Below are 56,352 nucleotides of genomic sequence, written 5' to 3'. Positions count from 1 at the left end.
GTCCAGGTTGGCACCAGGCGCAGCACTGGGCTCAGCTCGCCAAGGAAGACGGCGCCCACGGCGTGCTCTGCCTCCCGCCCACCATGTACCGGTCGGCGGATGCGGATGTCATCGAGCACTTCGCGAAGGTCGCCGAAGTGGGGCTGCCCGTCATGATCTACAACAACCCGCTCGACACGAAGGTCGACCTCCGCCCGGAGCTCGTCGCGGAGATCGCGAAGATCGACGGCATCGTCGCCGTCAAGGAGTTCTCCGGCGACGTCCGACGCGCCTTCGAGATCCAGGAGGCCTGCGAGGCGGCCGGTTCGACGATCGACGTCATCGCGGGCAGCGACGACGTGCTCTTCGAGCTCATGATCGACGGTGCCACCGGCTGGTTCGCCGGCTACCCCAACGTCTTCCCCGCCGAGGCCGTGGCGATCTACGACCACATGGCAGCGGGCCGCTACGTCGAGGCGCGTGAGATCTACAAGAGCCTCATCGCGGCGTTCCGCTGGGACTCCCGTGTCGAGTTCGTTCAGGCCATCAAGCTCGGCATGGACATGGTCGGCCGCAACGGAGGGCCGTGCCGCCCGCCCCGCGCTGCGCTGACGCCGGAGATGGAGGCGCGCGTGCGTGCCGACACGCAGCGCGCCCTCGACGCGCTCGCCACCCTCAAGTAGGGTCGCAGCAGACACGGGGGTCGCTTTCCTGGCCTCTCTGCCGTCTGCTTGCGGGGGCTCTTCCCGCACCAATGCGACGCAATCCGGCAATAGCGCCGGTTGCGTCTGGCCCGCGGGGCGATCCCCCCTCATCCCGCTGGGCCGGCCGCCCGGGGCGTCCCCCCGCCCTGGGCGGCCCCTCACTCAGGAACTTGAGGTCTTTTCGCATGCGAGCATCACGAATCATCTCCGCCGTCGATTCCCACACCGAGGGCATGCCGACCAGGGTCGTCACGGGTGGGGTCGGGGTCATCCCCGGCGCCACGATGAACGAGAAGCGGCTGTACGTGCAGGAGTATCGCGACGACCTGCGGACGTTCCTGATGCGGGAGCCGCGGGGGCACTCGGCGATGAGCGGCAGCATCCTCCAGCCGTCCACTCGCCCGGATGCCGACTTCGGCGTCCTGTACATCGAGGTCTCCGGTCTGCTGCCCATGTGCGGACACGGGACGATCGGCACGGCGACGGTGCTGGTCGAGACGGGCATGGTGGAGGTCCTCGAGCCGGAGACCGTCATTCGTCTCGATACCCCGGCGGGTCTCGTGACCGCTCGCGTCGAAGTGAGCGAAGGACGCGCTGTTAGCGTTACCATCGAGAATGTGCCCAGCTTCTGCGAACGCCTCGACGCCGTCGTCCCGGTGCCGGAACTCGGCATCGACGCGCTTCGCTACTCGCTGGCGTTCGGCGGGAACTACTACGCCATGGTCGACCTCGACGACGTCGACCTGCCCTTCGACCGGGCCCGCAAAGACGACATCATGCGCGCTGGTCTCGCGATCATGGACGCCATCAACACCCACGACGCGCCCAAGCATCCGACCATCGAGGGTGTCGACCACGTGCACCACGTCGAGTTCATCGCACCCGGCTCCACCGCCGCCCACTCGCGCCACGCGATGGCGATCTACCCTGGCTGGTTCGACCGCTCACCCTGCGGCACCGGCACCTCCGCACGCATGGCCGAGCTGCATGCCAGAGGTGAGCTCCCACTGCACACCGACTTCGTCAACGAGTCGTTCATCGGCACGAGCTTCACCGGCCAGCTCATCGACGAAGTCCAGGTCGGCGACAGGCCGGCCGTGATCCCGACCATCACCGGCCGCGCGTGGATCACCGGCATGGGCCAGTACATGCTCGACCCGACAGACCCCTTCCCGGCTGGATTCGAATTCTAGATTGGACTCATCGATGAGCACACCCACCCCGCATACCAGCGACGCCGAGCTCGAGCAGATCCTCGCGGCAGCCGCCGTGGCCGCCCCCCTCTGGGCGGCGACCCCACCCACGGAGCGCGCCACCGCCCTCATCGCGATCGCCGACGCGCTCGATGCTGCTGCGGGGGAGCTCATCCCCATCGGCATGCGGGAGACGGGGCTCGCGCAGGCGCGGCTCACGGGCGAGCTGAAGCGCACGACCGTGCAGCTCCGCCTCTTCGCCGACGTCATCCGCGACGGCTCGTACCTCGACGTCCGCCTCGACGAGGCCGACCCGGACTTCGTGCTCGGCCCACGGCCCGACGTGCGGCGGATGCTCGTACCGGTGGGAGTCGCCGTCAACTTCTCCGCATCGAACTTCCCCTTCGCCTTCTCCGTGGCCGGTGGCGACTCCGCCGCCGCGCTCGCGGCGGGATGCGCGCTCATCGTGAAGGGACACTCGGGGCACCCGGAGCTGTCCGTGGCCACGGCCCGCGTCGTCGAGGGAGCCCTTCGCGAGTGCGGCGCCCCCGATGGCGTCTTCGCGCTCGTGATCGGCCAGCAGGCCGGGGTCACCGTGCTCGAGGACAACCGCGTCGACGTCGGGACCTTCACCGGCTCGATCCGCGTGGGCCGCCTGCTCGCCGACAAGGCCGCGGCCCGCCCCCGCCCCATCCAGTTCTACGGCGAGCTCGGCAGCGTCAACCCCGTCTTCGTGACGGGGGCCGCGCTCGCGCAGCGCGGCGAGGAGATCGCTGCGGGCTACGCGGCGTCGGTCGCCGGTTCGGCAGGTCAGCTGTGCACGAAGCCCGGCTTCCTCTGGGTTCCCGCGACGGATGCGGCCGCCGAGCTGCAGCTGCGCGTCTCGCAGGCGGCCGAGCAGGCCCCCGAGCACCGGCTCCTCAACCCGAGCATCGGCCGCGCGTACCTCGAACGTCGGGCGGCCGTGCTCGACGCGGACGGTGTGCGGGTCGTCGCCGAAGGTGCTGTGCGCAGCGATGACGACGGCAACGTGTGGGCGACGCCGACGATCGTGGCCGTGCCGGCGAGCAAGCTCGCGGCGGGCGACGAGACGCTGCTCGACGAGGTCTTCGGGCCGTTCTCCGTCATCGTCGAGTACGAGGACGAGACGTCGCTCGCGCCGAGTCTCGACGAGCTCTACGTCGGCAACCTCACGGGCACGGTGCACGCCGCCGCCGGTGAGCAGTCGCCAGCGCTCTCCGCGCTCGTCGCGGGGCTCGCGAGGAAGACGGGGCGAGTGCTCTTCGGCGGCTGGCCGACCGGCGTTGCCGTCACGCCCGCCATGCAGCACGGCGGGCCGTACCCGGCGACGTCGAACGACACCTCCACGTCGGTCGGCACCGCATCCATCTCCCGCTTCCTGCGCGGTGTCGCCTACCAGGGTGCGCCGCAGGAGGCGCTCCCGGAGCCGCTGCAGGACGCGAACCCGTGGGGTGTGCCGCAGCAGCGGGCCGCCGCGGGTCAGTCGGCCACCTGGGGCGCTCAGGGCTGAGTTCTCGGGGGTGACTGAGCTCTCGGGGCGTCCTTGGCGGCCAGGCGCGAACGCAGCGTCGGCGCCGAGGGCGCTGCGGCAGGTTCGCTGAGGCGGCCGCGCCTGCGCAGCTCGGGAACCACGTGCTCGACGAAGTCCTCGAGCGAGCCGGGCAGGAGGGCCGGGGTCACGACGAAGCCGTCAGCCGCCCCGGCATCCTGCCACTCGCACAGATCGTCGGCGATGTCGGCGCCGCTGCCGAGCGGGGACGGCGTGAGCTGGTCGAGCGACTGGTGCAGGGCGAGGGCGCGGACGGTGAGGCCCTCCCTTGCGGAGACGGCCGCGAGCATGTCCTCGAAGCCATCGCTTCCCGTCGCGCCCCGGTGCGCGGCGAGGAAGCCTTCGGCGTCCCCGTCGAGTCGCAGTGTCGCGGCGTCAGCGTGCATGAGCCGCGCAAGCGAGCGCACGGCCGAGGCTTCGTCGATGTGCGCGAGGAGCGAGTCGCGGACGCCGACTGCATCGATACGCGTCGATCCAGCGATCGGCTGGATCGCAGCGCACACGCGGAGCTCGTCCGGATCACGCCCCGCGAGTCTGGCCCGCTCGCGAAGCTCCCTGCGCACCGCCCGGTTGCCGTCGATGCCGTCGGCCGCGACGAAGACCAGCTCCGCCCACTTCGCGGCGAACTGCATGCCGCGCGGCGAGGCCCCCGCCTGCATGAGCACCGGATGTCCCTGGGGGCTCCTCGGGAGGCTCAGCGGGCCGGGTGCCGCCGCACGTTCTCGCGGCGCCGGAGTGCGCGAGACGAGGCTCGGGTCGGCGAACACGCCGCTCCGGGCGTCCTGCACCAGCGCAGCCGGATCCCACGTGCCCATGAGCTCGAGCACCTGCGCCACGACGCGGTCGGCGCGGTCGTAGCGCTGCCCCTTCGGTGGGATGCGGTCGAGGCCGAGGTTGCGCGCCTCGGCATCCGTCGTCGAGGTCACGATGTTCCAGGCCACGCGCCCCGCGGAGAGGTGGTCGAGGCTCGAGAGCGTCCGCGCTATGGCGTACGGCGGCAGGAACGTGGTCGACACGGTCGCCCCGAGTCCGATGCTCCGCGTCGCCCCGATGACGGCGCTCAGCACGGTGATGGGGTCGAGCGTCACGGCCCCCTTGCCGCCGCTGGCGAGAGTCGTCGCGACGTCGCCGAGGGCGTCTTCCGGGATCGCGAGCGCGTCTGGCAGGAACATGAGGTCGAAGCCGCCGCCCTCGAGGAGTCGCGCGATCTCGATGTACGAGCTGGCGCGCAGCCAGTCGCCGTTCGAGTCCGGGTGGCGCCAAGCGGCAGCGTAGCGCTGGGTCGGCGGGTTGACCATCCCGACGAGCGTGAGCCGACGCGTGCTGTTCTCAGACAAGCGACAGCCCCGTTCCCGCGGCGATGCCGAGCGTGGCCGCGAGTGCGAACGCGCAGAGAACGACGATGGCGAGTGCTGCGTCGCGGGCATCGAGCGCGACCGGGCGCCAGACGGTGCGGGGACCCGCTCCGAGGCCTCGCGACTCGAGGGCCTGGGCGATGCGCTCACCGGAGCGGATCGAGACGACGAGCAGCGAGAACGCGGCAGCGCCGAACGCGGTGATCCCGGTGCGCGGCGTGCCGTCTCGTCCGAGCGGCGCCCGGACGGCCTGCGCGGCGCGGATGCTCTGCCACTCGCTCGGCAGGAGCTGCAGGAGGCGGAATCCGGCGAGCAGGGCGTACGCGAAGCGGGGGCTGAGCCTGGCGTGCTGTGTGAGGCTCGTCATGAGGTCACGGGGTGGAGTGCTCGCGATGAACGCGATCGACAGCATGCCGATGACCGTCGTGCGCAGCGCCAGGGCGAACCCGATGGCGAGGCCCTCGCTGGTCACCCGAACCGGCAGGCCTTCGAGGATCTCGCTCCCTGGACGGCTGAGCGCGTTGACCATGACCAGGCCGACCCCGAACGCGACGAAGGGGACGGATGAGGCGAGCAGTCTTCCCGGGGTGAGCCTCGTCGTCGTCAGCACGGCGATGATCGCGAGCACGGTCAGCAGGCCCAGGGTCAGCGGGTTCAGGATGAACAGCGTCGCGATCGAGCAGGCGAACAGCACCGCGAGCTTGACGGCGGGGTTGCGGCGCTCGAGCGCGGGGCTCATGCCGCGACCCGTGTCGCGGCGTCGTCGAGCTCGCGCAGGATCGCGCGCGCCCGCTCGGCGGGGAAGCGCCGCGCCTGGAGCCAGCTCAGCAGCGGCGTTCGCTCGAGGCCCGCTGCGGCGAGGAGGCCCTCGTCCTCGAGGAGCTCGAACGGCGTCGTCTCGGCGATGAGCCCGCCTTCGGCGAGGACCAGCACCCGGTCGGCGTACGTGCAGACGGCGCGCAGCTCGTGGCTGGAGAAGAGCACGCCGCAGCCGCTGCGCGCGGTGCGATCGAGGGCGTGCATCGCGGCGATGCTCGAACGGCGGTCGAGGCCGAAGCTGGGCTCGTCGGCGAGGAGGAACGGCCGGTCGTGGGCGAGCATGGCGGCGATGCTCACCCGCCGCTGCTGCCCGCCCGAGAGGCGGAACGGGCTGTGGTCGAGGTGCGCCGAGAGGTCGAAGCGGGTGACCAGCTCGGCGATGCGCCCCGCGTCATCCGCTCCGAGGCCGTGCTCGATCTCGCGCCGCACGGTCGGCTGGGAGAACTGGTGCTCCGGGTTCTGGAAGATGAGGCCGGGGCGGGGGCCATGCACCTGGCCAGAGCGGGGCCGAGCGAGACCCGCGAGCGTTCGCAGCAGGCTCGACTTCCCGCATCCGTTGCGGCCGAGGAGTGCCACGACCTCGCCCGCTCTGAGCTGGAAGCTCACGCCTTGGAGGATCGCCTCCGAGGCGTTCTTGGCGCGAGTGCGCTTCGGCGCCCCGCCAGCGACGACGTCGAGGCTGTCGACGCTGAGGGTCTCCGCCTCGCGGCTCGGTGCCGAGGGCGCCACTGCGGCCGTCCCGGCCTCCGCGCGCGCCCCGAGCGCGGCGACCTGGTCCGCGACCTCGTCGTTCGCGAGTCCGCCCTCGAGGCCGGTGAGCGCGGCGAGCTCCGCGTCGAGCGGCAGCCAGCACCCGGCCTCCTGCAAGGCCGCTGCGTGCTCGACCAGCACGCGCGCCGTCGGGCCGTCGTGGGCGATGACGCCACCGCGCGCGACCACGACCGTTCGTCCCGGGAGGCCTGCGATGCCGCGCGCGCCCGCGTACTCGTCCAGCCGGTGCTCGACGAGCACGATCGTGGAGGCCCGTGCCGAGGCCGCGTCGACCGCCTTGCGCACCGACGAGATTCCCGCAGGGTCGAGCATCGATGTCGGCTCGTCGAGCACCAGGACACGGGGCTGCGTGACGATGGCCGCGGCGAGGGCCACGCGCTGGGTCTCGCCGCCCGAGAGCGTCGCCGTGCGACGGTCGGCGAGTACCCCCGCGCCGACGAGGTCAAGAGCCGCGTGCACCGCGGGCCCCATCGCCTCGGGAGCCCAGGCGTGGTTCTCGAGCGGGAACGCGATCTCGTCGGCGACGTCGGGGAGGCACACCGATGAGCTCGGGTTCTGCGCGACGACGGAGAGGTGCCGGGAGAGGCGCGGCACGTCCGACTCCTGCGTCTCCACCCCGCAGATGCGGATGCGCCCGCTGACCTGGGCGGGGACGGTATGGGGGATGACCCCGCTGAGCGCCTGCAGCAGCGTCGACTTGCCCGCCCCAGACGGCCCGATGACGAGCACGTGCTCGCCCGGCGCCACGCGCAGATCCACTGGCCCGAGCCCGTCTCCAGAGGAGTGGATCGCCTCGAAGCCGACCGCCTCGATGTCGGCGCTTGAGATATCGGTGCTCGAGATGTCGGCGCTCGAGCTGTCAGGCCGCACGGCGCACGGCGAGCGGCTTCGAGTCCTGCACGATCGCGAAGTTGTCGAGCACGCCGGTGCGCACGAGCGAATCGACGATGAGCTTCGCGAGCAGGCCGCCGAGGATGATGCCAGAGGCGAGCTGGATGCCGAAGCGCAGGAACAGGATCTCCTGGCCGTACCAGCCCGAGCGGAACGCCGAGTAGAAGAACACGAGGCCCGCGCCGAGCGCGCCGGAGATCGCATACCGCAGCCACCCGTACTTCCGGTACCGGCCGAGCGCGAACGGCAGCTCGCTGCCGATGCCCTGGATGGCGGCGGCGACGAAGAGCAGGGGGCCGACGGCCGAGCCGAGGAACACGACCTCGATGACGGAGGCGAGCACCTCCGCGATGACGCCGACGAACGGCCGGCGGATGATGGCGATCGCGATGGGCGCGACGAGCAGCCAGCCGCCGAAGAGGAAGTGCTGGGCGAGGTCGCCAGCTGGCCCCATCGCGATGGAGAGCGCAGTCCACGCCTGCACGAGCGCCCAGTACAGGAAGCCGAAGACCGTGCCGAGCACGACCATGAGCACGATGTCCCGCAGCTTGAGGCTCATGCGCGAGCCTCGGCTGCTGTGTCGATGGCTGAGTCTGCCTGGCCGCGCGCATGGCTGGGGCTGTTCAGGGAGATCGTGAGGTGGCTCGTCACGTGCTGCACGTGCGCCCCGACCCCCGCCCAAGCGACCGCGACCGTCTCGAGCACGCGCCCGAGGTCGCCGCTGAGCTTCGTCACGAAATGCTCGGAGGCCACGAACGTGCCGCTCGCCTTCGCCGTCTCGATGGCCGCGTAGATCTCGCGCATGTGGTCGGGCGTCCGCTCTGCCGAGCCCGCATCCTCGAGGGGGTAGAGCGCCCACTCCGCGCTCGCGAAGCTCCCAGACCTCCGCCCGCGGGGCGCGTCCACTCGCCTGGGGCCGGCGCCTCCAGGCAGATCGCAGACGGCCTCGCCGGGGCAGCCGCGAGACAGCAGCACCTGGATGGAGGCGTGCAGTCCCGTCGCCGCGATGTGCTGCGAGAGGTCGGTGAGCCAGCGCAGCAGTGACTGCTCGTCGCCGCCCGCGTAGGTGCTCACGTCGCCCGTCTCGAGCACGAGGCCGGAAGAGTCGGCGGCGTCGAGTGCGGCGAGGATCACGTCGACGTAGCGGTCGGACATGACCGAGACGGTGACTCGTGCGCCCACCCCGAATGCGAGCGGGTCTTGGGTGATGCTTTCCATGTGCGTGCCTTCCGTCGGAGCGTGACGGCACGGGTGAGTTGACTCCCTTCGCTGGCATTACCCAGATCAGGTTCAACGGTCGGAGTTCGAGTACTCCCTCTCAGCCCGACTCATCGGGCTCCCGTGCACGGCCACACTGTAGCCCCGGCGCCGTCCGCGCCTAGCTTCCTGCGCTCGTGAAGACCACGTGATTGCCTTCCGGGTCGAGCACCTGGAGGATCTGGAAGTGAGTGGCGTCTTCGATTCCACCGTGCTCGATCCTGGCCGCGTCGAGCCGTTCGGCGACACCGGCGAGGTCGTCCTCGGTGAACACCACCGTGGATCTGCCCGAGCGGCTCGAGTCGGCCCAGAGCTGCAGGCCGGCCTCGCTTGTGAAGTGCCACTCCAGAAGACCCGGCATCGGATTCTCGTCGGGGCCGCGCCCGAAGAGCCTGCCGTAATATTCCGTAGCCTGAGCCAGGTCGGACACGGTGATCTGCGCAAGTACGCCCTTGATAGCCATGCCCCGATGATGCTCGACGTCGGTGCGAGGAGCCTCCACGAACATGTCGCCACGTTGCGACGCGTAACGGGGCGCGTCAGGTGCCGTGGCCTCGCCGCGAGGCGCCACCTAGCGTCAGATCATGACGAACCCACACCGAATCCACCTCGGCGTCGCACTCGATGGCGCCGGCATCCACCCGGCCGCCTGGCGGGAGCCCAGCGCCCGTCCGGACGAGCTCTTCACGCCCGACTACTGGGTGGGGCTCGTCCAGCTCGCCGAGCAGGGGCTCCTCGACTTCGCGACCATCGAGGACTCGCTGGCGCTGCAATCGTCCGAGCGGCTGCACGACGACGATCGCACCGACGAGGTCCGGGGACGACTGGATGCGCTGCTCATCGCCTCGCGGGTAGCCCCCGTGACCCACAGCATCGGCCTCATCCCGACGGTCACGACCACGCACACCGAGCCCTTCCACGTCTCCAAGGCTGTCGCGACGCTCGACTACACGAGCGAGGGCCGCGCCGGCTGGCAGGCTCGACTCTCGATCGGGTCGGACCACACGCACTTCGGGCGCCGCGACCCGGCGGAGTTCCTGGAGACCCTCGAGCGTGCTTCGACTGCGGACATCGGCGACCTCTTCGCCGAGGCCAACGACTTCGTGGAGGTCGTGCGCAGGCTCTGGGACAGCTGGGAGGACGACGCGGAGATCCGCGACGCCTCCACAGACCGCTTCCTCGACGCCGCGAAGGTGCACCGCGTCGAGTTCGAGGGCAGATGGTTCAGCGTGCGTGGTCCGTCGATCACGCCGCGGCCGCCGCAGGGGCAGCCCGTGGTCGCCTCCCTCGCGCACGCCCAGGTGCCGTACGAGTTCGCCGCCGCGAGCTCCGATCTGCTCTTCGTCACCCCGTCGGATGTCGCCTCGGCCGTGAGCGTCCTGTCGGAGGTGCGGGCCGCCGAGCAGAACGTGGGCCGTGCCGGCGAGCCGCTCTCCGTCTACGTCGACGTGGCGGTATTCCTCGACGGGCCCGAGGAGACCGGGGCTGCTCGTCTCGCTCGCCTCGACGCGAAGGGTCGCACGCTGGAGCAGCCGCCCGCGGTGTTCGCCGGTTCGGCCTCCGAGCTCGTCGAGCACTTCGAGACGCTCTCGGCGCTCGGCTACGACGGCTTCCACCTGCACCCCGGGGTCGTGACGGACGATCTTTCCCGCATCGTCGCCGACGTCGTTCCCCTCCTCCAGCAGAAGGGGCTCTTCCGGGAGCGCTACGAAGCGCGTTCCCTGCGGGGCCTCCTCGGCCTGCCGACCACCGTCCCGAACCGCTACGCCGCCGTCTAGGCCCGACTCGATCAGGAGATCATCGTGACCAAGAAGCAGATCATCCTCGCCGCCTACGTCGGCGGAGTCAACGAGCACACCCTCTGGGAGCACCCGGATGCCGGGAGCCAGATCGAGTTCTCGACGTTCAAGCACGCCGCCCAGAAGGCCGAGGCCGGGAAGTTCGACTACTTCTTCCTCGCGGAGGGGCTCGCGCTGCGCTCGCGGCGCGGCGAGATCTTCGACCACGACATCGCGGGGCGCCCCGATACCATTCCCGTGCTTGCCGCCATCGCCGCGGTCACCGAGCACATCGGGCTCGTGGGCACGATCAACGCCACCTTCAACGAGCCGTTCGAGCTCGCGCGCCAGTTCGCCAGCCTCGATCATCTGTCGGGCGGGCGTGCCGGCTGGAACGTGGTCACATCGTTCGACGCGTTCACCGGTGCCAACTTCCGACGCGGCGGCTTCCTTCCGCACGCCGAACGCTACGAGCGGGCAGAGCAGACGGTCAACACGGTCAGGGAGCTGTGGGATTCCTGGTCGGCGGATGCGATCGTCGCGGACAAGGAGTCTGGCCAGTTCCTGGACTCCGCCGACGAGGGGCGCTTCGACGTCTCGACGAGTCAGTTCGATATCAGCGGTCGCTTCACGGTTCCCCGCAGTCCGCAGGGCAGGCCGATCATCGTGCAGGCAGGCATCTCGCCGCAGGGCCGCGACTTCGCGGCCGCCAACGCCGACGTCATCTTCTCCCCATACTCGCGCCTCGAGGAGGCACGAGACTTCTACGCCGACATCAAGGGTCGGGTCGAGGGCTTCGGCCGTAACCGGGACGACCTCAAGATCCTCCCGCAGTCGAGCTTCGTGCTCGGCGACACCCGCGAGGAGGCGCAGGAGAAGGCGCGCTGGGTGACGGAACAGCAGCTGAGCCCGCGCACCATCCAGGTGCGCCTCGAGCAGGTCTGGAACCGGGACTTCTCGGAGATCGACTTCGATGGTCCGCTGCCCGACTTCGACCCGGATGGGGAGAGCGCGCCGATCATCGAGGGCCGCGCCTTCACCTATGGCGACCGCCTCGCGACCGTGCGCAGGTGGCGCGAGAAGGCGGCGGAGAACGGCTGGAGCATCCGCGAGTTCGCGCGCCACGAGCTCGGCGGTGTGCGGTACGTCGGAACGGCGTCCCAGGTCGCCGAGGAGATCGACGACTTCGTGCAGAACGAGGGCTCGGACGGGCTGGTCATCGGCTCGCATCTCACGCCGGGCGGCATCGACGAGTTCGTGGACCACGTCGTGCCGATCCTCCAGGAGCGCGGCTCGCTTCGCGAGGAGTACACGGGGACGACGCTGCGGGAGAACCTCGGCATCCCCGTGCCCGAGCGAGGAACGCGCGCACCTTCGGCCTTCGCGCACTGACCCGGAACCCGCCCGAGGAGAAGAGGTGGGCGTCGGAGTTGAACTCCGACGCCCACCTCTTCGCTGTCCGGCTGCGTGCGCGACGCTGCGTTCGACTACGAGTTCGGGTAGGTCTCGCGGAGGATGCGTCCGAGGAGGGCGGCGATCGCGCCCGGCCCGGATCCTTCGGCGACGCGCTCGACGTCGGCGTTGTAGTTGGTGTTCGTGTTGATGTCGTACACCACCTGACGGCCGTCTTCGGTCTCGATGAACTCGATGCCGGCGATCTCGAGGCCGATCTCCTTCGTGAACGCGATGAGGCGCTCGACGAGCTCGTCGTGCCCGCCCTGTCGGAGCGAGAAGATCGAGGTGCCTGGCTCTGGCGCGAGCTCAGCACCTGGGGGCACGACCGGGCGCCCAGTGTCTGGGTCGATCGCGCAGGCATCCGCCGGGCAGAGCTGGAACCCGCCGTGGATGGTGTCTGCCGCGATCGAGTAGATGTGCTCGCCGCCGACGATCTCGACGCGGGTGATGAACCCGCCTGCCGGTCGCAGGTACTCCTGCAGGAGGGTGATGCCGTCGAGCGGCTCCTCGAACTCGGGGGAGTCGAGGTAGTTCTCGAAGTCGGCGAACGCGTCGAAGCGGCGCACGCCGAGGCCCTTGCCGCCCTGGTTGTGCTTCGTGATGAAGGGTGTCGGGAACTCCCTCGCCGCGTCCCGCAGTCCCTGCTTGCCGATGACGGCGACCGTGCGGGGCGTGTCGATGCCGGCGCGGCGCAGCAGCGTCAGCTGGTCGACCTTGCTGACCTCGAGCTCGATGGCCCGCCGGCCGTTGACGGTGCGCCGGCCGGCAGCCTCCACCCAGTTGAGCACCGAGCGTGCGTAGTCCTTCGAGAGTGCGTGGTCTCGGGTGTGCGAGGAGGCGCTGATGCGGGACCAGAAGATGCCCTCTGGCGGGAGCGCGTCGATGTCGAGCACGCCCTCGACGAGCCGCCACTCGACGACCGGGACACCGGCCGCGTGGAAGGCGGCCTGGAACGGCGGCCACCATTCGGGGTTCTCGTGCAGGGCGTAGACGACAGGGCCAGCAGCTGCGGGCTGGGGGGAGGGGGATGCGCTCATGAGAAGAACCCTTCGACATCGAGTGCGCCGCCGGCCGCGTCGAAGTCGGCGCGTGCGGCGGCACGGAGGTTGGAGTCGGCGAGGAAATCGGCGGCCACGAGTGCGAGGCCGGTGCTCGCATCGGCGATGGCCGTGCTCGCGGCGTCGCTGGTCGCGTACTGAGCGAACTCACGTGTGTGCAGGCTCACATCCGGTGGGCTGATGGCGATGACGGGGTGGATGCCCGGCACGCGAACGCTCACGTTGCCGAAATCGGTGGAGGCGGCGAGGTGCGATGGCACGGACGCCTTCGTGAGGACGCGTCGGCCCCGCGCCTCCTGGTGTACCGCCCACCGCTCGGAGAGGGGCGTGTTGTAGCGCAGCGGCATCGTGAACGGCTGCGGGTCCCACTCGACCTCGACGCCCGTGCCGGTCGCGAGGGCGATGCCGTTGGCGATGTCCTCGAGGCGCAGGCTCAGCTCCTTCAAGGTCTCCGCCGCGTTCGAGCGGACGTAGTACTCGAGCTCCGCGAACTCCGGCACGACGTTGGGGCGCTGCCCGCCGTCGAGGATGACGCCGTGGATGCGGTCGCCGGGGTAGAGGTGCTGCCGGATGAGGCCCGTGGCCTGGTAGTTGAGGTTGGCGGCGTCGAGCGCGTTCCGGCCCTGGAACGGCGAGGCTGAGGCGTGTGCCGGGACGCCGTAGTAGCGCACACGCAGGATGCGTCGCCCGATGAATGGCTGGTCGGTGACGTCGTAGCCGAACGGGTGGATCATGATGGCTGCGTCGACGTCGTCGAATGCGCCGGCCCTCGCCATGATCTCCTTCCCGTTGCCGCCCTCTTCCGCGGGCGTGCCGTAGAGCACGATCCGGCCCGCGGGGAGTTCGTGGCGGCGGCTCGCCTCGACGAGCGAGAGGAAGGCGCCGACAGCGGAGGCGGCGATGATGTTGTGCCCGCAGCCGTGCCCGACGCCGGGCAGGGCGTCGTACTCGGCGAGGATCGCGACCGTCGGCGCCTCCGTCGAATCTGGTTTCGCTTCGCCGACGACGAGCTCCGCGACGAGCGCCGTGTCGAGCCCGAAGGCTCCCAGCTGTGCCGTGATGCCGTGCTCTGCGAGCAGTTCGGCGATGTCGGCGACGCTCTGCGTCTCCTCGAAGCCCTCCTCGGCGTATTCGAAGATGCGGTGGGAGAGCTCGACCAGCTCAGGCTGCAGGGAATCAGCGGCCGCGCGGATGGCCGACGTGTCCTCGATGGAGGCTCCGTCGTGCGGTGAGGTGATGGGCGGCGCGGCGGCCGCGGCGATGGCGGTCTCTGCGGCCACGAGATCGAGGTAGGTGCTGCTGGGAGTCGTGGGAGATGCGCCCACCCGGATTCCGCGGGTCGCCCCTGTTGCTCGGGGTGCGCTGGTCGGGTCTGCTGCTTCGCTCACGTGGTGTGCTCCTTGCCGCCGGCAGCCCCGGGTGGGCCGTCCGCATCCATCGTGCCTCGATTCTCCGGGAGCGTGGTGGGCCGTGTCGGGGTCGCCGTCGTGGGCCGTAACGTGAAGCTGGATTACAGTGGCAGCGTGATGTTCATCCTCGGTGCCGTGCTGCTCGGGCTCAGCCTCGCGCTCACGACCTGGGCGCACTTCCTTGTCGGACGGGCGGGTGCCGGGCGCAGGCTGCCGATCTTCAAGGACCCGCCGGGGACGCCGAAGCTCGCGAGCTGGCTGCGCATGGGCGGGGCCCTCCTGGCCGTCGTCGCCGCCGGTCAGCTGTGGCACGTCATCGGGCTCTTCGCGATGCTTCCCGTCATTCTCGTTCTGTTCGTGCCGGGGCTCGTCATGCATACACGGCACGAGCGCGCGCTTCGCCGCTGAGATCCACGATCATCTTGCCCGTGTTGGCGCCGCGCATCATGTCGAGGAACGCCTGCACGGTGCTGTCCAGGCCGTCGACGACCGTCTCGTCGTAGGCGATCTCGCCCGCCCGCAGCCACTCGACCATCCGCGGCTGGAACTCCCCGGCGAGGTGGCCGTAGCCTCCGACGGTGAAGCCCTCCAACCGCAGGGCTTGCTTGATGAGGTTGGCCATGTTGTCCGGACCCGCTGGCTTCTCGCGCTCGTTGTAGCTCGAGATGGCACCGCACAGCGCCGCTCGGCCGCCCCGGTTGAAGACGTCGAGGGCCGCCTCGAGGTGGTCGCCTCCCACGTTGTCGAAGTACACGTCGATACCGTCTGGCGCCGCCTCCGCGAGCTGCTCCCGCACGGGCCGTTCCTTGTAGTTGAAGGCGGCGTCGAAGCCGTACTTCTCCGTGAGGAGGGCCACCTTCTCGTCGGAGCCCGCTGAGCCGATGATGCGGCCGGCGCCGAGCTTGCGGGCGATCTGTCCGACCGCGGTGCCGACGGCACCCGCCGCACCCGATACGAAGACCGTCTCGCCCTCCTTGAGGCCCGCGATCGCGGTGAGGCCGACGTAGGCGGTGAGGCCGGTCATGCCGAGCATCGAGAGGTAGAGCGACAGCGGGACGCCGGGAATCTCGGCGACGACGCGGAACGACGCCGCGTCCTCCTGGGCGATGTCGCGCCACCCGAATGCGTGGAGCACGTGCGCCCCGACCGGGACCTCGTCACTGGCCGACTCGACCACGACGCCGACCGCGCCGCCGGTGAGCGTCTCGCCCAGGGCGTAGGGGGCGACGTAGCTCGGCGCGTCGGTCATGCGGCCGCGCATGTACGGATCGACCGAGAGGAAGAGGTTCTCGACGCGCACCTGACCTGGCTGCAGCTCGGCGTACTCGACCGTGACCGTGCGGAAGTCCGTTTCCTTGGGCCACCCCTCCGGGCGGGAGGCGAGCTGGATCTGCGTGCTGATGGCGGTTGAGGTCATCGCGTCAGACAATCACAGCATTCTGACCATACCGGTCGATGACTACATTCGTAGTGGATGCACTACGCCCGTAGTTTCTGTGTCGAGATCTCTGCGTCTAGAGTTCGGGGGTGCCCTCCACGCGTGATCGTTCGCTGACCGCCGCCCTCGAGCTCCTCGCATCTGGCGGGATGCGTGCGCTCACGCACGCGCGGGTCGACGCCGAGGCGGGGCTCCCGAGGGGGTCGACGTCGAATCACTTCAGGACCCGTCAGGCGCTCATCGAGGGCGTCATCGGTCGCTTGGAGCGCAGCGACTACGCCGAGTGGCTGCTGAGCTACGAGTGGGGCGAGCCGAGCGTGGAGCGATTCTGCGCGGCGATCTGCGCTGGGGTGGACGACATGACGGGCGTCGGCCGCACGCAGACGCTCGCCAGGTACGCCCTGGTCCTCGAGGGAACCCACAACGCGGTGGTCGCCGAGGCGATCCGGGTGGGCCGCGATCGCCTGCGGGGCTGGGCGGCGGGTGCCATCGCAGGTCTCGGCGTCGACGATGCCGAGGCCCGTGCATCTGCGCTGTTCGCGTTCATCGACGGGGTCGTCCTGCACCGGCTCTCCCTGCTAGAGGAGGACCTCCCCGACGCGTCCGTCGACGTGCAGCCGACCGTGCGGCGGATACTCGCTTCGCCTGACGCCGTGCCTTCCGCCTAGGGCTGGAGCTCTGCCGCCCAGGCTGAGGTCGCCGCGGCGATCTGTTGGCGCCCGTCCTCGTCGGGGATCGTCGCGGTTCCGTCGCCGGACTGCGGGCCGTAGTTGCCGAACATCGCGTGGTTCGCGCCTTCGATCTCCAGGGTCTCGGCGTCGGCGGGGAGCAGGCCGCGTGCGTCCGCTGCCTTCTGCGGGGTGCTGAGCCCATCGGCGCTTCCTGTGATGCTGAGCACGTCGAGCGATTCGTCGTCGGCGAGGTCGTTGGCGCAGTAGCTGCCGAACAGCAGCAGGCCGGCGACGTTCGGCGACTCTGCGAGCTGGCAGGCGCGGACTCCGCCGAGGGAGTGCCCGCCGACGGACCAGGTGGTGACCTCGGGGGCGGCGGTCGTGTAGTCGTCGAGGGTGCGGGTGTCGAAGAACGCGAGGTTGAGGAGCGGCTGCGGGATGACGACGGTCATGTTGTCGTCGGTGACCAGGCTCGAGAGCTTCGCGGCGTAGGCCGACGGCTCGACCTTGGCTCCGGGGATGAACACGAGTCCGGTGTCGCTTGGCTCCTCGCTCGGGCTCAGCACGAGGGAGCCGTCGACCTCGGTGACCGAGATGGCTGGGTTGTTCGTGACCGATGCGAGGGGTTCCGGTTCGGCTGCCATGACCCCGACGTTCGCCCAGATCAGGAATGCTGCGATGGCGACGACGAAGACCGCGGCGATGATCGAGAAGGTCCAGATCAGCGCGCGTCGCAGCCGGCTGCGTCTGCGTCGCGGTGGCTGCTGGTTCGGGGGAGTTGCTGGCACCCGCCGAGGATATCGCTCAGCTGTGGGAGGGGTGCTCGACGAGGGTGGTGCGGCCGACGGGCTTCTCGAACGCGAAGACGGGGAGGTCGAATTCCGGGATGCGTCGCTCGCCGCCTTCGAAGCCCGACGCTCGGTAGAGGGCGACTGCTTCGGGCTGCCGAGAGCCGGTGGTGAGGAAGATGCGGGTATAGCCGAGGTCTCCGGCTGCTGCGTCGAGTTCTCGCAGGACCCGCTGGGCGAATCCGCGGCGGCGGTGCGTGTCGCGTGTCCACATGCGCTTGACCTCTGCGGTGGTGGAGTCGTATCGGCGGATGGCGCCGGCGGCGACGAGGAGGTCACTCTCGAGGATGCCGATGAAGGCGCCGTCGGGAGGCGTGAAGTCGGTGACGGGGTACGCGGTGATGTCGTCTGTGTAGAACTCCCGGTACCTGGTTCGGTACTCCGCGTCGAGGATGTCGAGCACTTCCGACACCTCGGCAGAGGTGATGTCGAGGTGGCGGACGGTGAGCGCGTTTGTCATGCGCACATGGTGCTCCGCCTCCGGGCGTCTCGCTCTTCGTTCGGCCCCCAGGTGACGTCGTGTTTCGCCCCGCGAAGCGCGGTGTCGTCTCGTGTGCCCATCTTGCGCAGGTTGCTGTTCACCCGGACCAGGGATTCCTACGCTGACGCGACGACCTATGCAACCGGTGCCGAACGAAAGGGCAGATCATGAGCATCACGCTCCGCATGACGCACGGCCAGTTGACCGACAAGCGCACGACGGGCGGGCGCACGACCGAGGCACGCGCGTCTGATGGACATGCGGCCGGCGCTCCTCTGTACGTTGTTCGCCTGCAGCAGGTGCTCTCGCGGGTCGTCCTCTCAGAGCGCGCAGGGGTTGGAGAGCAGAGGCTTCTGCTCCGCGGCGTCGGTATCGAAGAGGTCTAGCTCGGGGAGTGAGGAGGTCTCGCTCGGCGAGGCCTCAGAACGGCGGAGGGTCGGTGCCCGCGTCGCGTTCTCGCCGGGCGCTGCTGTCCCGCTCGACGTCCGGTCCTGTGCCTGTGCCTGTGCCTGATCCTGCGTCTGTCTCTGTCTCTGTCTCTGTCTCTGTCCCAGGCGCAGGCGCTGACCTTGACCTTGCATCCGCCTCACTCGTTGCCTTCGGCGGGCGGGTGCTTCCGGCATCCGCCGACGGCACGAAGCGAACGCCTTGCCTGTCGGGTCTGTCTGTCAGGACTTTTCCGCTTGGTGTCGTCCACTGGAGGACTCCGCCTTCGAGCTGCAGAACCGACCACGGCGTTGCGTGCCTCATGACGTGGTGGAACACGCAGAGGTGCTCCAAGTTGTTCGTGCAGGTTGCACCGCCGTGCTGCCACTCATGGGTGTGGTCGATGTGGCACCCGCGTGCTGGGAGTCGGCAGCCGGGGAATCGGCAGTGCACGTCGCGCGCCGCGAGGAATCGCCGCATCGCCGCTGTTGGCTTGTAGGTGTCGACGGCCTGGACGGTGCCCGTGATCGGGTGGGTGAGAATTCTCGTGAACATGGGGGCGTTGGCCGCGAGACGCTTGGCTTCGTCGAGCGGTACCGGTGTGAGGCCGTCGAGCAGAGCCGGAGGGTGGCCGGGGTCGCGTTCGTCGGCGAGCAGCGTGGTCGTGGGGATGACCAGGTGCACCTTCGCCTGGACCCCGGATGCCAGGGGTGCGGAGTTCGGTTCGCTCGTGAGGAGCTGGTCGCAGATGAGGTCGGCGCTGACCTCGCCGAGGGTGCGCTCGTCGGCGGCGCCGTGCGGCACCTCTCCCGTTGCTTGAGCCTTCTGCGCCCGTGATCGAGCTCGCAGGACGAGTGTCGCCTGCTTTCTGACTCTGTCCCGGACGGCGGTGAGGAGAAGGAGTGAGCCGCCGACGTGGAGCACTCCGTGTCCGTCACCGGAGTCGGTCACGGACACGAAGCCCTTCATGCGCGTCACCTTGCGCCGCTCGGCGAGTGGGACCCGCGTGAGTTCCTCTGCGATGCGGGCGGTCAGCCGCTTCAGTGCCGCGTCCGTCAGGATCTGGGTGCTTACCTCGCGGAGTGCGAGGTCGACGTAGCGGGCACGCAGGGCGGTCTGCTCGGCTTCGACCTCGTGGGTGACGAGGAGCCCTGAGCTGACGATGGCATCGAGGTGGCGACCGGAGATGCGCCCGTCGGCCACGGCATCCACTGCGGCAGGAAATTCACGCACGGCGTTCCACGAACCGGCGAGCTGCCTCATGACGAAGCCGTGCTTCGCCTGCACCTCGATCGAGATCTCTGCCGAGATCGACCGTACGTGCATGCCCATCTCGGGATGCCCTTCGGCGAGGTCGAGGAGGTAGCCGAAGTTGTACGCACGAGCTTCGAGCAGGATCTGCTCGGCGTCGATCGCGCGCTTGGCGGATTCGATGCGGGCGGTCTCGGACAGGATGGTGGCGCGTTCAGCGGCGACGGAAGCCGAATCGTTGACATCGAAATGCCACCGCTCCTCGAACTTCGCCGCCGCTTGGTACATGGTCCGATCGTAGCATCAATCGAATGTAGATTCGAGGAATTGTGAATAACATTCGAGGCAAGATCGCTGCGATCGACGCGTCCTCAGGCCTGCCTCAGGGCAGCTGCCTCGCGACGAAGCCGAGCGCGGCGGCCGTGTCGACGATCTCGGTGACGGATTCGCGCGGTACGACGACCAGCGGGTGGGCGTCGCTGTCCTCCTCGAGGAACACGAGCGCGAGCCCCACGGGCGCGAGGAGCGCATCAGCTGCGGCGGCTGCTGTCGGCACGTCGCCGTCCACGTCGCCGACCTCATCGGTGTCGAGGCCGAGGCGGACGATCCGCGGAACTCCGGCCAGGGCGTCTGCGAGCTCCATGCCTGTGTCCTCGGCGTGGAGGTAGGCCAGTGCTCCGCAGTCGTCGAGGGCGTCGATGAGCGCGCCCCAGGCCTCATCCGCGCCGTCGTCCTCCTCGACGCCGCTCTCGTCTCGGTCGTCGCCGGACTGGTCCTCGCCCTGGTCCTCGTCCTCGTCCCGAGAGTCGCCCTCGAGAGCCTGCTGAACGCTCGGCCAGATCTCGGGGTCGTCGTCGATGAGCGTGCAGAGGCGTTGCCAGGCGGTGTAGTCAGTCACGGCCCCGAGGGTACCTGCCCACCCGGGGCCGCGCGGCTGGTCTACGCTCCCGCGACTGCCGCGATGAGGGCATCCACGTCGTGCTCGGTGGTGTCCCAGGAGCAGAGGAAGCGGACGAGGCCGCGAGACGCGTCCCAGGTGTGGAACGCGTAGCTCTCGCTGACGCGCTCGGCGACCTCGCCGGGGAGAATGGCGAAGACGCCGTTCGCCTGGCGGGGGAGTGGCACTGAGCAGCCGTGGACGCCCTCGATGCCGGTGGCGAGGCGCGCGGCCATGGCGTTGGCGTGTTCTGCGTTCTCGCGCCACAGCTCGTCGCCGAACAGCGCGAGGAGCTGGGCGGAGATGAAACGCATCTTCGATGACAGCTGCAGGTCGATCTTGCGGGCCTCTTCGGTGCCGTAGACGGCTTTCGGGTTGACGACGACAACCGCTTCGGCGGCCAGCGCGCCGTTCTTGGTGCCGCCCAGGCTGATGACGTCGGCCCCGGCCGCGCTGGAGACCTCGGCGAGCGTGCAGCCGAAGTGGGCGGCGGCGTTCGAGAGGCGCGCGCCGTCGACGTGCAGCCACATGCCGCTCGCGTGGGCGACGTCGGCGAGCGCCCGAACCTCATCTGGCGAGTAGGCGGTGCCGACCTCGGTCGCCTGGCTGATGCTCACGGCGAGGGGCGTGGCCCGGTGCACGTCGCGGCGCACGGCTGCGGCCCGCTCGATGTCCGCCGGAACGAGCTTGCCGTCCGCCGTCTCGACGGTGAGGAGCTTCACCCCGCCGACGCGCTCGGGGGCGGCGTTCTCGTCGGTGTTGATGTGCGCTGAAGCCGGGCATACGACGCCGCCCCAGCGCGGCACCATCGACTGCAGCGCGACGACGTTGGCACCGGAGCCGTTGAAGACCGGCAGGCCGATCGCCTCCGCGCCGAAGAGGTCCCTGCACAGCGCCTGGAATGCCGACGAGTAGGGGTCGTCCCCGTAGGCGCCGACATGCCCGCCGTTGGCGGTGACGAGCGCATCCAGGACCTGCGGGTGAGCGCCCGCGGCGTTGTCGCTCGTGAAGGTGCGGAGGTGGGGGTCGTGCAGCTGCGTGATCACCGATCCATTCTTCCGCACGTGCCACATCGATGAGAACTCATGGGTTCGCGTCTACGCTCTGAGCTATGAGCAACGCGGAGGCCAACCCCATCGAGGCACAGCTGCAGGCCGCCTACGAGACCGGGCAGGTGGTGGCCGGTATCGAGCTGCTCCTGCCGCGTGAGGTGCCGCTTGGTGGCCCGCGCTCGCTGCCTGTCCTGCGCTCGCTGCCCAACAAGTTCCGCCACTTCATCGGCGCCTGGTGCTTCATCGACCACTACGGCCCCGTGGACGTGCCGTCGGGTGCTGGCATGGATGTGCCCCCGCACCCGCACACGGGGCTGCAGACCGTCAGCTGGCTGTTCTCCGGCGAGGTCGTGCACCGGGACTCCATCGGCAGTTTCCATGAGGTCGAGCCCGGTGGCGTCAACGTGATGACCGCCGGGCGTGGCATCGCCCACTCGGAGGTGTCCGCTGATCGCCCTGATCGGGCCCGCGTGCTGCATGGCGTGCAGCTCTGGGTGGCCCTGCCAGCTGCGCAGCGGGATATCGCGCCGGCCTTCGTCGGCCTGGACCGATGCCCATCGCTGCGACTGCCGCCTCCCACGACGGCTGGGACCCCCGTCGAGGCGACCATCTTCATGGGGGAGTTCGCGGGCCTCCGCTCGCCTGCGCCCAGCTTCTCGCCGCTTGTCGGCGTCGAGCTCGCCTTCTCCGGTTGCGCGGAGGCGCAGCTCGACCTCGAGCCCAGCTACGAGCACGGCATCCTCGCGTGCTCTTCCGGCATCACGGTCGACGACGTCGAGCTTCCCGTCGGAGCCGTGGGCTACCTGCCCACCGGCACCGACCGCGCGATCGTGGGCGCGAGTGATGGCGGGCGCGCCCTGCTGCTCGGTGGAGCGCCCTTCGAGGAGAAGATCGTCATGTTCTGGAACTTCGTCGGTTCCTCCCACGACGACGTCGCGGCAGCTCGCGACGAGTGGCAGCGGAGCAGGTCGAGTGCCGGCACTGATGCCCGTTTCGGCCGCGTCGACAGCCACGAGGGCAGGACGCTCGCCGCTCCGACGCTCCCGAACGTCCGGCTCAGCCCGCGCGGGCGAACCCGCGAGGACTGAGCCGGCCCTGAGCAGGACCGCTATCGCGCGCGGTCCTCGGGGTCGATGATGGGGATGGCGTTCGTGAACACCGATGCCCGTTCCTGCGCCTGGACGCTCCCGGTGAAGAGCCCGGACCCGCCGGCGCTGTCGTCGTCGTTTCTGGTGTCCTCCGCCTGCGATGCCCGCGATGCGGCATCGCCCGGACCTGCCGACTCGGTGATGAGCACACGCTGCACGGGCAGCGCCGACGGCATGGTGCGCTGCATCCACGTCACCATGGCCTCGCGCACGAAGCAGCGCAGGTCGAAGAGGGTGGGCGCATCCACCGCGGTGACGAGGATGCGGATGCGGACGAGCCCGCCCGTCGCCTCGGTCACCTGGAGGACCTGCGCCCGCCCATCCCAGAGGTCGGTCTGCGTGAGCACCTCGGCGAGGCGCTCGCGCATGAGCGCCGGGGAGACGCGCCAGTCGACGTCGAGCTCCACGGAGCCGAGGAGCTCGCTGCCCTGCCTGGTCCAGTTCTGGAAGGGCTGGGTCGTGAAGTAGGTGCACGGCAGCACGAGGCGGCGGTCGTCCCACAGATCGACGACGACGTAGCTCAGCGTGATCTCTCCGATGCGCCCCCACTCGTCTTCGACCACGACGACGTCGTCCACGCGCAGCGCCTCGCTGAACACGAGCTGGAGGCCCGCGAAGATGTTCGCGAGGACCGACTGGGCGGCGAGGCCTGCGACCACGGAGGCGATGCCAGCTGAGGCGAGGAGGCTCGCCCCGACGGTCCGCACCGCAGGGAACGTGAGGAGGATCGCGCCCAGCGCGATGACGATGATCACCGCGACTGCGAGCCGCCGGAGGATGAGGGTCTGCGTGCGGATGCGCCGGGCCACGCGGTTGTCCGCCACGTCGATGCGGTTGCGACCCAGCGTGATGTCCGTCGAGAAGGCGACGAGTCCCGCCATGAGCCAGGCGCCGGCGGCGATGATGAAGATCGTGAGCGCGTGGTAGATGAGGTCGCGCCAGGACCCGTCACCGTCGGACGGGAAGGCGACGGCGACTGCGGCCCAGAGCGCGATGATGAGCACGACGACGCGGAAGGGGCGCCGCGTGTGTCGCACGAGCGGCTCCGGCCAGCGAAGGCGCTTCGCGACGAGGCGGATGATGAGCGCGACGAGCGCGGTGAGCGTGACGGCCGCGACGACGGCGACGGCAATCGAGAGGGCGAAGTTCCACCAGGGATCGAGCACGTTCCTCCTCGGGGAGTGGAGGGCCCCTCCGTGCGGGAGTGGAGGGCTGGGGAAGCAACGCTAGTGAGCGAGCCTCCGTGCTGCCTGGCCTGCCCGCCAGCGCGCACATCTCCGCACCGGGGTTCAGCCCCGGGATTCAGCCCCGTCGCTCGGCCTCCGAGCGCTCCCGCCACTGGATGAGGTACCGCCGGTCGAAGGAAGGTGCGCACCGGAGGCAGGAGACGAGCCTGCCGCGCGTCGGGCGGCGGAACCTCAGGACCTCGTGCCCATTGGGGCAGACCCCGACCCACTTCGCGAACTCGGTCGCCACTTCGCCGTCGTGCGTGCGACCGCCGACGTAGCCGAGCTCGTCGGCGATGCGCTTCCATTCGGGGCCGTGCCCCGCCTTGTGCCCGGCGACGGCGTGGGCGACCTCGTGCAGCAGCGTCTGGTGCACCGTGTCGTCGTCGTAGCGGGCCGAGAGGTAGCGGGAGACGGTGATGCGCCTGTCTCGGAAGTTGCAGGCGCCAGCGCGCTTCTTCGCGTGATCGAAGCCGAAGCTCCAGCTCTCGTCGAGGTGCATGCGGATGAGCGCTTCCGCCCAGACTCGCACCTTGGCCAGGTCGGCCACGGGCCCCGCCCCTAGGAGTCGATCGAGGTGATCGGCTCGCTCAGCTCCGAGGAGGGCTCCTCGTCGCCCTCGAGGATCGCGCGGGTGACGCGGATCGCGAACTTCGAGGACTGCAGCTGGTCGGCCGCGACGCCCCTCGCAAGGCGAAGCTCGTGCGCGCGCTCGAAGTCGACGAGCGCGTCGGTGTACTCGCGCTGCTCGAAGCGCACTTTGCCTCGATGCTGCAGGGCGAAGGCCGCGAGCTCGTCCCATTCGTGGGTGAGGGCCTCGTCGACGCAGTTGTTCAGGTCCTGCAGCGCGACGTCGTGCTTGCCCTGGAACTGCTGGACCTGAGCCTTGCGGATGCGAGCGGCGAGGGCATCCTCGCGGGCTCCCGTGAACCGGGACTGCCGGTAGGCGGTCTGTGCGGTGTCGAACGCCTCGTCGAGCCGACCGAGCATGCGCAGCAGCGCGACCTTCTCGTTGAGCGCGGAGAGGGACCGAAGCACGGCGATCTCCGCCAGGCGAGCCTCCGCGGCGTCGATGTCGATGCGCTCGCGGAGGGTCTCCGGGTCGTAGCCGAGGATGATGGGAGCGTCTGACACCCCAGCAGGTTAGCCGCAGCCGTGACGGAATGGGCGCATCCCTCGCCGCGTTGTGGAGAGCCGGTCGGTCGGCCTTCTGCTCCCGACTACCAGCCGCCCTGCCTGCGCTCGCGGAAGACGCTCTTCCCGGGCAGTGGAGACGCCGTCGCGGAGGCATCGCGCGCGGCCTCCGTGCCGCGCACGAACTCGCGAACCGCTTTCCCGCGCACGACGACGGCTGGCGGGAAGCCAGATGCGACGCGCCTCTCGAGGCCGGGCAGCGAGAGCGCTTCCGGCGAGCGGGAGGCGACCGCGGCGATGTTCCCGAAGCGGCGGCCCTTCAGCATTGCAGGGTCGCCGACGAGCGCGACCTCGCCGAATACCTCGATCAGGGTCGCGACCTCGGCCCGCGCGAAGGCGAGATCGTGGCCGTCGGCGATGTTGACGAGCACGATGCCGTCCGGGCGCAGGAACGGCTCGAGTTCGGCGAAGAACTCGACGCTCGTCACATGCGCCGGCGTCTGTGCGCCGGAGAAGATGTCGACGACGATCGCATCGACCGAGCCGAGGAGCCCCCGGGGGAGTCTGCCGAGCTGCTCTCGTGCATCCCCGTAGCGGATGCGGATGCTCGCGCCGGCGGGAAGCGGAACGACCTCGCGCACGAAGTCGACCAGGGACCGCTCGAGCTCGACGACCTGCTGCCTCGAGCGCGGCCGCGTGGCGTCGACGTAGCGCGGGATCGTGAGTGCTCCGGCGCCGAGGTGGAGGGCGGTGATCGCCTCTGCCTCGGGGAACGCGAGGTCGAGGACGTAGCCCATGTGCCGGATGTAGCCGAAGGAGAGCTCCCTGGGGTCGAGCGGGTTGACCGCGGACTGCGGGGTGCCGTCGACGATGAGAGTCCATTCCTCTCCGTCGCGCGAGAACCGCGCCTGAGCTCCGGAGTCGAGCGTCACGCTCGTCGCGGGGATTGCACTGCTTGGGGTCTTGCTGCTGGCTGGCGACACCTGGCAAGTCAAGCAGAGACACGCGGATTTCGAGCAAGGGTGACCTTGTTTGGAATCATTCAAAAGAACGGCCACGATGGTCTCATGACCACCAGCATCGAGCACGCGAGCAGAGAGCGGCGGGACGCCGCGTTCTGGCGGACCTCGCTGCGCCGGGCCGGTCTTCGTGTCACCCGTCAGCGGGTCGCGGTGCTCGAGCTGCTCGACGCCAGCCCGCACTCGTCCGCGGAGCGAATCTTCGCCGCGGCGACCCCCCAGCGCGCCGAGCTCGGCTCGCTCACCCTGCAGGCCGTCTACGGAATCCTCGACGACCTCGGCCGCACCGGCCTCGTGCGCCGCTTCGACGCGCCGCGCACCGCGGCCCGGTTCGAGACCCGTATCGGCGACAACCACCACCATGCCGTCTGCGACGAATGCGGCCGCATCGAGGACATCGACTGCGCCGTCGGCGAGGCGCCGTGCCTCGTTCCGGCCTCGCCGAGTGGCTTCGCGGTGCACACGGCGGAAGTCGTGTATCGGGGTGTCTGCGCCGACTGCGCGACGCCCTGACCCCAGATCCCCTTCCCAGTCCACAGCCCAGATGAATCCGACAAGGAGCGTTTATGACTGAGTACATCGACCCGACAGTCCCATCGACCGAGACCAACGGCTCGCCCACCGAGAGCGACCGCAACTCCCTCAGCGCCGGAGCAGACGGCCCCCTGATGCTCCACGACGTGCGCCTCGTCGAGACGCTCGCGAGCTTCAACCGCGAGCGCACCCCGGAGCGCAACCCGCACGCCAAGGGTGCCGGCGCGTTCGGCACGTTCACGGCGACGGAAGACGTGTCGCAGTACACGCGTGCCGCCGTCTTCCAGCAGGGCGCCGAGAGCGAGACGCTCCTCCGCTTCTCGACCGTCGCCGGCGAGCAGGGCTCCCCTGACACGTGGCGCGACGTTCGTGGCTTCTCGCTTCGCTTCTACACGAGTGAGGGCAACCTCGACATCGTCGGCAACAACACGCCGGTCTTCTTCCTCCGCGACCCGATGAAGTTCCCGCACTTCATCCGCTCGCAGAAGCGCCTCCCTGACTCCGGACTCCGCGACAACAGCATGCAGTGGGACTTCTGGACCCTCAACCCGGAGACCGCCCACCAGGTGACCTACCTCATGGGCGACCGCGGACTCCCGCAGTCCTGGCGGCACATGAACGGCTACGGCTCGCACACCTACGCGTGGATCAACGCGGCAGGCGAGCGCTTCTGGGTGAAGTACCACTTCATCTCCGAGCAGGGCGTCGAGGTGCTCTCGAACGATGAGGCGGAGAAGCTCGCCGGCTCGGACGCCGAGTTCCACCGCCGCGACCTCTTCGACGCGATCGGCCGCAAGGACTTCCCACGCTGGAAGCTGAGCGTGCAGGTCATGCCCTTCGAGGAAGCGAAGACGTATCGCATCAACCCCTTCGACCTGACGAAGGTGTGGCCGCACGCCGACTACCCGCTCATCCCGGTCGGAACGCTCGAGTTGAACCGCAACCCGGAGAACTTCTTCGCGCAGATCGAGCAGGCTGCGTTCTCCCCGTCGAACCAGGTGCCGGGAACCGGCATCTCGCCGGACAAGATGCTCCTCGGCCGCGTGTTCGCGTACCCGGATGCCCAGCGCGCGCGCATCGGCACCAACTACCAGCAGCTCGACGTGAACCGGCCGAAGAACGCGACGAACTCGTACACGTTCGACGGCAACATGACGGTGTCGCACTCCGGTGCGGCTCCCGTCTACGCGCCGAACTCGTTCGGTCGCCCCTACGCGGACCAGACGGGCCCGGTCGAGAACTCGTGGGAGACCGACGGCGATCTCGTGCGCAGCGCGTACACGCTCCGGCAGGACGACGACGACTTCTCGCAGGCCGGCACGCTCATCCGCGAGGTCTACTCGCCGGAGCAGCGTGACCGCCTCGTGGAGACCGTGGCGGGAGCCCTCGAGACGGTTGTCGAGCCCGTCCGCTCGAACGCCTTCCAGTATTGGACGAACATCGACGCCGAGACGGGTGCGCGAATCCGCGCCGCCGTCGAGGCGAACGCCGTGGACACCGACCCGGCACCCGTGGGCGTCGGCCACTAGCCACTGACCCGCAGAGACAGGCGTGCCCCCTCGAGAGCTTCTCGAGGGGGCACGCCTTTCGTGATGGAGCCGAGGGTCAGGATGCTCGCCAGTATCCGCAGTTGCGGGACTCGAAGGTGCTGTCGCTCGCGTCGATCGTCACGACGATCTCTGCCTGGGGCTTGTCGTAGGACGACTCGATCCACTCGCCCTTGGCGTCGTAGCGGAACCAGCGGCAGGTGTCGCTCGGCATCTCCGGCTTGTACGTGCCCGGCTTGATGTCGCTGCCGACCTTCCAGACGCCATCGTTGAATCGCGTGCCGTCGATGCCTGCCTTCACGTTCGCCTCATAGGTGCTGAGCGAGGTCTTGGTCGGGTCTGCATCAGGGTGATCTGGGCACAGGATGAGCGCGGCCGCGATCTGCGATGCCTGCTCATCGTTGGAGATGCCTGGCGAGACCGCGAAGTAGAAGCCGGGGGTCGCGCAGAGCGCGTAGACGTCCGCAAGACGGACGTCGTCGGCGCCCGCCTCCTCCTTGGCGTCATCGGTGGCGGCCTGCCCGAGGGCATCGAGCGCCTTCTGCTCGGTCTCCGTGAAGGTCGTCCCACCGTTGGACTTGCCTGTGCAGCGCGTCACGTCATCGCCGAGCGCCCAGATCTCCGCGAGATCGGAGGGTGCTTCGGTGAAGCTCCGTGAGTCGGCCATCCTGCACGAGTAGGTGACGGCGAAGGCCGCGGAGCCGGAGGATGTGGCCGACGGTGGCTCGCCTGGTCCCGAGGGTGTCGTCTCCGCCGAGGAGGTGGAGGTCGCCTCGACCTCAGGGGACTGGCCGCCCGTCGCCTGGTTGACGAGGGCGCATCCCGAGAGGAGGAAGAGGGCGGTGAGCGCGAGCGCCGACGAGCGCATGAGCTTCTTCACGGGGGTCTCCTTCGATGCGGGGCTTGGCGCGTCCGAGGCCAGCGGGTCGCTTCCTCGCGACCCGACGGAGCCGATCTGCTGGAAGACACGCTAACGGAACAGGACCATCCGGCGTGCATGCGGGGGAGTACTCCCCGCATCCGCGGCCGTGTCTGCGCACGCGCGTTCCTGGCGGTGAGCGTGGCAGCGAGCGTCGCGAGAGCAGTGGGGGCAGCGGCACGAATGCCACTGCCCCCACTGCCCTCACTGCGACGAATGCGGTGCTCGCCGAGCCGCCGCCGCTACACCCCGCGGCGACGTGCGAGCGCCAGGGCTCCGAGCGCGAGTGCCGCGAGGGCGGTCAGCGATACGATGACGAGATCCTCTGCGCCCGTCGTCGCGAGCGTCGTGCCACCTTCCTGGCCCGTCGCGCCGCTTCCGCCGGTCGAAGCGCCGTCCGAGCCCGTGGCCGTGCCTGGCGTCGTCGTGGTGCTCGGGGCCTCCGTGGCGACGGGCGTCTCCGTGGGGCCGGCAGTCTCCGTGGGGTCGGGCGTCGCGAGCGGGGCGCACGCGAGGGCGCCCCGCTTGAGGGCGTCCGACTGCACCCCGTCCTCGAGCCAGTACGCAGCACGGGTGCCGTCGAGGCAGGTCTCGTTCGCAGCGATCGCGAAGCCCTCGTTGTTGGTGTCCGGCAGGTCGGCCGGGCGTGCGACGTGCGTCACGGAGTAGCCGGCGGAGCCGTCTGCCGCACCGAACTGGAAGAGCGCGCTCGTTCCGCCGCACCCGTTGTCGCACATGCCCCACAGGGTCTGCGTCGACTCGTCGTAGTCGAGGGCCATGACGCCGCCCAGGCCCGACTCGAGCGTCGCGACGCGGGCGGCGGCCCCGTCATCGAAGAGCGCGTAGGCGTACACCCCGGCGGTCTCCTCGACGGCGACGAAGAACAGGCCGTCGGCGCCCGGGTAGTTCGCGGCGTCGTATGGCGCTCCCGTGCGCTCATCGAGCAGGCGCCCCTCCAGCTCGCTGTCCGCGACCCACTCGATGGCCTCGATGCCCGTGTTGGCACCGACCTGCGGCAGGCTGGAGGTGAGGTCCCACTCGACGGCCGCGACCACGTCGGGACCGCTCGCGTCGACGAGGTCGACCTTGAGGATCGTGTTCTCGTTCGTCGCCTTGTCCGAGTTGTCGCGCTCCGAGCCGATGTAGACCGACTCGGGGTGCGCGGCCGAGACCGTCACGCCCTCGGCGTCCGGGCCCGCAGCAGCGGGGTTGCCCGCATCCGCCTGGAAGCGAAACCGCTTGGGCTCCTCCCAGCCGGCCGCCGGGGTGACGCCGCCGTCGACCGCGACGTCGAAGCGGTACAGTCCGCCCGTGCCGTTGTCGACAGCCCAGAGCGTGCTGCCTTCTGCGGAGTACTGGTACTCGAGGCCGGACATGTCCTCGCCGAGCATGACGTCGCTCGCGATGGGAGCCACCTCGGGGGAGCCCGTCCAGGGCTCGGGCGCGGGAGCCGTGGGAGCTGGCGTCTCGACGGGCACGTCGGAGCATGTGTTCAGTGCGCCCTTGGTCGATGCCGTCGTCGCGCGGAAGTCGCCGTCGCCGTCGGCGCAGCGGGCCCAGCTGACATCGGCGTGGTCGATCCAGGTGGTCGAGTCGAGGATCGTCCCGGCGGAGTCGGCGAGCGTGGCGCTGTCCCCGCTGCCCAGCCCGAAGCCGAGGCTGCTCTCCTCGTAGACGTAGAACTCGCCGGGCGCGAGCACGGTGGATGCGGGAGCGGGCGCAGGCGTGTGGTCCGCGTTGTCGTCCACGATCGTCCAGCCGGAGATGTCCACCGTCTCCGCGCTGCGGTTGTAGACCTCGACCCAGTCTCCGGGGGTGCCGCCGTTCGACTCGACCTCGTTGATGACCACGGGGGAGGTGGGGTCGACGCCGGCGAAGAGGTTCTCGGTTCCCTTGGTGGGCTCCGAGGTCTCCGTGAAGGCGCCGGTGCCGTTCGGGGAGCGGCCGTAGCTGGTCGCCGCGTGCTGGGTCCAGGTGTGCTCGTCCACGAGCGTGGTCCCGTCCGGCGCGAAGAGCATGGCGCTGTCGCCACCGCCCAGGCCGAAGGCGAAGTCGGCCTCGTCGATGACGAGGTAGTCGCCGGGCTGCAGGGTCGTGCCGTCCGCCAGCGTGTAGCGGTGCGTGGCGTCCTCGGGGGAGTTGTCGGTGAAGACGTAGCCGCTCAGGTCGATGGCGCCGATGCCCGGGTTGAAGAGCTCGACCCAGTCGCCCGGCTCGCCACCGGAGGATTCGACCTCGTTGATGACGACGCCGGTCGGGTGAGGTGCGGGGGTGGTGGCCGCGTTCGCCGACATGGGAACTGCCAGGGCCGCACCTCCGCCGATGATGGCGGCGACGAAGGCCGCCAGGGTGATTCGTTGTGCTTGCACGCACGCGCTCCTCTGCGCTCGGGAATGAAGCGAAGTGCGCTCGGGGCGAGCGACAGCGCCTCGCCCATGGAAGCGGGAGCGGGTGCCGTAGCGGTAGCTGGCACCTGAACGGCAGGAGAACGCCGAAGCGCCGGCCTCCGTGCGGAGGTCGGCGCTTCGAGGTGAACTATGGCGCGGTCAGGCGGCTTCGTAGGTGAGGCAGTCGGCGGCATCGCTGCCCTGCGCGCCCACGCGGATCGCAGGAGCGGTGCAGGTGAGGTCCTTGTTGAAGCGGCAGTCGGTCGACTGGCAGGCGCCGACGCCGGCGATGACCTTGTCGAGGCCGCCCTTGCGGTCCAGCGGGATGAACGTGGCGCAGCCCTCGTGGCCGTCGATGGTCACCGCGGGAGCGTGGCAGCCGTCGTGGTTGAACGAGCAGCCGGCAACTGAACAGGTGCTGACGTTGGGGAGATCGAGCAGTGTCATGGTGTGCCTCCGATGTTGGGTTGCTCCCACGGTAGGAGCCGGAGAGGCCGGTACTCAAGCCGACACTGGACTGTGCGGCACCTTTCTGATAAGGCCAGGGTCCCCTTGCTGAGCGGAGCCTTGCCTGTCTCAGCGGGGTGAGGCCAGCGGAGATCGAACGCCGTGGGGGACCGCGTTATACCTGAGAATCCAGATTGAGGCAAGGTCGGGGTAGACATACCACCAAACGGCGCATACACTCGATGTTTGCGCTTCGTCTCACCATGCCTTCATATTGCGGTCGGCCTGGCAGTGCTTCTCTCACCAACTTCTTCGCGAGTCTTCATCGACTGCGTCCGTTGGCGATGGGCACGCCTTGTACATCGTGAAACGTGGCGGAACCTCACCGACGACACTACTGGCATCTCGCGGAATCCGCGGGATCGTGGAGGGAACTTCCTTGGCTGCTGCGCGCAACGCATCTCCGACGCCTACGACCGGTCGGAATGCACGCCGACTCTCATTCGCGAAGATCAGCGACACACTCGATGTCCCAGATCTTCTCGCCCTGCAAACCGAATCCTTCGACTGGCTCGTCGGCAACGACGCCTGGAAGCAGCGCCTCGCTCAGGCGCAGGCTGAAGGCCGCACCGACGTCGCTCTCCGTTCGGGCCTCGACGAGATCTTCGAAGAGATCTCTCCCATCGAGGACCTCGGCGAGACGATGCAGCTGAGCTTCACCAATCCGTACCTCGAGCCCGAGAAGTACTCCCTCGAGGAATGCAAGGAGCGCGGCAAGACGTACTCCGCGCCTCTGTACGTCGAGGCCGAGTTCATGAACCACCAGACGCTCGAGATCAAGACCCAGACGGTCTTCATGGGCGACTTCCCGCTCATGACGAGCAAGGGAACGTTCATCATCAACGGCACCGAGCGTGTCGTCGTCTCGCAGCTCGTCCGCAGCCCGGGCGTCTACTTCGAGCGCACCCCCGAGAAGACCAGCGACAAGGACGTCTTCTCGGCCCGCATCATCCCGAGCCGCGGAGCCTGGCTCGAGTTCGAGATCGACAAGCGCGACCAGGTCGCCGTTCGCATCGACCGCAAGCGCAAGCAGTCGGTCACCGTCTTCATGAAGGCCCTCGGCCTCACGACGGAGGAGATCCGCGAGCAGTTCGCCGGATACGAGTCCATCGAGCTCACGCTCGAGAAGGACGACATCCGCACCAAGGAAGATGCCCTCAAGGACATCTACCGCAAGCTGCGTCCGGGCGAGCAGGTCGCGACGGAAGCCGCGCGTGCGCTCCTCGACAACTTCTACTTCAACTCGAAGCGCTACGACCTCGCGAAGGTCGGTCGCTACAAGATCAACCGCAAGCTCGGCATCGAGTCCGCGATCAGCGAGTCGGTCCTGACCGTCGAGGACATCGTCTCGACGATCAAGTACCTCGTCGCGCTGCACGCCGGTGACGAGAAGTTCGATGGCAAGCGCGGCGGCGAGCCGGCAGACATCCGCCTCGACGTCGACGACATCGACCACTTCGGCAACCGTCGCATCCGCGCCGTCGGCGAGCTCATCCAGTCGCAGGTCCGCACGGGCCTCAGCCGCATGGAGCGCGTCGTCCGCGAGCGCATGACGACGCAGGAGATCGAGGCGATCACGCCGCAGACCCTGATCAACGTGCGCCCCGTCGTTGCTGCGATCAAGGAGTTCTTCGGAACGTCCCAGCTCTCGCAGTTCATGGACCAGAACAACCCGCTCGCGGGTCTCACGCACAAGCGTCGCCTCTCGGCCCTCGGGCCCGGCGGTCTCTCCCGTGAGCGTGCCGGCGTCGAGGTCCGTGACGTCCACCCGTCCCACTACGGACGCATGTGCCCCATCGAGACGCCTGAAGGCCCGAACATCGGCCTCATCGGCTCGCTGGCGACGTTCGCGCGCATCAACGCGTTCGGCTTCATCGAGACGCCGTACCGCCGTGTCGTCGAGACCAAGGTCACGGAGCAGGTCGACTACCTGACCGCGTCCGAGGAAGACGAGTACGTCGTCGCGCAGGCCAACGCTCCCATCGGGGCAGACGGCCACTTCGTCGAGGACGAGGTTCTCGTCCGACGCAAGGGCGGCGAGGTCGAGCTCGTCCCAGCCGGCGAGGTCAACTACATGGACGTCTCGCCGCGCCAGATGGTGTCGGTCGCGACGAGCCTCATCCCGTTCCTCGAGCACGACGACGCGAACCGCGCCCTCATGGGCGCCAACATGCAGCGTCAGGCCGTCCCGCTCGTTCGCAGCGAGAGCCCTGTCGTCGGAACCGGTATGGAGGGCTTCGCGGCCATCGACGCCGGTGACGTCATCACGGCGAACCGCGCAGGTGTCGTGCAGTCGGTCTCGGCCGACCACGTCGTCCTGCAGCTCGACGAGGGTGGAACCGAGTCCTACTTCCTCCGCAAGTTCGACCGCTCGAACCACGGCACCTGCTACAACCACCGTGTTGTCGTCTCGGCCGGCGAGCGCGTCGAAGAGGGAATGGTCATCGCGGATGGACCCGCGACGGAGAACGGCGAGCTCGCGCTCGGCAAGAACCTCCTCGTCGGCTTCATGCCGTGGGAAGGCCACAACTTCGAGGACGCCATGATCCTCAGCCAGAACCTGGTGAAGAACGACACGCTCTCCTCGATCCACATCGAGGAGTACGAGGTCGACGCTCGCGACACCAAGCTCGGCAAGGAAGAGATCACCCGCGACCTGCCCAACGTCTCGCCCGAGCTCCTGAAGGACCTCGACGAGCGCGGCATCATCCGCATCGGTGCAGAGGTCCAGCCTGGCGACATCCTCGTCGGCAAGGTCACGCCGAAGGGCGAGACCGAGCTCAGCGCAGAAGAGCGACTCCTCCGCGCGATCTTCAACGAGAAGAGCCGCGAAGTGCGCGACACCTCGCTCAAGGTTCCTCACGGTGAAGCCGGCACGATCATCCAGGTGAAGGTCTTCGACTCCGAGGAGGGCGACGACGAGCTCGGCTCGGGCGTCAACCAGCGCGTTGTCGTGTACATCGCCCAGGAGCGCAAGATCACCGAGGGCGACAAGCTCGCTGGCCGCCACGGCAACAAGGGCGTCATCGCGAAGATCCTGCCGGAAGAGGACATGCCGTTCCTCGCCGATGGAACTCCGCTCGACATCGTGCTCAACCCGCTCGGCATCCCGAAGCGCATGAACTTCGGTCAGGTGCTCGAGACGCACCTCGGCTGGGTCGCGAAGACCGGCTGGAAGATCGAGGGCGAGCCCGAGTGGGCGAAGAACCTCGTTCCCGAGGCCTACGAGGGAACGCCGGGCGTCAAGCTCGCAACCCCGGTCTTCGACGGCGCGACCGAGGAAGAGCTCACGGGCCTCCTCGACTCGACGCTCAAGACGCGCGACGGCGACCGCCTCATCAACTCGACCGGAAAGACCGTCCTGTTCGACGGCCGCTCCGGAGAGCCCTTCCCGGACCCGATCTCCGTCGGCTACATGTACATCCTGAAGCTGCACCACCTCGTGGATGACAAGATCCACGCGCGTTCGACGGGTCCGTACTCGATGATCACGCAGCAGCCACTCGGTGGTAAGGCGCAGTTCGGTGGACAGCGCTTCGGTGAGATGGAGGTGTGGGCGCTGTACGCATACGGTGCCGCGTACACGCTCCAGGAGCTCCTCACCATCAAGTCCGACGACATCGTCGGACGCGTCAAGGCCTACGAGGCCATCGTCAAGGGCGAGAACATCCAGGAGCCGGGTATCCCCGAGTCCTTCAAGGTTCTCCTCAAGGAGATGCAGTCGCTGTGCCTGAACGTCGAGGTCCTCTCGGCAGACGGAACAGCACTGAGCCTCCGCGACAACGACGACGAGGCCTACCGGGCCGCCGAAGAACTCGGCATCAACATCTCCAGCCGCTTCGAGTCCTCGTCCGTCGACGAGATCTAAGCCTCCCCGACACGACGAAGACTCATTCTTCACAAGGAGACAACAGCATTGTTGGATGCAACCAAGTTTGATGAACTGCGCATCGGCCTAGCCACGGCAGATGACATTCGCAAGTGGTCGTACGGCGAGGTCAAGAAGCCCGAGACCATCAACTACCGCACGCTCAAGCCCGAGAAGGACGGCCTGTTCGGCGAACAGATCTTCGGACCTTCCCGTGACTGGGAGTGCGCCTGCGGCAAGTACAAGCGCGTGCGCTTCAAGGGCATCGTCTGTGAGCGGTGCGGCGTCGAGGTCACGAAGTCGGCTGTGCGCCGCGAGCGCATGGGCCACATCGAGCTCGCAGCGCCCGTCACGCACATCTGGTACTTCAAGGGCGTTCCGAGCCGTCTCGGATACCTCCTCGACATGGCGCCGAAGGACCTCGAGAAGGTCATCTACTTCGCCGCGTACATGGTCATCTCCGTCGACACCGAGGGGCGTCGCGACGACCTCAGCGGTCTCGAGAGCGAGATGCGTCTTGAGCTCAAGAGCCTCAACGACCAGAAGGATGCGGCCATCGCGGCTCGCATGCTGCGGCTCGAGGAGGAGCTCGGTGCTCTCGAGGCAGAGGGCGCCAAGGCAGACCAGCTTCGCAAGACGAAGGACGCCGGCGAGAAGGAGATGGGTCAGCTCCGCAAGGGGTTCGACGAGGATATCACCCGCGTCGAGCGCGTCTTCGAGTCGTTCAAGAACCTGAAGGTCGGTGAGCTCAAGCCCGAGGACACCGACTTCCACGAGCTCGTCGACCGCTACGGCGACTACTTCGAGGCCTTCATGGGCGCGGAGTCGATCCAGAAGCGCCTGCAGAACTTCGACCTCAAGGCCGAAGGCGAGCTCCTGCGCACGCAGATCGCCGAGGGCAAGGGCCAGAAGAAGATCCGTGCCATCAAGCGACTCAAGGTCGTCTCGTCGTTCCTCGCGACGGGCAACAGCCCCGCCGCGATGGTCCTCGACGTCGTCCCGGTCATCCCGCCGGAGCTCCGCCCCATGGTGCAGCTCGACGGTGGCCGCTTCGCAACGAGCGACCTCAACGACCTCTACCGTCGTGTGATCAACCGCAACAACCGCCTCCGCCGCCTGCTCGACCTCGGTGCTCCCGAGATCATCGTGAACAACGAGAAGCGCATGCTCCAGGAGTCGGTCGACGCGCTGTTCGACAACGGTCGTCGTGGCCGCCCCGTCACGGGAACCGGCAACCGCGCTCTCAAGTCCCTCAGCGACATGCTGAAGGGCAAGCAGGGCCGCTTCCGCCAGAACCTCCTCGGAAAGCGCGTCGACTACTCGGGCCGTTCGGTCATCATCGTGGGCCCGCAGCTGCGCATGCACCAGTGCGGTCTCCCGAAGCAGATGGCGCTCGAGCTGTTCAAGCCGTACGTCATCAAGCGCCTGATCGACCTGCAGCACGCTTCCAACATCAAGGCAGCCAAGCGCGCCGTCGAGCGCGCGAAGCCCGAGGTGTGGGACGTCCTCGAAGAGGTCATCCGCGAGCGTCCCGTGCTGCTCAACCGCGCACCGACGCTGCACCGTCTGGGCATCCAGGCGTTCGAGCCGCTCCTCGTCGAGGGCAAGGCGATCCAGCTGCACCCGCTCGTCTGCGCGGCGTTCAACGCCGACTTCGACGGTGACCAGATGGCAGTCCACCTGCCCCTGTCGGTCGAGGCTCAGGCCGAGGCCCGCGTGCTCATGCTCGCGTCGAACAACATCCTCAAGCCGTCGGATGGCCGCCCCGTCACCCTGCCTTCGCAGGACATGGTCGCGGGTCTGTACCACCTGACGACGCTGCAGGACGATGTCGAGGGTGCTGGACGAGTCTTCTCGTCCACGGCCGAGGCGATCATGGCGTTCGACCAGGGCTCGCTCGACCTGAACGCGCCCATCAGGCTCCGCCTCACGGGCATCACGTTCGAAGAGGGCAAGGCTCCAGAGGGCTACGTGCAGGGAGAGACCGCACTCGTCGAGACGACGCTCGGCCGTGCTCGCTTCAACGAGCTGCTTCCTTCCGACTACCCCTACGTCGAGGACACGATGACCAAGGGACGTCTGTCCGGTGTCGTCAACTACCTCGCGGAGCGGTACTCGAAGGACGAGGTCGCAGAGACCCTCGACCGCATCAAGGACTCCGGCTTCTACTGGGCGACCCGCTCGGGCATCTCGATCGCGCTGAGCGACCTCGTGACGCCCGATTCGAAGCGCGAGATCGTCGAGCGCACCGAGGCTGAGGTCGCCGAGCTGCGCAACGAGTGGCAGGTCATGGGCGCGATCTCCGAGCAGGAGTACCGCGAAGAGGTCATCAAGAAGTGGGAAGCTGCGACCGCGCTCGTCGCCGACGAGATGCAGGCGGCCTTCCCGTCGACCAACTCCATCCACCGCATGGTCACGGCAGGTGCAAACGGAAACTGGCTGCAGGTTCGCCAGATCGCCGGTATGCGTGGCCTGGTCGCCAACCCGAAGGGTGAGACCATTCCTCGCCCGATCGTGCACTCGTACCGCGAGGGCCTGACGGTTGCCGAGTACTTCATCTCGACCCACGGTGCCCGTAAGGGTCTGGCCGACACGGCTCTCCGTACGGCCGACTCCGGCTACCTGACGCGTCGACTCGTCGACGTCTCGCAGGACGTCATCATCCGTGAGGACGACTGCGGCACCGCACGTGGTCTCGACATCCAGATCGCCCACATCACCGATGGCGGCGAGATCGTCGTCGACGACAACGTGGAGAACGCGGTCTACGCCCGCAGCATCTCGGTCGACGCAGTCGACGCCGACGGCAACGTCGTCGCAGCTGCAGGCACCGACATGGGCGACGTCGTCATCGACCAGCTCATGGATGCGGGCATCACCGAGGTCAAGATCCGCTCTGTCCTCACGTGCGAGTCCAGCGTCGGCGTCTGCGCGGCGTGCTACGGCCGCTCGCTCGCCACGGGCAACCTCGTCGACATCGGCGAGGCGGTCGGCATCATCGCGGCACAGTCCATCGGCGAGCCGGGCACCCAGCTCACGATGCGTACCTTCCACTCCGGTGGTGTGTCGAGCGCCGGTGACATCACGCAGGGTCTGCCGCGTGTCCAGGAGCTCTTCGAGGCCCGCACCCCGAAGGGCGCATCGCCGCTCGCCGAGGCCGCTGGTCGCATCGAGATCCAGGACACCGACAAGTCGCGCAAGATCGTCCTCATCCCGGACAACGGCGACGAGCCGCACATCTACCCGGTGCTGAAGCGCGCTGAGCTCCTCGTCGAGGATGGCCAGCACGTCGAGCACGGCCAGCAGCTGCACGAGGGTCCCATCGACCCGAAGGACGTGCTGCGCGTCAAGGGTGCTCGCGAGGTGCAGAAGTACCTCGTCAGCGGTGTGCAGGGCGTCTACCGTTCGCAGGGTGTGCCGATTCACGACAAGCACATCGAGGTCATCGTTCGTCAGATGCTCCGGAAGATCACGGTCATCGACCACGGCGAGACCGACATGCTGCCGGGTGAGCTCGCTGATGGACAGCGCTTCGCTTCCATCAACCGCGCAGCCGTCATGTCTGGCCGCAAGCCCGCGACCGGCCGTCAGGAAGTCATGGGAATCACGAAGGCGTCGCTTGCGACCGAGTCGTGGCTCTCGGCGGCTTCGTTCCAGGAGACGACCCGCGTGCTCACGCAGGCCGCCATGGAAGCGACGACCGACCCGCTGGTCGGCCTGAAGGAGAACGTCATCATCGGACGCCTCATCCCGGCCGGTACTGGTCTCACCAAGTACCGCGAGATGTCGGTCGAGCCGACCGACGAGGCTCGCGCCGAGCGGTACCCGTTCGGTGCCGATGAGGGCAGCTTCGACGAGAACGACCTCACCTTCGTGGACTTCGAGGCCTTCTCGAGCGACGACTTCGGCGGATCCAACTTCAGCTAGTCACTCGCTCGCGTCGACTCGACGCAGCTCCAGCGCGAACGCCCCCACCCGTCTCGGGTGGGGGCGTTCGTGCGTCTGCGGCTTGTCACCGACCCGATGCGTGCGGACGGCCCTAACGTTGGCCTCATGAGTGACGACACGCGCGCGCCTCGCCAGCCCTTCGATGACGGCCCGCGGCCGGAGGCCGGCGGAGGGACGGGCGAGCCCCGAGAGCTTCCGGACGCCCAGGACCAGCTGGAGGCCGCGCTTGCGCGCAGCCGAGGTATCGGCGAGGACGGCGACGTGCGCTCTGGCGACGTGCTCGCGGCGGACGACCTCGCGTTCGATGGGCGCGCTGAGGCACCGACCGATCCGGCGCTCGCCCCGCAGGACGACGTCGCGGTGGCATTCTCCGACCCGCTGGCCGCGGACGGCTCGACGGCTGCCGAGGCGGCAGACCCCAACGCCACGGTGGGCCTGGACCGCGAGGAGCTCGCAGCCGTGCTCGGCCACCAGCCTGATCGGGATGCCACTGAGCCACCTGCTGCGGAGTCCCACGCCGTCCCCGAGCAGACCGACGACGTCGACGTCGCCGCCCCGTCTCAGCATCTCGACCATGACATCTCGGAGCCGTCCGAGGCCGCTGATTCCGCGGACGTCCGCCCCGACGGCAGCGAGGACCTCGTCGACTCGTACGGCTCCGTTCCCGTCGTCGACCGAGTGGTCGCCGAGGAGGATGATGCCGCCGACTTCCCGGTCACGGAGCCCGTGCCCGCACAGGAGCTCGCTGCCGACGCCATCGGCGCCGAATCCGTCGCCGCGATCACGGTGGACGCCGCCGGCTCGGCGACCGCCCCCGAGGACGAGCTCGACGCCCCGCGCCGGACCCTGGAGATCGACCGCACCGCTGCCCGCGTCGCGGCGGTGAACGCCGTCGCGCCTGTCGCCGCAGCAGCGCTCGATAGTGAACGAGCGGCTGAGAGGGATGCCGGCGATGCCGTGCAGGCGGAGGTCGTCGTCACGGAGACGGTGACCGAGCAGCTCGCCGACAACGGCGAGACGGTCGAGGCCGTCACCGTCACCGAGCGGGTCGATGTCGTGGAGGGCACCTCGGCCACGGACCCGGTTGTGCCCGCGGTGGCCGCAGAGACGTCAGGAGGGCTCGCTGAGGGTGATGGAGTCACGGAGGCAGACATCTCCTCGACCGAGGCTGAGGGTGACGCCACGGGCCCATCTGAGCGCCTGCGCGACGAGGGCGACGACGGGCGCGTCGCCGGAGCTGTCGCCACGACGTCCTCGACGGACGACGCGACCTTCGCCCCGCTGCGTCTCTCTGCCCCCACGGACAGCGACGACCTCGCGCCCGTGAAGCCGAAGAAACGCGGGAACCGGATGTTCGCCGTGTTCGTCGCGCTGGTCGCGGCCGTGGTGTTCGCCGCCCTGTATCTGCTGGCCTTCGCTGTGCTGCGCACGGCGTTCAACACCGGCCTCGACCCGATCGGCGAGGCTTCGGAGTTCGCCATAACGGCGGCCTTCACGGTGCCGGTGACGGTCTTCGCCGCCTTCGGAGTCATCTGGGCGCTCATCGTGAATCGCGCTGGCTGGTGGGCCTACGTGCTCGGGGGTTTCCTCGCTGCCGCGCTTGTCGTCCTCGGCTACTACTTCGGTGCCGCGCTGCAGCAGCACCTCGCGGATGGGCTGCCGCTCACGAGCATCCGGATCGACGAGGTGATCGCGAAGTTCGGCGCCTCCGAGCACCTGCTCACGGCTCTGGTCGCGGCCATCGCGGCCCGGGAGGCCTTCACGTGGGTCGGAGGCATCGCGGCGGCACGCGGACGCCGGGTGTCCCGCGCGAACCGCAGGGCCAAGCTCAGCTACGAGAAGCGCATGGCCGATCGCGCCGCCGAGACCGCAGAGGCGAACGGAGCGGCAGAGTGAGCGATGGCACGCAGCTCCGACGGCTGACGCTGCCGAGCGAGGAGTTCCCCGCTTTCCCAGCTGTGTCCCTCGAGGTCCCTGCCGGCTGGGAGCCGCTGCAGTGGGCGGGGTCGGTGCTCGGCGCCCGTCACCTGGTGGCGACCAACGGATTCAACCCGAACGTGCTGGTCACGATCGAGCGATGGCCTGGAACGATCTCGCAAGAGGATGCGCTCACCGTGCTCCGGCAGCGCATCACGCAGGGGGGTGGCAAGGAGCGATCCGCGGAGACGCTCGACCAGCCCCAGCTGTCCCACTACGTCGAGTCCACGCAGCGGGACCAGAGGCTGGGCGGACTCGAGGTCCGCTCGAAGATGGTGATCCTGCACCGTGGGCCTGTCACGGAGATCGTGACGGCTGTCGGGACGAGCACCGCAGGACAGTCGGCGCATATCGGCAAGGACATCGCTGGCATCGTCCGCGGCCTGCAGGTCGAGGTCACGTCCTGAGGAAGGCGGCTGCGAGCTCATGATCGAACGCTTCGATGCCGAGCTACCGCCTGATCCCGGCTCCTCGTGGGGGAGGGCTGGGACGTGGGGTGCCGTCAGCGGCCTCGTGTTCGCGTCGCTCGTCATCGCGACGTGGGGATTCGTCTCCCTCGGCCTCGACAGGGACGTCATCGAGCTGCCAGGCGTCGGTGTCCTCGTGGCGCCATTGGCGGTGGCGGCCGCGACGGCCGTGGTCGCGCTCTCCGCGGCGGTTGCGCTCCGCAGGAGGTTCCTCGGCAAGCCGGGTTCGCTCTGGCTGTCGCTTCCGGGCAGCCTGCTCGCCTGGCTCGCGTTCGCGATCATGGCCGGCATCGCGGTATCGAGCTCCCGGCCGGAGCCGGGGGCGTCGGATGCGATCTCCACGCTTCCGAGCCAGGTCGCCGTGGGCCTCTCCACAAGTCCGTTCGGGATCGCGATCGTGCCGCTCGCGATCATCGTGATCATCGCCGTCCTCCTCTCGACGGCACGTCCGTCCGGACGCGATCGGGGTGTGGCTTGACCCTGCAAAACTGACGGGGTAGGATTTTTCGGTGCGCGCGCCCTGTCGCGCCCAAAACCGTGCGAACGTTGAAACTGTGTAAAACCGCAGCTCAACGCGCAACTGTAAGCAACGCCAGTCGCCTCGACTGCCACCGCTTCACCAACCAGCGATACCAGAGATTTTGTACCGCCGGTCGGTTATCAAGAGGCAAACAGTGCCTCGTAGGCACAGGAATCGTGCTTACCACGATCACGCAGTACAAAACCAAGGAGATTATTCGTGCCAACAATTCAGCAGTTGGTCCGCAAGGGCCGCCGCCCCAAGGCGTCGGCGTCCAAGACGCCAGCCCTGAAGGCCAACCCTCAGCAGCGCGGGGTTTGCACCCGCGTCTACACGACGACGCCTAAGAAGCCGAACTCGGCGCTCCGCAAGGTTGCCCGTGTCAAGCTGTCGAACGGCACCGAGGTGACCGCCTACATCCCAGGTGAGGGCCACAACCTCCAGGAGCACTCGATGGTGCTCGTCCGTGGCGGCCGTGTGAAGGACCTCCCGGGTGTGCGGTACAAGATCGTCCGCGGTGCACTCGACACCCAGGCAGTGAAGAACCGCAAGCAGGCTCGCAGCCGTTACGGCGCGAAGATGGAGAAGAAGTAATGCCACGTAAGGGTCCAGCCCCCAAGCGCCCCGTGGTCGCCGACCCCGTGTACGGCGCCCCCATCGTCAGCCAGCTCGTCAACAAGATCCTTCTTGATGGCAAGAAGGGCCTCGCCGAGCGCATCGTCTACGACGCACTCGAGGGTGTCGCTGCCAAGTCCGAGCTCGACGCAGTCGCGACTCTGAAGAAGGCGCTCGACAACGTGCGCCCCACGCTCGAGGTTCGCTCGCGCCGCGTCGGTGGCTCGACCTACCAGGTCCCGGTCGAGGTCAAGCCTCACCGCGCCAACACGCTCGCTCTCCGCTGGCTCACGAGCTACGCGAAGAACCGTCGCGAGAAGTCGATGACCGAGCGCCTCACGAACGAGATCCTCGACGCATCCAACGGCCTCGGCGCCGCGGTGAAGCGCCGTGAAGACACGCACAAGATGGCCGAGTCGAACAAGGCCTTCGCGCACTACCGCTGGTAATCCAGCAGCTGGTAGCCCTCACCACTCTCGCTTCAATCCTTTCGGAGGACACCCGTGGCACAGGACGTGCTTACTGACCTGAACAAGGTCCGCAACATCGGCATCATGGCGCACATCGATGCTGGCAAGACGACAACCACCGAGCGCATCCTGTTCTACACCGGTGTCAACCACAAGCTCGGCGAGACGCATGACGGCGCCTCGACGACGGACTGGATGGAGCAGGAGCAGGAGCGTGGCATCACGATCACCTCCGCTGCTGTGACGTCGTTCTGGAAGAAGAACCAGATCAACATCATCGACACGCCTGGTCACGTCGACTTCACCGTCGAGGTGGAGCGTTCGCTCCGCGTCCTCGACGGTGCCGTCGCCGTGTTCGACGGCAAGGAGGGCGTTGAGCCCCAGTCGGAGACCGTCTGGCGTCAGGCTGACAAGTACGACGTCCCGCGCATCTGCTTCGTCAACAAGATGGACAAGCTCGGCGCCGACTTCTACTTCACGGTCGACACGATCATCAACCGCCTCGGCGCGAAGCCGCTCGTCATCCAGCTCCCCATCGGCGCTGAGAACGACTTCATCGGCGTCGTCGACCTGGTCGAGATGAACGCCAAGGTCTGGCCGAGCGACTCCAAGGGTGACACCACCCTGGGTGCTGCGTACGAGACCCAGGAGATCCCGGAAGACCTCAAGGAGCGCGCCGAGGAGTACCGCACGAAGCTGCTCGAGGCCGTCGCCGAGACCGACGACGCGCTCATGGAGCGCTTCTTCGCCGGCGAGGAGATCTCGATTCCCGAGATCAAGGCAGCCATCCGCAAGCTCACCGTCACGAGCGAGATGTACCCGGTGCTCTGCGGCTCCGCGTTCAAGAACCGCGGCGTCCAGCCGATGCTCGATGCCGTCGTCGACTACCTCCCGTCGCCGCTCGACGTTCCTGCCGTCATCGGCATGAACCCGCGTGACGAGTCGGAGGAGCTCACGCGTCGTCCGAGCGCCGACGAGCCCTTCGCGGCTCTCGCGTTCAAGATCGCCGTGCACCCGTTCTTCGGTCGCCTCATCTACACGCGCGTCTACTCGGGACACGTCCCGTCCGGCGCGCAGGTCGTGAACTCCTCGAAGGGCAAGAAGGAGCGCATCGGGAAGATCTTCCAGATGCACGCCAACAAGGAGAACCCGGTCGAGTCGATGACCGCTGGACACATCTACGCCGTCATCGGCCTCAAGGACACCATGACCGGTGACACCCTGAGCGACCCTGACAAGCAGATCGTCCTCGAGTCGATGACCTTCCCGGACCCCGTCATCGAGGTCGCGATCGAGCCGAAGACCAAGGCCGACCAGGAGAAGCTCGGAACGGCTATCCAGAAGCTGGCCGAGGAAGACCCGACGTTCCGCGTCATGCTCGACCAGGAGACCGGTCAGACGGTCATCAAGGGCATGGGCGAGCTGCACCTCGACATCCTCGTCGACCGCATGAAGCGCGAGTTCAAGGTCGAGGCGAACGTGGGCAAGCCCCAGGTCGCCTACCGCGAGACGCTCACGAAGGTCGTCGAGAAGTTCGACTACACCCACAAGAAGCAGACGGGTGGCTCCGGCCAGTTCGCCAAGATCCAGATCAAGCTCGAGCCGCTTGAGATGGACGCGGAGAAGACCTACGAGTTCGTGAACGCCGTCACCGGTGGTCGCGTGCCTCGTGAGTACATCCCTTCCGTGGATGCTGGCATCCAGGACGCCATGCAGGTCGGCGTCCTCGCCGGCTACCCGATGGTGGGCGTCAAGGCGTCGCTCCTCGATGGTGCTGCCCACGACGTCGACTCCTCGGAGATGGCGTTCAAGATCGCGGGCTCGATCGCGTTCAAGGAAGCAGCCCCCAAGGCCGGTCCCGTCATCCTCGAGCCGCTCATGTCGGTCGAGGTCCGTACTCCTGAGGAGTACATGGGCGACGTGATCGGCGACCTGAACTCCCGCCGCGGCCAGATCCAGTCGATGGAAGATGCCAGTGGCGTGAAGGTAGTGCGTGCACTCGTACCGCTGTCGGAGATGTTCGGATACATCGGTGACCTGCGCAGCAAGACCTCTGGTCGCGCTGTGTACTCGATGACGTTCGAAACCTACTCCGAGGTCCCCAAGGCCGTTGCCGAGGAGATCATCCAGAAGAACCGGGGCGAATAAGCCTCTACCGGCTCGGGTGACGCAGCGCGTCGCCCGAGCGGGTAACATTCATCACTGAAAACCCGGAAGTCCTTCTGCATCATTGGCGGATGGACACCAACGACGTCCTAGGAGGACCACAGTGGCCAAGGCCAAGTTCGAGCGGACCAAGCCGCACGTAAACATCGGAACGATCGGTCACGTCGACCACGGCAAGACCACGCTCACCGCAGCGATCTCGAAGGTGCTTGCTGACAAGTACCCTTCGGCGACCAACGTGCAGCGTGACTTCGCGTCGATCGACTCCGCTCCGGAAGAGCGTCAGCGCGGTATCACGATCAACATCTCCCACGTCGAGTACGAGACGCCCAAGCGTCACTACGCTCACGTCGATGCTCCGGGTCACGCCGACTACATCAAGAACATGATCACGGGCGCTGCGCAGATGGATGGCGCAATCCTCGTGGTCGCCGCAACCGACGGCCCCATGGCTCAGACGCGTGAGCACGTGCTGCTCGCCAAGCAGGTCGGCGTGCCGTACCTGGTCGTCGCGCTGAACAAGGCCGACATGGTTGACGACGAGGAGATCCTGGAGCTCGTCGAGCTCGAGGTTCGCGAGCTCCTCTCCAGCCAGGACTACCCCGGCGACGACGCTCCTGTCGTCCAGGTCTCCGGCCTCAAGGCGCTTGAGGGCGACGAGGCTTGGGCCGAGAAGATCGTCGAGCTCATGCAGGCTGTCGACGACAACGTGCCGGAGCCCGTCCGCGACAAGGACAAGCCGTTCCTCATGCCCGTCGAGGACGTCTTCACGATCACCGGTCGTGGAACCGTCGTCACGGGTCGCGCCGAGCGTGGCACGCTCGCCATCAACTCGGACGTCGAGATCGTCGGACTCCGTCCGACCGTCAAGACGACCGTCACGGGTATCGAGATGTTCCACAAGCAGCTCGACGAGGCGTGGGCCGGTGAGAACTGTGGTCTGCTCCTTCGTGGCACCAAGCGTGAGGACGTCGAGCGCGGTCAGGTCATCGTCGCTCCCGGTTCCGTCACGCCGCACACGAACTTCGAGGGAACTGCCTACATCCTCTCGAAGGACGAGGGTGGCCGTCACAACCCGTTCTTCACGAACTACCGCCCGCAGTTCTACTTCCGCACCACGGACGTGACCGGCGTCATCACCCTGCCCGAGGGCAAGGAAATGATCATGCCCGGTGACACCACGGACATGACGGTCGAGCTCATCCAGCCGATCGCCATGGAAGAGGGCCTCGGCTTCGCGATCCGTGAGGGTGGCCGCACGGTCGGCGCCGGCACGGTGACGAAGATCAACAAGTAAGCTTCCAGCTCACTTCGCAGTGGGGTCGGACCTTCGGGTCCGGCCCCATTTCGTGTTTTCATCCGTTTTCACGGAGTCGAGATGCGAGCTACACTCGTCTCTCGTGTGCCGGGTCGAAGCCTGCCCCTTCCCTGGCGCTGATCGGTCGCCTCCGCATCCCCAGCCGAGGGCCATCCATCGCCTCAGTGCAGTCAGGGAGCACGACGTATGTCCGTACGCGCAGAACGCCCGACGAGCGTGCCAGCTCGGCCGGAGCCGAATCGCTACCGCTCGGACATCCAGGGCCTGCGCGCGATCGCCTCGCTGCTCGTCGCGTCGTTCCACATCTGGTTCGGCACGGTCTCCGGCGGTGTCGACCTCTTCTTCGTCCTCGGCGGCTTCCTGCTGGCGACGACGCTTGTCGGCGAGCTCGAGCGACGGGGGAGCATCCGCGCCTGGCAGTACGTCAAGCGCACGGCCACCCGGCTCTTCCCGATGGCCGGACTCGTCCTCATCGTGGTCTCAGCAGTGCTCCTCATGACCGAGTCGCCGCTGTCGTTCCAGCGCAACGTGACGGATATCTTCGCCGCCGCGACGTACTGGGAGAACTGGCGGCTGGCGGGGGACGCAACCGACTACATCTCCGCGGGGCACGACAAGTCGGCCGTGCAGCACTTCTGGGCGATGTCGGTCCAGGGGCAGGCGACGCTGCTGCTGCTCGCGTTCGTGCTCATCCTGGGGGCCATTGCGAAGCTCGCGAAGTGGCGTGTGCGTCGTGTCGCTACTGCGGGATTCGCGCTCCTCACTGCAGCATCGCTCATCTACGCGCTCAACGGCGTCGCGAGCGATCCTGTGCCCACCTACTACAGCACCTGGGCCCGCCTCTGGGAGTTCGGCATCGGCGCCGTCGCCGCGCTCGTGATGACGCGTATCCACCTGCCGAGGACCGTGCGAGCGCTTCTCGGCAGCCTCGGCCTCGCACTCGTGCTCACCGCGGGTCTCCTCCCGAGCGAATGGCCGTACCCGGGCCTCATCGCCCTGTACCCCGTCGGGGGTGCGCTCCTCGTGCTCATCTCAGGTGCCTCAGGGGAGCTCTCCGGCGGGAATCGTCTGCTCACGTGGCGACCGCTCGTCTGGCTCGGCGGCTTCTCGTATGGCCTGTACCTGTGGAGCTGGCCGATCCTCAAGCTCTTCGTCGAGCTCTTTCCCGAGCGCAGCGAGCCGGTGTCGTTCTTCGACGGTCTCCTGCTCCTCGCCGTGTCCATCACCGTCGCCTGGGCGATGTCGCGCTTCCTCGCGTTCCTTGGCCGCGTCCGCAATCCGGTGGCCCAGGTGGATTCGACGGCACCGAGATGGAAGCGCAATCCCCGGCTGCTGACCTCGGTCAGCGTGCCGTTGATCGCCATCGTGGCCTTCGTGGGTGTGCAGCTCGCGCCTGGCCTGCGCCAGGAGGCCATCGCAGACCTCGGTCCCGGGCAGACCGTCACGAGCGAGCAGCAGCTGAGCCTCGCGATCACCGAGGCGCTCCTCGAGCCGACCGCGCTCAACGGCGAGGCGGTCTCGGGATGGGATGCACTCGGCCCGGAATGGTCGGTGAACGGCTGCCTGACGGTCACCGACGACAATCGAGCCAACTGCCGCTACGCACCCGAAGATGCCGATCAGGACTCCGGCGAAGAGCTCTGGATCGTCGGCGACTCGCAGGCTGTCTCCTGGGCACCCGGCGTCCGGGCAGCTGTCGGTGACGAGACGACCGTGCAACTGCTCGGCAAGAGCATGTGCCCCTTCACTCAGGGCGCAGCCCTCGACAGATCAGGCGACATGAAGGACGAGTGCGCCGCCCACAACAACTGGGTCATGGAGCTCGCTGCTGCGGACCGACCGGACACGGTGATCATCTCCTATGGCGGCTGGTGGGTGGGGGAGCAGTTCGGTGACCTCGCGTGGAACAAGGGAACCACGCTCGGCGAGGGCTCCGTTGAACTGGTCCGCGAGCTCACCGAGATGGGAATCGACGTCATCTGGCTCGACGCAGTGACTCCCGCCAACTCCCTGGACGCCTGCCTCGCCGCATCGACGCGGCAACAGGCCGAGGAATCCTGCACGAGCGCCTTCGGGCCGGAGTTCGTGGAGCGTCGCGATCACCAGGCCGAGCAGATGGCGGCAGGCGGAGCCGCGGTCGTCCGGACCTCCGACTGGTTCTGCGACGTGGAGCTCGGGCTCTGCCCCCTCGTCGTCGCTGGGATCGCCGTGCATTCGGACCCGACGCACGTGGGTCGCGAGTACTCGGTGTTCCTCGCCGATGTCATCGCACAGGGCCTCGCGGACGCGCGCGCCGAGTGACCAGCGAAATCCGCGACACGCCCGGGTTGCAAGAACAGGCCTCCCCGGTCTAAACTCGATGAGTTCAGTATTTCGGGGCACGGCGCTAGTCGTGTGTTCGAATCACTGCCCGGAGTGTGCATAAGCGCCCCGCGTCGCAAGACGCCTGGTGTGCAGCTTAGGCCGCCGGCAGCAGAGCAAAGCTCCGGCCAAAGGAAGACACCTCACCGAGGTCGAATCCCGAAGGCCGTCCATCAGCTTGAGTACACTCCTGTGCTCCGAGCAGGTGAACTTGACAGAAAAACAGTGGTGCGAATCCCGGCGTGAAGACGCCACGGGGTTGCATGCGAAGCCGCAATGGCGGCACGTCATTGAGAGAGAGAGTCAACCATGGCGGGACAGAAGATCCGCATTCGACTGAAGTCGTATGACCACGAGGTCATCGACAGCTCGGCGCGCAAGATCGTCGACACCGTAACCCGTGCTGGCGCCTCCGTCATCGGTCCGGTGCCCCTGCCTACCGAGAAGAACGTGATCGCTGTGATCCGTAGCCCTCACAAGTACAAGGACAGCCGCGAGCACTTCGAGATGCGCACCCACAAGCGTCTGATCGACATTGTCGACCCGACGCCGAAGGCCGTCGACTCGCTCATGCGCCTCGACCTTCCGGCCGATGTCAACATCGAGATCAAGCTCTAGGGAAACACATGTCTACCGCTACCAAGACGTTCAAGGGTCTGCTGGGCACGAAGCTCGGCATGACCCAGGTCTGGGACGCTGAAAACCGTCTCGTCCCCGTCACGGTCATCCAGGTGAGCACCAACGTCGTCACCGAGATCATGACCGTCGAAAAGAACGGCTACGAAGCCGTTCAGATCGCCGCAGGCGCGATCGACCCGCGCAAGGTGAACAAGCCGGCAGCCGGCAAGTTCGCAGCAGCGGGCGTCACGCCTCGCCGCCACATCACCGAGCTCCGCACCGCTGATGCAGCCTCGTACACGATCGGTCAGGAGCTCGGCGCAGACACGTTCGAGCCCGGCACCAAGATCGACGTCGTCGGCACCAGCAAGGGCAAGGGCTTCGCCGGTGTCATGAAGCGTCACAACTTCTCCGGTGTCGGCGCATCTCACGGTGCGCACAAGAACCACCGTCGCCCCGGCTCCATCGGTGCCTCCGCGACCCCCAGCCGTGTCTTCAAGGGCACGCGCATGGCTGGCCGGATGGGTGGCGACCGCGTCACCGTCCAGAACCTCACGGTTCACGCAGCCGACGCCGAGAAGGGCATCCTCCTCGTCAAGGGTGCTGTCCCCGGCCCCAAGGGTCGTCTCGTTTTCGTTCGCAACGCAGTGAAGGGGGCCTAGTTTCCTATGGCAACCAAGATTGACGTCACCGACGCAGCCGGCAAGAAGTCCGGCTCGGTCGAACTGCCTGCCGCCATCTTCGACGCGCAGACCAACGTCCCGCTGATCCACCAGGTCGTCGTCGCACAGCGTGCGGCTGCTCGTCAGGGCACGCACAAGACGAAGAACCGTGGAGAGGTTTCCGGCTCCGGTCGCAAGCCGTTCAAGCAGAAGGGCACCGGCCGCGCCCGCCAGGGTTCGGTCCGCATGCCGCAGCACAAGGGTGGTGGCATCGTCCACGGACCGACGCCGCGTGACTACTCGCAGCGCACCCCCAAGAAGATGATCGCAGCCGCCCTCATCGGCGCACTGAGCGACCGCGCACGCGGTGGCCACCTGCACATCGTCGACTCCCTCGTCACGGGTGAGAAGGCCTCGACCAAGGTCGCAGCCGCAGCAATCGCGAAGGTCGCGGCGGGACGCAACATCCTCGTCGTCCTCGACCGCAGCGATGAGCTCAGCCTCCTGAGCGTCCGCAACCTGAAGGCACTTCACGTGCTCTTCGTGGACCAGCTCAACGCCTACGACGTCCTCGTCTCGGACGACATCCTCTTCACGAAGGCTGCTTACGACGCGTTCGTCGAGAGCAAGACCAGCAAGGAGCAGGGCGCATGAGCGCAAACAACAAGGACCCGCGCGACATCATCTTCGCGCCGGTGATCTCCGAGAAGAGCTACAGCCTGATCGACCAGGGCAAGTACACCTTCGAGGTCGACCCCCGTTCGAACAAGACCGAGATCAAGCTCGCTATCGAGCAGATCTTCGACGTCAAGGTCGACAAGGTCAACACCTTGAACCGCACGGGCAAGACGCGCCGCACCCGCTTCGGGCTCGGCAAGCGCAAGGACACCAAGCGCGCCATCGTCTCGCTCAAGTCCGGCACCATCGACATCTTCTCGAACGCCGGTTAATCGAGAGCACAGAGGACGAATTCACATGGCTATTCGCAATTACAAGCCCACGACGCCAGGTCGTCGTGGAGCCTCGGTGTCCGAGTTCACCGAGATCACGCGCTCGACTCCCGAAAAGTCGCTGCTCCGCCCCCTCACCAAGTCGGGTGGACGCAACAACCAGGGACGCATCACGACCCGTCACATCGGTGGTGGCCACAAGCGCCAGTACCGCGTCATCGACTTCCGTCGTAACGACAAGGACGGCGTGAACGCCAAGGTCGCTCACATCGAGTACGACCCCAACCGCACCGCTCGCATCGCGCTGCTGCACTTCTTCGACGGATCCAAGCGCTACATCCTGGCTCCCAACAAGCTCAAGCAGGGCGACATCGTCGAGTCGGGCGCTGGCGCCGACATCAAGCCGGGCAACAACCTCCCGCTTCGCAACATCCCGACCGGTACGGTCATCCACGCCATCGAGCTCCGCCCAGGCGGCGGCGCGAAGATGGCGCGCTCGGCCGGAGCCTCCGTTCGCCTCGTTGCGAAGGACGGCCCCTACGCCCAGCTGCGTCTGCCGAGCGGCGAAGTCCGCAACGTCGACGTGCGCTGCCGCGCGACGATCGGCGAGGTCGGCAACGCCGAGCAGTCGAACATCAACCTGGGCAAGGCCGGCCGCAAGCGCTGGCTCGGCGTTCGCCCGACGGTCCGTGGTGTCGTCATGAACCCGGTCGACCACCCGCACGGTGGTGGTGAGGGCCGCACATCCGGTGGACGTCACCCGGTGAGCCCCTGGGGTAAGCCAGAAGGCCGCACCCGTCGCCCCAACAAGGAGAGCGACAAGCTCATCGTCCGCCGTCGCCCTGCCGGCAAGAAGCGTAAGTAGGAGATCAGAAGATGCCTCGCAGTCTCAAGAAGGGCCCCTTCGTCGACGAACACCTCTTCCAGAAGGTGGTCAAGCAGAACGAAGCTGGCTCGAAGAACGTCATCAAGACCTGGTCGCGCCGATCGATGATCGTGCCGGACATGCTCGGCCACACCATCGCCGTGCACGACGGTCGCAAGCACATCCCCGTGTTTGTCACCGAAACCATGGTCGGCCACAAGCTCGGCGAGTTTGCACCGACCCGCACCTTCCGTGGACACGAGAAGGACGACAAGAAGGGTCGTCGCCGCTAACGCGGCGACGTGAAGGAGGAAAATATGGTGGAGTCAACCGCACGCGTGCGGCACATCCGCGTCACCCCTCAGAAGGCTCGTCGCGTCGTCAACTTGATCCGCGGCAAGCAGGCGCTCGAAGCGCTCGCAATCCTGAAGTTCGCACCTCAGGGTGCCTCTGAGCCGGTCTACAAGGTCGTTGCATCCGCAATCGCCAACGCACGTGTCAAGGCAGACAAGGAAAGCCAGTTCCTTGACGAGCGCGACCTCTACATCGCCAAGGCGTTCGTAGACGAGGGTGCAACCCTCAAGCGCTTCCGTCCACGTGCACAGGGACGAGCATTCCGCATCAACAAGCGCACAAGCCACATCACGGTTGTGCTGGCGACGCCGGAGCTCGCCGAGGCCGAGAAGGGGAGCAGCAAGTAATGGGCCAGAAGATCAATCCGTACGGCTTCCGTCTCGGAATCACGACCGACCACGTCTCCCGCTGGTACGCAGACTCGACCAAGCCGGGTCAGCGCTACAGCGACTACGTCAAGGAAGACATCCGCATTCGCGAGTATCTCCAGAAGACACTCGACCGTGCAGGCGTCTCCCGCATCGAGATCGAGCGCACGCGTGACCGCGTTCGCGTCGACATCTACACGGCACGCCCCGGCATCGTCATCGGACGACGCGGAGCAGAGGCCGAGCGCATCCGCGCCGACCTCGAGAAGCTCACGGGCAAGCAGATCCAGCTGAACATCCTCGAGGTCAAGAACCCCGAGGCTGACGCTCAGCTGGTCGCGCAGGGCATCGCCGAGCAGCTCTCTGCTCGTGTCGCCTTCCGCCGTGCGATGCGCAAGGGCCTCCAGGGCGCTCAGCGTGCAGGTGCCAAGGGCATCCGCATCCAGGTCTCCGGCCGCCTCGGCGGTGCTGAGATGAGCCGCTCGGAGTTCTACCGCGAGGGACGCGTTCCGCTGCACACGCTCCGCGCCAACATCGACTACGGCTTCTACGAGGCCAAGACCACCTACGGTCGCATCGGTGTCAAGGTGTGGATCTACAAGGGCGACATGACCAACAAGGAACTCGCCCGCGAACAGGCCAACCAGAAGTCGTCCCGTGGGGACCGTAACGACCGCTCACGCCGTGGCCCGCGCCGCGACAACGAGAAGCAGGTCGCCGCAGGAGTTGAGGCGTAACCATGTTGATTCCACGTCGAGTCAAGCACCGTAAGCAGCACCGCCCGGACCGTAGCGGCATGTCGAAGGGTGGCAACACCGTATCGTTCGGCGAGTTCGGCATCCAGGCGCTCACCCCGTCCTACGTGACCAACCGTCAGATCGAGGCGGCTCGTATCGCCATGACGCGTCACATCAAGCGTGGCGGCAAGGTCTGGATCAACATCTACCCGGACCGCCCGATGACCGCTCGCCCCGCCGAGACCCGCATGGGTTCCGGTAAGGGTGCAGTCGACTCCTGGGTTGCGAACGTCAAGCCCGGCCGCGTCCTCTTCGAGGTCGCCGGCGTCAGCGAGGAGCTCGCTCGCGAGGCCCTCACGCGCGCCATCCACAAGCTGCCGCTCAAGGCACGCATCATTTCGCGCGAGGAAGGCGAGTAATCATGGCGATTGGTACCAAGGAGCTCGCCACCACCGAGCTCGACAACTTCGAAGACGGACGTCTCGTCGAGGAGCTCAAGAAGGCCAAGGAAGAGCTGTTCAACCTGCGCTTCCAGGCCGTGACCAACCAGGTCGAAGAGCGCGGACGCATCCGTCAGGTCAAGCGCGACATCGCGCGCATCTACACGGTGATCCGCGAGCGTGAGCTCGGGATCCGCGCAACCCCGGCCCCGGTCGAGAAGCCGGCCAAGAAGTCGAAGGCCACCAAGGCTTCGAAGAAGGCCGAAGCCTCCGAGGCTGCGCCCGAGGCTGAGAACGAGGAGACCAAGTAATGGCTGAAAGCACGACACAGCCCGAGGCAACGGAAGAAGCGCACGAGCGCAACTACCGCAAGACCCGGCGCGGCTACGTCACGAGCGACAAGATGGAAAAGACCATCACCGTCTCGGTCGAAGAGCGCGTCAAGCACCCCCTCTACGGCAAGGTGCTCCGCCGCTCGAGCAAGGTCAAGGCGCACGATGCCGACAACCAGGCCGGCATCGGCGACCTCGTCCTGATTGCAGAGACCCGTCCCCTCAGCGCTACCAAGCGCTGGCGCCTGGTCGAGATCCTGGAGAAGGCGAAGTAGGCCTCGCCTCTTCGACCACTCAGCGAAGGAATTTGACAGATGCTTCAGCAAGAATCACGAGTCCGTGTCGCCGACAACACCGGCGCCAAGGAACTCCTCACGATCCGCGTACTCGGTGGCTCCGGCCGCCGCTACGCGGGGATCGGTGACGTCATCGTCGCGACCGTCAAGGACGCGATCCCTGGCGGAAACCTCAAGAAGGGTGAGGTCGTCAAGGCCGTCATCGTTCGCACAGTCAAGTCGACCCGTCGTCCCGACGGTTCGTACATCAAGTTCGACGAGAACGCAGCCGTCATCCTCAAGGGTGACAACGAGCCGCGTGGCACTCGAATCTTCGGACCGGTCGGTCGCGAACTCCGCGACAAGAAGTTCATGAAGATCGTGTCGCTCGCGCCGGAGGTGATTTAACCCATGGCAACGATCCGCAAGGGCGACCTGGTCCAGGTCATCTCGGGCCCGAGCCAGGCTCGTGGTGGAGACCGCGGCAAGCAGGGCGAAGTGCTCGAGGTGCTCCGCGAAGAGAACCGCATTCTCGTTCAGGGAATCAACTTCGTGACCAAGCACGTTCGCGTCGGACAGACGCAGCGTGGCACGAAGACGGGTGGCATCGAGACCGTCGAGGCCCCCATCCACATCTCCAACGTCGCACTCGTCGACCCCGAGACCAAGCAGCCGGCTCGCACCGGTGTGCAGGTCGAAGAGGTCACGAAGGACGGCGTGACCAAGACGGTGCGCACGCGCGTCTTCAAGCCATCGCGCCGCGCTGCGAAGCCGGCCAAGGTCGAGAAGGCCGCCAAGGCCGACAAGGCTGAGAAGGCTGAGAAGAAGCCCGCGACGAAGGCCAAGGCCGCCGCACCGAAGAAGAAGGACGACGAGTAGATATGACTGACATCGCCACGGAGGCTGGCAAAATCCAGCCCCGTCTCAAGCTGAAGTACCGCGACGAGCTCAAGGCTCAGCTGCAGGCAGACCTCGGCGTGAGCAACGTCCACCAGGTTCCCGGTCTCGTGAAGATCGTCGTGAACATGGGTGTTGGCGAAGCAGCTCGCGACGGAAAGATCATCGAAGGTGCCATCACGGATCTCACGGCGATCACCGGTCAGAAGCCGAAGGTCACGAAGGCCACGAAGTCGATCGCACAGTTCAAGCTGCGCGAAGGACAGCCGATCGGCGCGCACGTCACACTGCGCGGCGACCGCATGTGGGAGTTCCTCGACCGCCTGCTCTCGCTCGCTCTTCCCCGTATCCGCGACTTCCGTGGTCTCAACGACCGCCAG

Annotated in this window: 55 protein-coding genes, 1 pseudogene and 1 riboswitch (2 of these 57 only partly in view); of the genes and pseudogenes, 35 read left to right on the top strand and 21 right to left on the bottom strand. The window is 67.6% G+C overall.

The features are described 5' to 3' along the window. From C5E07_RS11210 to C5E07_RS11200, 3 genes are all read left to right on the top strand, one after another. A protein-coding gene (locus C5E07_RS11210) for a dihydrodipicolinate synthase family protein (RefSeq protein WP_104242750.1) crosses the window boundary here: on the top strand, positions 1-662 show its 3' portion. 280 nt of this gene lie to the left of the window's left edge; the window shows 662 of its 942 coding nt (coding positions 281-942); the start codon falls outside the window, past its left edge; the stop codon is at positions 660-662. Positions 663-868: 206 nt separating this feature from the next. Next, complete coding sequence (locus C5E07_RS11205) at positions 869-1,876, top strand: proline racemase family protein (protein ID WP_104299458.1); 1,008 nt, start codon at positions 869-871, stop codon at positions 1,874-1,876. 13 nt (positions 1,877-1,889) lie between these two features. Then, positions 1,890-3,407, top strand: a complete 1,518-nt coding sequence (locus C5E07_RS11200) for an aldehyde dehydrogenase family protein (RefSeq protein WP_104299495.1) — start codon at positions 1,890-1,892, stop codon at positions 3,405-3,407. Here the strand turns inward: C5E07_RS11200 and C5E07_RS11195 are convergent. The 6 genes from C5E07_RS11195 to C5E07_RS11170 form a co-directional block, all read right to left on the bottom strand. Beyond that, positions 3,398-4,783, bottom strand: coding sequence for an NtaA/DmoA family FMN-dependent monooxygenase (locus C5E07_RS11195; protein WP_258063893.1), 1,386 nt, complete (start codon positions 4,781-4,783; stop codon positions 3,398-3,400). The genes C5E07_RS11200 and C5E07_RS11195 overlap by 10 nt on opposite strands. Further along, positions 4,776-5,540, bottom strand: coding sequence for an energy-coupling factor transporter transmembrane protein EcfT (locus tag C5E07_RS11190; RefSeq protein ID WP_104299456.1), 765 nt, complete (start codon positions 5,538-5,540; stop codon positions 4,776-4,778). Before C5E07_RS11190 ends, C5E07_RS11195 begins: the two co-directional genes overlap by 8 nt. Continuing rightward, the gene (locus C5E07_RS11185) at positions 5,537-7,261 is read right to left on the bottom strand and encodes an ABC transporter ATP-binding protein (protein ID WP_181057942.1); all 1,725 of its coding nucleotides are present in this window, start codon (positions 7,259-7,261) and stop codon (positions 5,537-5,539) included. The genes C5E07_RS11190 and C5E07_RS11185 overlap by 4 nt, the downstream gene beginning before the upstream one ends. After that, positions 7,251-7,841, bottom strand: a complete 591-nt coding sequence (locus C5E07_RS11180) for an ECF transporter S component (RefSeq protein ID WP_104242740.1) — start codon at positions 7,839-7,841, stop codon at positions 7,251-7,253. The genes C5E07_RS11185 and C5E07_RS11180 overlap by 11 nt, the downstream gene beginning before the upstream one ends. Further along, positions 7,838-8,500 (bottom strand): YkoF family thiamine/hydroxymethylpyrimidine-binding protein, encoded by a 663-nt coding sequence (locus C5E07_RS11175; RefSeq protein WP_104299454.1) that lies wholly within the window; start codon positions 8,498-8,500, stop codon positions 7,838-7,840. The genes C5E07_RS11180 and C5E07_RS11175 overlap by 4 nt, the downstream gene beginning before the upstream one ends. 25 nt (positions 8,501-8,525) lie before the next feature. After that, a riboswitch (TPP riboswitch) is annotated at positions 8,526-8,635 on the bottom strand. Positions 8,636-8,660: 25 nt separating this feature from the next. After that, positions 8,661-9,002: a VOC family protein gene (locus C5E07_RS11170; protein ID WP_104242817.1), complete on the bottom strand. Its 342-nt coding sequence runs from the start codon at positions 9,000-9,002 to the stop codon at positions 8,661-8,663. A 121-nt stretch (positions 9,003-9,123) separates the two neighbouring features. Between C5E07_RS11170 and C5E07_RS11165 the strand changes: the two genes are divergently transcribed. Continuing rightward, the gene (locus C5E07_RS11165) at positions 9,124-10,317 is read left to right on the top strand and encodes an LLM class flavin-dependent oxidoreductase (RefSeq protein ID WP_104299453.1); all 1,194 of its coding nucleotides are present in this window, start codon (positions 9,124-9,126) and stop codon (positions 10,315-10,317) included. Positions 10,318-10,341: 24 nt separating this feature from the next. Then, positions 10,342-11,709: an NtaA/DmoA family FMN-dependent monooxygenase gene (locus C5E07_RS11160; protein WP_308471365.1), complete on the top strand. Its 1,368-nt coding sequence runs from the start codon at positions 10,342-10,344 to the stop codon at positions 11,707-11,709. Between the two features lie 95 nt (positions 11,710-11,804). Here the strand turns inward: C5E07_RS11160 and C5E07_RS11155 are convergent, their stop codons facing one another. Together C5E07_RS11155 and C5E07_RS11150 are read right to left on the bottom strand one after the other, a co-directional pair. Further along, positions 11,805-12,809, bottom strand: a complete 1,005-nt coding sequence (locus tag C5E07_RS11155) for a RimK family alpha-L-glutamate ligase (RefSeq protein WP_104299451.1) — start codon at positions 12,807-12,809, stop codon at positions 11,805-11,807. Beyond that, on the bottom strand, positions 12,806-14,218 hold the full coding sequence (locus C5E07_RS11150) for a M20 family metallopeptidase (RefSeq protein ID WP_258063892.1): 1,413 nt from the start codon (positions 14,216-14,218) through the stop codon (positions 12,806-12,808). The genes C5E07_RS11155 and C5E07_RS11150 overlap by 4 nt, the downstream gene beginning before the upstream one ends. Positions 14,219-14,353: 135 nt before the next feature. Between C5E07_RS11150 and C5E07_RS19790 the strand changes: the two genes are divergently transcribed. Further along, on the top strand, positions 14,354-14,647 hold the full coding sequence (locus tag C5E07_RS19790) for a hypothetical protein (protein WP_228496627.1): 294 nt from the start codon (positions 14,354-14,356) through the stop codon (positions 14,645-14,647). Here C5E07_RS19790 and C5E07_RS11145 read toward each other — a convergent pair. Next, entirely contained in the window at positions 14,610-15,656 is a 1,047-nt protein-coding gene (locus tag C5E07_RS11145) for an NADP-dependent oxidoreductase (protein ID WP_104299449.1), read from the bottom strand. The genes C5E07_RS19790 and C5E07_RS11145 overlap by 38 nt on opposite strands. A gap of 110 nt (positions 15,657-15,766) precedes the next feature. Between C5E07_RS11145 and C5E07_RS11140 the strand changes: the two genes are divergently transcribed. Further along, positions 15,767-16,345 (top strand): TetR/AcrR family transcriptional regulator, encoded by a 579-nt coding sequence (locus tag C5E07_RS11140; protein ID WP_104299448.1) that lies wholly within the window; start codon positions 15,767-15,769, stop codon positions 16,343-16,345. On the opposite strand, the gene C5E07_RS11135 is transcribed toward C5E07_RS11140, so the two are convergent. Both C5E07_RS11135 and C5E07_RS11130 read right to left on the bottom strand, forming a co-directional pair. Next, the gene (locus C5E07_RS11135) at positions 16,342-17,136 is read right to left on the bottom strand and encodes an alpha/beta hydrolase (protein WP_258063891.1); all 795 of its coding nucleotides are present in this window, start codon (positions 17,134-17,136) and stop codon (positions 16,342-16,344) included. The two genes, C5E07_RS11140 and C5E07_RS11135, sit on opposite strands and share 4 nt — an antisense overlap. A gap of 16 nt (positions 17,137-17,152) precedes the next feature. Continuing rightward, positions 17,153-17,656, bottom strand: a complete 504-nt coding sequence (locus C5E07_RS11130) for a GNAT family N-acetyltransferase (protein ID WP_104299493.1) — start codon at positions 17,654-17,656, stop codon at positions 17,153-17,155. Positions 17,657-17,844: 188 nt separating this feature from the next. Here C5E07_RS11130 and C5E07_RS11125 point away from each other — a divergent pair, with 188 nt between their 5' ends. After that, complete coding sequence (locus C5E07_RS11125) at positions 17,845-18,063, top strand: hypothetical protein (RefSeq protein ID WP_104299447.1); 219 nt, start codon at positions 17,845-17,847, stop codon at positions 18,061-18,063. Positions 18,064-18,097: 34 nt separating this feature from the next. Here C5E07_RS11125 and C5E07_RS11120 read toward each other — a convergent pair whose 3' ends face one another. The 3 genes from C5E07_RS11120 to C5E07_RS11110 all read right to left on the bottom strand — a co-directional run bounded on the left by C5E07_RS11120 (position 18,098) and on the right by C5E07_RS11110 (position 21,337). Continuing rightward, positions 18,098-19,642 (bottom strand): HNH endonuclease signature motif containing protein, encoded by a 1,545-nt coding sequence (locus C5E07_RS11120; RefSeq protein WP_104299446.1) that lies wholly within the window; start codon positions 19,640-19,642, stop codon positions 18,098-18,100. Positions 19,643-19,736: 94 nt separating this feature from the next. Next, entirely contained in the window at positions 19,737-20,252 is a 516-nt protein-coding gene (locus tag C5E07_RS11115; RefSeq protein ID WP_104299445.1) for a hypothetical protein, read from the bottom strand. Positions 20,253-20,293: 41 nt separating this feature from the next. Further along, positions 20,294-21,337: a low specificity L-threonine aldolase gene (locus tag C5E07_RS11110; RefSeq protein ID WP_258063890.1), complete on the bottom strand. Its 1,044-nt coding sequence runs from the start codon at positions 21,335-21,337 to the stop codon at positions 20,294-20,296. Positions 21,338-21,402: 65 nt separating this feature from the next. Here C5E07_RS11110 and C5E07_RS11105 point away from each other — a divergent pair, with 65 nt between their 5' ends. Then, the gene (locus C5E07_RS11105) at positions 21,403-22,431 is read left to right on the top strand and encodes a pirin family protein (protein ID WP_104299443.1); all 1,029 of its coding nucleotides are present in this window, start codon (positions 21,403-21,405) and stop codon (positions 22,429-22,431) included. 20 nt (positions 22,432-22,451) lie between these two features. Here C5E07_RS11105 and C5E07_RS11100 read toward each other — a convergent pair whose 3' ends face one another. The 4 genes from C5E07_RS11100 to C5E07_RS11085 all read right to left on the bottom strand — a co-directional run bounded on the left by C5E07_RS11100 (position 22,452) and on the right by C5E07_RS11085 (position 25,834). Continuing rightward, positions 22,452-23,657, bottom strand: coding sequence for a mechanosensitive ion channel family protein (locus C5E07_RS11100; protein ID WP_104299442.1), 1,206 nt, complete (start codon positions 23,655-23,657; stop codon positions 22,452-22,454). Positions 23,658-23,793: 136 nt separating this feature from the next. Continuing rightward, on the bottom strand, positions 23,794-24,267 hold the full coding sequence (locus tag C5E07_RS11095; protein ID WP_104299441.1) for a SprT-like domain-containing protein: 474 nt from the start codon (positions 24,265-24,267) through the stop codon (positions 23,794-23,796). An 11-nt stretch (positions 24,268-24,278) separates the two neighbouring features. Beyond that, a complete protein-coding gene (locus tag C5E07_RS11090) occupies positions 24,279-24,851 on the bottom strand; it encodes a hypothetical protein (RefSeq protein ID WP_104242710.1) in 573 nt (190 codons plus the stop codon). Positions 24,852-24,937: 86 nt separating this feature from the next. Beyond that, positions 24,938-25,834 carry a spermidine synthase gene (locus C5E07_RS11085; RefSeq protein WP_258063889.1) on the bottom strand — a complete coding sequence of 299 codons (897 nt, stop codon included), beginning with the start codon at positions 25,832-25,834 and terminating at the stop codon, positions 24,938-24,940. Positions 25,835-25,918: 84 nt separating this feature from the next. On the opposite strand from C5E07_RS11085, the gene C5E07_RS11080 reads away from it, so the two are divergent. Further along, entirely contained in the window at positions 25,919-26,383 is a 465-nt protein-coding gene (locus C5E07_RS11080) for a Fur family transcriptional regulator (protein ID WP_104242706.1), read from the top strand. Between the two features lie 53 nt (positions 26,384-26,436). Continuing rightward, on the top strand, positions 26,437-27,933 hold the full coding sequence (locus C5E07_RS11075; RefSeq protein ID WP_104242704.1) for a catalase: 1,497 nt from the start codon (positions 26,437-26,439) through the stop codon (positions 27,931-27,933). 76 nt (positions 27,934-28,009) lie between these two features. On the opposite strand, the gene C5E07_RS11070 is transcribed toward C5E07_RS11075, so the two are convergent. The 3 genes from C5E07_RS11070 to C5E07_RS11060 all read right to left on the bottom strand — a co-directional run bounded on the left by C5E07_RS11070 (position 28,010) and on the right by C5E07_RS11060 (position 31,704). After that, complete coding sequence (locus C5E07_RS11070; protein ID WP_104299439.1) at positions 28,010-28,831, bottom strand: hypothetical protein; 822 nt, start codon at positions 28,829-28,831, stop codon at positions 28,010-28,012. A 281-nt stretch (positions 28,832-29,112) separates the two neighbouring features. Beyond that, positions 29,113-31,239: a lamin tail domain-containing protein gene (locus C5E07_RS19510; protein ID WP_181057940.1), complete on the bottom strand. Its 2,127-nt coding sequence runs from the start codon at positions 31,237-31,239 to the stop codon at positions 29,113-29,115. Positions 31,240-31,416: 177 nt separating this feature from the next. After that, a complete protein-coding gene (locus C5E07_RS11060; protein WP_104242700.1) occupies positions 31,417-31,704 on the bottom strand; it encodes a DUF1540 domain-containing protein in 288 nt (95 codons plus the stop codon). Positions 31,705-32,143: 439 nt separating this feature from the next. On the opposite strand from C5E07_RS11060, the gene C5E07_RS11055 reads away from it, so the two are divergent. The 24 genes and pseudogenes from C5E07_RS11055 to rplE all read left to right on the top strand — a co-directional run. Next, on the top strand, positions 32,144-35,632 hold the full coding sequence (locus tag C5E07_RS11055) for a DNA-directed RNA polymerase subunit beta (RefSeq protein ID WP_104242698.1): 3,489 nt from the start codon (positions 32,144-32,146) through the stop codon (positions 35,630-35,632). Between the two features lie 48 nt (positions 35,633-35,680). After that, entirely contained in the window at positions 35,681-39,559 is a 3,879-nt protein-coding gene (locus tag C5E07_RS11050; protein WP_104242696.1) for a DNA-directed RNA polymerase subunit beta', read from the top strand. A 126-nt stretch (positions 39,560-39,685) separates the two neighbouring features. After that, positions 39,686-41,476, top strand: a complete 1,791-nt coding sequence (locus tag C5E07_RS11045; RefSeq protein ID WP_146080575.1) for a hypothetical protein — start codon at positions 39,686-39,688, stop codon at positions 41,474-41,476. Continuing rightward, a complete protein-coding gene (locus C5E07_RS11040; RefSeq protein ID WP_104299437.1) occupies positions 41,473-41,964 on the top strand; it encodes a hypothetical protein in 492 nt (163 codons plus the stop codon). Before C5E07_RS11045 ends, C5E07_RS11040 begins: the two co-directional genes overlap by 4 nt. Positions 41,965-41,983: 19 nt before the next feature. Continuing rightward, positions 41,984-42,502, top strand: coding sequence for a hypothetical protein (locus C5E07_RS11035; RefSeq protein ID WP_104242690.1), 519 nt, complete (start codon positions 41,984-41,986; stop codon positions 42,500-42,502). Between the two features lie 261 nt (positions 42,503-42,763). Beyond that, positions 42,764-43,138, top strand: a complete 375-nt coding sequence (rpsL, locus tag C5E07_RS11030; RefSeq protein ID WP_068479306.1) for a 30S ribosomal protein S12 — start codon at positions 42,764-42,766, stop codon at positions 43,136-43,138. Beyond that, positions 43,138-43,608: a 30S ribosomal protein S7 gene (gene rpsG / locus C5E07_RS11025; protein ID WP_068479304.1), complete on the top strand. Its 471-nt coding sequence runs from the start codon at positions 43,138-43,140 to the stop codon at positions 43,606-43,608. Before rpsL ends, rpsG begins: the two co-directional genes overlap by 1 nt. A gap of 54 nt (positions 43,609-43,662) precedes the next feature. Then, on the top strand, positions 43,663-45,777 hold the full coding sequence (fusA, locus tag C5E07_RS11020) for an elongation factor G (RefSeq protein ID WP_104242688.1): 2,115 nt from the start codon (positions 43,663-43,665) through the stop codon (positions 45,775-45,777). Positions 45,778-45,898: 121 nt separating this feature from the next. Continuing rightward, the gene (gene tuf, locus C5E07_RS11015; RefSeq protein WP_104242686.1) at positions 45,899-47,092 is read left to right on the top strand and encodes an elongation factor Tu; all 1,194 of its coding nucleotides are present in this window, start codon (positions 45,899-45,901) and stop codon (positions 47,090-47,092) included. Between the two features lie 207 nt (positions 47,093-47,299). Next, positions 47,300-49,414, top strand: a complete 2,115-nt coding sequence (locus C5E07_RS11010) for an acyltransferase family protein (RefSeq protein WP_104299436.1) — start codon at positions 47,300-47,302, stop codon at positions 49,412-49,414. Positions 49,415-49,783: 369 nt separating this feature from the next. Then, positions 49,784-50,092 carry a 30S ribosomal protein S10 gene (rpsJ, locus tag C5E07_RS11005; RefSeq protein WP_068479296.1) on the top strand — a complete coding sequence of 103 codons (309 nt, stop codon included), beginning with the start codon at positions 49,784-49,786 and terminating at the stop codon, positions 50,090-50,092. Positions 50,093-50,100: 8 nt separating this feature from the next. After that, complete coding sequence (gene rplC / locus C5E07_RS11000) at positions 50,101-50,754, top strand: 50S ribosomal protein L3 (protein ID WP_104242682.1); 654 nt, start codon at positions 50,101-50,103, stop codon at positions 50,752-50,754. Positions 50,755-50,760: 6 nt separating this feature from the next. Then, positions 50,761-51,408, top strand: a complete 648-nt coding sequence (gene rplD, locus C5E07_RS10995; RefSeq protein ID WP_104299435.1) for a 50S ribosomal protein L4 — start codon at positions 50,761-50,763, stop codon at positions 51,406-51,408. Continuing rightward, the gene (gene rplW / locus C5E07_RS10990; RefSeq protein WP_068479290.1) at positions 51,405-51,704 is read left to right on the top strand and encodes a 50S ribosomal protein L23; all 300 of its coding nucleotides are present in this window, start codon (positions 51,405-51,407) and stop codon (positions 51,702-51,704) included. The genes rplD and rplW overlap by 4 nt, the downstream gene beginning before the upstream one ends. 25 nt (positions 51,705-51,729) lie before the next feature. Further along, the gene (gene rplB / locus C5E07_RS10985) at positions 51,730-52,569 is read left to right on the top strand and encodes a 50S ribosomal protein L2 (RefSeq protein ID WP_104299434.1); all 840 of its coding nucleotides are present in this window, start codon (positions 51,730-51,732) and stop codon (positions 52,567-52,569) included. An 11-nt stretch (positions 52,570-52,580) separates the two neighbouring features. Beyond that, complete coding sequence (gene rpsS, locus C5E07_RS10980) at positions 52,581-52,862, top strand: 30S ribosomal protein S19 (RefSeq protein ID WP_068479286.1); 282 nt, start codon at positions 52,581-52,583, stop codon at positions 52,860-52,862. Between the two features lie 24 nt (positions 52,863-52,886). Next, the gene (gene rplV / locus C5E07_RS10975; RefSeq protein WP_104242678.1) at positions 52,887-53,270 is read left to right on the top strand and encodes a 50S ribosomal protein L22; all 384 of its coding nucleotides are present in this window, start codon (positions 52,887-52,889) and stop codon (positions 53,268-53,270) included. Further along, on the top strand, positions 53,270-54,028 hold the full coding sequence (rpsC, locus tag C5E07_RS10970) for a 30S ribosomal protein S3 (RefSeq protein ID WP_104242676.1): 759 nt from the start codon (positions 53,270-53,272) through the stop codon (positions 54,026-54,028). The genes rplV and rpsC overlap by 1 nt, the downstream gene beginning before the upstream one ends. Before the next feature lie 2 nt (positions 54,029-54,030). Beyond that, positions 54,031-54,447, top strand: a complete 417-nt coding sequence (rplP, locus tag C5E07_RS10965; RefSeq protein WP_068479279.1) for a 50S ribosomal protein L16 — start codon at positions 54,031-54,033, stop codon at positions 54,445-54,447. 2 nt (positions 54,448-54,449) lie between these two features. Further along, a complete protein-coding gene (rpmC, locus tag C5E07_RS10960) occupies positions 54,450-54,779 on the top strand; it encodes a 50S ribosomal protein L29 (RefSeq protein ID WP_104299433.1) in 330 nt (109 codons plus the stop codon). Further along, positions 54,779-55,075 carry a 30S ribosomal protein S17 gene (rpsQ, locus tag C5E07_RS10955; RefSeq protein WP_104242672.1) on the top strand — a complete coding sequence of 99 codons (297 nt, stop codon included), beginning with the start codon at positions 54,779-54,781 and terminating at the stop codon, positions 55,073-55,075. Before rpmC ends, rpsQ begins: the two co-directional genes overlap by 1 nt. A 39-nt stretch (positions 55,076-55,114) precedes the next feature. Next, complete coding sequence (rplN, locus tag C5E07_RS10950; protein ID WP_068479273.1) at positions 55,115-55,483, top strand: 50S ribosomal protein L14; 369 nt, start codon at positions 55,115-55,117, stop codon at positions 55,481-55,483. 3 nt (positions 55,484-55,486) lie between these two features. Beyond that, a pseudogene (gene rplX, locus C5E07_RS10945) lies at positions 55,487-55,831 on the top strand (50S ribosomal protein L24); the annotation flags it as partial. Between the two features lie 125 nt (positions 55,832-55,956). Next, a protein-coding gene (rplE, locus tag C5E07_RS10940) for a 50S ribosomal protein L5 (protein ID WP_104242668.1) crosses the window boundary here: on the top strand, positions 55,957-56,352 show its 5' portion. The gene runs 192 nt beyond the window's last position; only the first 396 of its 588 coding nucleotides appear in the window; it begins with the start codon at positions 55,957-55,959; the stop codon falls past the right edge of the window.

It is taken from the genome of Pseudoclavibacter sp. RFBJ3 (assembly GCF_002931375.1).
Lineage (GTDB): Bacteria > Actinomycetota > Actinomycetes > Actinomycetales > Microbacteriaceae > Pseudoclavibacter.
Note: the sequence above shows the minus strand (reverse complement) of the source record. Positions and strands in the feature narration are given on the sequence as shown.

Coding starts and splice junctions, on each gene's coding strand:
- C5E07_RS11205 (WP_104299458.1), top strand. CDS start 869: ATGCGAGCATCACGAATCATCTCCGCCGTCGATTCCCACACCGAGGGC.
- C5E07_RS11200 (WP_104299495.1), top strand. CDS start 1,890: ATGAGCACACCCACCCCGCATACCAGCGACGCCGAGCTCGAGCAGATC.
- C5E07_RS11190 (WP_104299456.1), bottom strand. CDS start 5,540: ATGAGCCCCGCGCTCGAGCGCCGCAACCCCGCCGTCAAGCTCGCGGTG.
- C5E07_RS11180 (WP_104242740.1), bottom strand. CDS start 7,841: ATGAGCCTCAAGCTGCGGGACATCGTGCTCATGGTCGTGCTCGGCACG.
- C5E07_RS11175 (WP_104299454.1), bottom strand. CDS start 8,500: ATGGAAAGCATCACCCAAGACCCGCTCGCATTCGGGGTGGGCGCACGA.
- C5E07_RS11170 (WP_104242817.1), bottom strand. CDS start 9,002: ATGGCTATCAAGGGCGTACTTGCGCAGATCACCGTGTCCGACCTGGCT.
- C5E07_RS11165 (WP_104299453.1), top strand. CDS start 9,124: ATGACGAACCCACACCGAATCCACCTCGGCGTCGCACTCGATGGCGCC.
- C5E07_RS11155 (WP_104299451.1), bottom strand. CDS start 12,809: ATGAGCGCATCCCCCTCCCCCCAGCCCGCAGCTGCTGGCCCTGTCGTC.
- C5E07_RS11145 (WP_104299449.1), bottom strand. CDS start 15,656: ATGACCTCAACCGCCATCAGCACGCAGATCCAGCTCGCCTCCCGCCCG.
- C5E07_RS11130 (WP_104299493.1), bottom strand. CDS start 17,656: ATGACAAACGCGCTCACCGTCCGCCACCTCGACATCACCTCTGCCGAG.
- C5E07_RS11125 (WP_104299447.1), top strand. CDS start 17,845: ATGAGCATCACGCTCCGCATGACGCACGGCCAGTTGACCGACAAGCGC.
- C5E07_RS11120 (WP_104299446.1), bottom strand. CDS start 19,642: ATGTACCAAGCGGCGGCGAAGTTCGAGGAGCGGTGGCATTTCGATGTC.
- C5E07_RS11105 (WP_104299443.1), top strand. CDS start 21,403: ATGAGCAACGCGGAGGCCAACCCCATCGAGGCACAGCTGCAGGCCGCC.
- C5E07_RS11080 (WP_104242706.1), top strand. CDS start 25,919: ATGACCACCAGCATCGAGCACGCGAGCAGAGAGCGGCGGGACGCCGCG.
- C5E07_RS11075 (WP_104242704.1), top strand. CDS start 26,437: ATGACTGAGTACATCGACCCGACAGTCCCATCGACCGAGACCAACGGC.
- C5E07_RS11060 (WP_104242700.1), bottom strand. CDS start 31,704: ATGACACTGCTCGATCTCCCCAACGTCAGCACCTGTTCAGTTGCCGGC.
- C5E07_RS11045 (WP_146080575.1), top strand. CDS start 39,686: ATGAGTGACGACACGCGCGCGCCTCGCCAGCCCTTCGATGACGGCCCG.
- C5E07_RS11035 (WP_104242690.1), top strand. CDS start 41,984: ATGATCGAACGCTTCGATGCCGAGCTACCGCCTGATCCCGGCTCCTCG.
- rpsG (WP_068479304.1), top strand. CDS start 43,138: ATGCCACGTAAGGGTCCAGCCCCCAAGCGCCCCGTGGTCGCCGACCCC.
- C5E07_RS11010 (WP_104299436.1), top strand. CDS start 47,300: ATGTCCGTACGCGCAGAACGCCCGACGAGCGTGCCAGCTCGGCCGGAG.
- rpsJ (WP_068479296.1), top strand. CDS start 49,784: ATGGCGGGACAGAAGATCCGCATTCGACTGAAGTCGTATGACCACGAG.
- rplC (WP_104242682.1), top strand. CDS start 50,101: ATGTCTACCGCTACCAAGACGTTCAAGGGTCTGCTGGGCACGAAGCTC.
- rplD (WP_104299435.1), top strand. CDS start 50,761: ATGGCAACCAAGATTGACGTCACCGACGCAGCCGGCAAGAAGTCCGGC.
- rplW (WP_068479290.1), top strand. CDS start 51,405: ATGAGCGCAAACAACAAGGACCCGCGCGACATCATCTTCGCGCCGGTG.
- rplB (WP_104299434.1), top strand. CDS start 51,730: ATGGCTATTCGCAATTACAAGCCCACGACGCCAGGTCGTCGTGGAGCC.
- rpsS (WP_068479286.1), top strand. CDS start 52,581: ATGCCTCGCAGTCTCAAGAAGGGCCCCTTCGTCGACGAACACCTCTTC.
- rplV (WP_104242678.1), top strand. CDS start 52,887: ATGGTGGAGTCAACCGCACGCGTGCGGCACATCCGCGTCACCCCTCAG.
- rpsC (WP_104242676.1), top strand. CDS start 53,270: ATGGGCCAGAAGATCAATCCGTACGGCTTCCGTCTCGGAATCACGACC.
- rplP (WP_068479279.1), top strand. CDS start 54,031: ATGTTGATTCCACGTCGAGTCAAGCACCGTAAGCAGCACCGCCCGGAC.
- rpmC (WP_104299433.1), top strand. CDS start 54,450: ATGGCGATTGGTACCAAGGAGCTCGCCACCACCGAGCTCGACAACTTC.
- rpsQ (WP_104242672.1), top strand. CDS start 54,779: ATGGCTGAAAGCACGACACAGCCCGAGGCAACGGAAGAAGCGCACGAG.
- rplN (WP_068479273.1), top strand. CDS start 55,115: ATGCTTCAGCAAGAATCACGAGTCCGTGTCGCCGACAACACCGGCGCC.